Source organism: Arthrobacter sp. Y3224198 (assembly GCF_059090025.1).
Genome location: NZ_JBNHFG010000023.1, coordinates 1 through 41609 on the forward strand (window position 1 = coordinate 1; position 41609 = coordinate 41609).

Consider the following 41609-nt stretch of genomic DNA (forward strand, 5'->3'; position numbering starts at 1 on the left):
CTTGGCGCAAGGGTGCGGGTTCCCTGCACCGAGCGCAGCGAGGTGTAGGGGAAACCTTGGCGCAAGGGTGCGGGTTCCCTGCACCGAGCGCAGCGAGGTGTAGGGGAAACCTTGGCGCAAGGGTGCGGGTTCCCTGCACCGAGCGCAGCGAGCCCGTCGGCAGGCGCACCCGGACGGACCTGGAGGAAGGCGGCTTTAAACCCCGGAGGCCGCCCGCGGCCGAGGGGGTTTCGTTGCCGCCGTTCCAGGTCCCGCAGGGACCCGCCGCAGCGGCTTAGTTGGAAACCTTGGCGCAAGAGTGCGGGTGAATCAGCGAGTGTGCAGATAACGGGCCTATAGCTGACGGAGAGGCCCGTTATCTGCACACCCGGGAGGATTTCATTGCCGTTCCAGATCCCGCAGGGACCGCCGTCGTCCCCCGGCCGCTAGTTGGAAACTACCGTGCCGATCTTCTCGCCGCGGATGGCGCGGGTGACGTTGCCTTCACCCTCCATGCCGAAGACCACCATGTCGAGGTCGTTGTCCTTGCACATGGTCATGGCCGTCTGGTCCATGACGCGGATGTCCTGGCGCAGGGCGTCGTCGTAAGTCAGGGTCTCGAGGCGCGTTGCTGTGGCGTCCTTGTTGGGATCGGCGGTGTAGACGCCGTCCACGCCGCTCTTGGCCATCAGGACTTCGTCTGCGTGCACTTCCAGGGCCCGCTGGGCGGCAACCGTGTCCGTGGAGAAGTAGGGCAGGCCGGCACCGGCACCGAAAATGACCACGCGGCCCTTTTCCAGGTGGCGGATGGCGCGCCGCGGGATGTACGCCTCGGCTACCTGACCCATGGTGATGGCGCTCTGGACGCGGGTTTCGACGCCGGCCTGTTCCAGGAAGTCCTGCAGGGCCAGGCAGTTCATCACGGTGCCCAGCATGCCCATGTAATCCGCCCGGGATCGGTCCATGCCACTGGTGGACAGCTCGGCGCCGCGGAAGAAGTTCCCGCCGCCGACGACGATGGCCACCTCCACCTCACCGACGGTCGCTGCGATCTGCTTGGCTACTGCACGCACCGTGTCGGGGTCCACGCCGAGCTTGCCGCCGCCGAACACCTCACCTGAGAGCTTGAGCAGGACGCGGCGTCGCGGGGATTCGGTTTCTTTGAGTACGTGGGCCATTGTGCCTCCCGGGCATAGGTGCTGGTGCTGCTTAAAGATTAGTTAGCTGGTTTGGACAGGCAAAAGGGGTGGTCACCCATGGTGACCACCCCCTCTGTCATGATGACGTATTCGTCGAAACCGTTGCGGCCTGAGTTATTAGGCGCCTACGCGGAAGCGGGCGAAGCCGACCGGTGCAACACCGGCTTCTTCGAGAACCTTACCCACGGTCTTCTTGGCGTCCTTGGCGAACGGCTGGTCCAGCAGGACGATTTCCTTGAAGAAACCGGTCAGGCGGCCTTCGACGATCTTGGTCAGTGCAGCTTCGGGCTTGCCCTCGGCGCGTGCCGTCTCGTCGGCGATGCGGCGCTCGTTCTCGACCGTCTCGGCCGGAACTTCGTCCCGGGTCAGGTAGGTCGGAGCGTATGCAGCGGTGTGCACGGCGACGTCGTGGGCGGCCGTGGCAGCTTCTGCACCTTCGCCGTCAACAGCGAACAGCACGCCAACCTGTGCCGGCAGATCCTTGGAGGTCTTGTGCAGGTAGGCGTCAACGGTCTTGCCCTCGATGCGGGCAACGCGGCGGACAACAACCTTCTCGCCCAGGATGGCGCCTTCTTCGACAACAACCTCGGACAGCGGCTTGCCGTCAACGTTGTAGGCGAGCAGGGTTTCGGCGTCGGCTGCAGCGGACTCGACAGCAGCGGCCAGGACCTTGTCAGCCAGCTCGATGAACTTGGCGGACTTGGCAACAAAGTCGGTCTCGCAGTTGAGCTCGACCATGACACCAACGGTGCCGTCGATAACCTTGGCAGCAACCAGGCCCTCGGCGGTGGAACGGCCTTCGCGCTTGGTAGCGCCCTTCAGGCCCTTGATGCGGATGAGCTCCATGGCCTTGTCGGCATCGCCGTTGGCCTCGTCCAGAGCTTTCTTTACATCCATCATGCCGGCGCCGGTGCGCTCACGCAGTGCCTTGATGTCAGCAGCGGTGTAGTTCGCCATTTGAACTCCAGTCCTCCCGTAATAAGTATTGGTGCGGTTCCGCCAGTGCGGCTGGCCGGTTAACCGGCCAGCCGCACCAACAGGTACCTGGTCCGGGCGGTCGGCCCGCCCGGACTAAGGAAATTCGTTATTTACTTCTCGGTTACTTCGGCGGCCGGAGCGTCCACAACGGCGTCGACGCCGGTTGCTTCGGCGGCGGGAGCTTCGGCGGCGGCATCAGCGGCCGGCGTCTGTGCAGCACCTTCGAGGAGTTCGCGCTCCCACTCGGCCAGCGGCTCAGCCTGGGTTTCCGTGTTGCCGGCAGCCTTGTTGTTGCGGGCGATGAGGCCCTCGGCAACGGCGTCAGCGATAACGCGGGTCAGCAGGTTGACGGAGCGGATGGCGTCATCGTTGCCCGGGATCGGGAAGTCGACGTCGTCCGGATCGCAGTTGCTGTCCAGGATGGCGACAACCGGGATGTTCAGCTTCTTGGCCTCGTCAATGGCGAGGTGTTCCTTGGGGGTGTCGACAACCCAGAGCACGGACGGAGCCTTGGTCAGGTTGCGGATGCCGCCGAGGTTGTTCTGCAGCTTGGTCAGCTCACGCTTGAGGAGCAGGAGCTCCTTCTTGGTGTGGCCGGAGGAAGCGACGTCCTCGAAGTTGATCTCTTCGAGTTCCTTCATGCGCTGGATACGCTTGGCAACGGTCTGGAAGTTGGTGAGCATGCCACCGAGCCAGCGCTGGTTCACGTAGGGCTGGCCAACACGGGTGGCCTGCTCGGCGATGGCTTCCTGGGCCTGCTTCTTGGTACCAACGAAGAGGACGGTTCCGCCGTGGGCAACGGTGGCCTTGACGAACTCGTAGGCGCGGTCGATGTAGGACAGCGACTGCTGCAGGTCAATGATGTAGATGCCGTTGCGCTCGGTGAAGATGAAGCGCTTCATCTTCGGGTTCCAACGGCGGGTCTGGTGACCAAAGTGGACGCCGCTGTCGAGCAGCTGGCGCATGGTAACGACGGGCATGTCGTCACTCCTTCCGGCAGCAGCCGTACGCACGGCGCACTGGTCCTACTGCCAATTGACGGTTTTAGCTTTACGCCCGGTCGGGCGGAGCTCCTGGTATCCATCAGCCGTTATCCTTGCGGACTCCGGCGCGCTTCCCCTGCCGGCGTTGCCGGACCGTTGGAGAGGCACCCCCTAAGCGGGGATAATTGGGATACGCGTAGTCAGATTCCTATGCCGGCGGATGGGGAACGGGCTGGTGCAGTCCGAAGACTTATCCGGCCCGAGGCCTAGGCGCCGGACCCGCGACGGATGAAAAACGTCCGGGCAGGTCCCATGGCACAGCAAGCTGCTCCATAAAGTGTACTACAGCCCCGGAGCGCTGCCGTCCCTGCCGGCGGCCGCTGCAGCGCCCCTCCTCCACATCCTGATCCGGCGTCCCGGAACTCCCCGGCGCGGTGATGTCCCGGAACCGTTGACGAATGATGTGTCGACACTCGGAGGATGCGCACTCCGTTGATCTGTCTGCTGGCCACCCTGCTACTGGCCGCGGCGCTGCCGTCCTTGCAGGCAGCGGATCCGCTCTTCCCGGCGGACCGTTCAGCCGGAGCGTCATCGGGTGTGGTGTCCGGCGCAGTGCCGGGCGCGGTGTCCGACTCCTCCCCCGGTTCCTCCCGCAGCGCGTCACCCGGGGCCGTCCGGTACATACCGCCATGGGGCTGGCCGCTGGACCCCGAGCCGGAGCGCCTGAGGGGCTTTGATCCGCCCGCGCAGCGCTGGCTGGCCGGCCACCGGGGACTGGACCTCGCTGCCCGGGAAGGGATGCCGGTCCTGGCTCCGGCCGGCGGGCGGGTGGTGTTTGCCGGACGCGTGGTCAACCGCCCGGTACTCACCATTGATCACGGCGGCGGCCTGAAAAGCAGCTTCGAATCGGTGGAAGCGCTGGTACCGACCGGCAGCACGGTTACCCGCGGCTTCCCCGTGGGAAGAGTTGCGGGGCCAGGTGACGGAAGCGCATCCGCCGGCACGGCGCATTGCGCCGGCCAGTGCCTGCACTGGGGCGTCCGGCTGGACGGAGAATACGTCAATCCGCTCAACTACGCGACGGACCGGCGCCCTTCGGTGCTTTTGCCGGTTCCGGCCTTAAACGTCCCGGCCGGGCCCTTTCCAGGACCCGGCCGGGGTAATTTGCTGGTTCCGGAGACCGGAGCTGCGATTTTAGACGAACGCAGCCACGCCGGTGATTGCCCGACCGGTAACCAGAGTGTTGATCTCGTAGGTGCCTTCATACGAGTAGATCGCTTCGGCGTCCGCGAAGACCTTGGCCATGCCGTAGTCGGTGACAATGCCGTTGCCACCCAGGATGCTGCGGCCCAGGGCCACGGATTCACGCATGCGTGCGGTAGTGAACGCCTTCGCCAGTGCCGACTGCTCATCCTTGGCCTGCCCCAGGTCCTCCAGCTGTGCCAAGCGGACCATCATGCCCAGCGAGCTGACGGTGTTGCCCAGGATCTGCACCAGCTGTTCCTGCACCAGCTGGAAGGATGCCAGCGGCTTGCCGAACTGCTTGCGCTCCACGGCGTACTTGCGGGCAATGTCGAAGGCCGCCATCTGCTGGCCCACGGCCTGCCAGGCAACCGCCAGGCGGGTCACCTTCAGAACCTTGTTGGTGTCGCGGAAGCTGTTGGCCCCCTTGAGGTGGAAGTCGTCGCTGATCACCACGTTGTCCAGCACAATGTCGGCGTTCTGGACGGTGCGCAGGGCAATCTTGTTTTCAATCTTCGTGGCGCTGTACCCGGGGGTCTTGGTGTCCACCATGAAGCCCTTGACCTGGTTGTCCTCGACGTCGCGGGCGTAAATTACTACCCAGTCGGAGAACGTGGCGTTGCCGATCCAGCGCTTTTCACCGTTCAGGATCCAGTTGTCTCCGTCGCGGCGTGCGGTGGTGCGGGTGCCGCCGGCGACGTCGGAGCCGCCGAGGGGTTCGGTCAGTCCGAAGGCGCCGATCTTCTTCATGGCGTAGATGTCCGGCAGCCAGGCAGCCTTCTGCTCTTCCGAGGCCAGTGCCTCGATGGAACCGGTGAAGAGGCCGTCATGGACACCCAGGAAGGTGGCGAAGGACGTGTCGGCGCGGGTGACCTCGGCGTGGCAGAGTCCGGCGAAAAGGTTGGAGTAGCCCTGGCGGTAGACCGGGCTCATGACGTCCAGTTCTGCGATCTTCGGGATCATGTGGTGCGGGAACTCACCGGCGTTCCACCAGTCAGCGGCGTGCGGCTTGACCTCAGCGGCGAGCCAGGCACGGATCTCGTGCAGGCGGTCGCGCTCCTTGTCGGTAAGCAGGTCCTCGAATGAGTAGAAGTCGCCGTCCGCGTACGGAAGGTTGTCGACGTCGATAGTTGCCATGGAAATATCCTTCGCTGCTGATCATCGGTGATCACCGGCACCCTTCGGGCGCAGGCAGAGCCTATGTTACCCACCAGTAACAACGATCACAACGTCCGGGGAAAAGAAAACACCCCGGTCCGAGGACCGGGGTGCTGATCATGCGCATCAGGACGGCATGCGCAGTGCATCGGTAGGGCTGGTGGGGCTTGAACCCACGACCCACGGATTATGAGTCCGCTGCTCTGACCAGCTGAGCTACAGCCCCGTGCTGCCCGCGGGGCAACGATGCCATCCTAGTGTGTCCCTGCGCCGCAGAACCAATTGCACCTGCAGCCTCAGGCGGGGGCGCCTGAGGTTTCGACGCCGCGGTACAGCACTTCGAACGTTGCGAGTGTGGCGTCCAGGCTGTGCCGGTCCACCATTTCCCGGCTGGCCTCGCCCATCTTCCGCCGGTCCTCGTTGGACAGTTCCAGGATTTCGGTAATGCGGCCGGCCAGCTCGTCACTGTCACCGGGGGTGAACAGGTAGCCGTTGCGTCCCTTGTCCACCAGGTGCGGCAGGGCCATCGCGTCGGCGAGGAGGACCGGTTTGGACGCGGACATGGCCTCCAGCGTCACCAGGGACTGCAGCTCTGCCGTGCCGGGCATGCAGAACAGGTCCGCCTTGAGGTAGGCCTCGCGCAGTTCCTCGTCGGAGACGAGTCCGCGGAACACCACCCGGTCCCCCAGCCCAAGACGCTGGGCCTGTGCCTGCAGGGCCGGCTTCACTTCTCCGCCGCCCACAATTTCGGCACGCACGCCCAACTCCGGCGGGGTCTTGGCGACGGCGTCGATCAGGACGTCCACATGCTTCTCTTCGGCCAGCCGCCCGACAAAGAGCACGGTGGGGCCGGGATGCGGGGCGATTTCCTCGCCCGGATGCAATTCGTAGACGGAGGCATCAATACCGTTGGACAGCGGCATCACCTCATCCAGGAAGGCATGGCGCCGCATGGCCTCGGCAGCCAGCGGCGTGGGCGTGGTGACGACGGCGGCCTGCCCCATCACCTTGCCCATGTCCTTCCAGGAGTTCTTCGCGACAATGCGCTTGACCCATTTCGGGAACGGCAGGAACGGGTCCAGGTTTTCCGGCATGAAGTGGTTGGTCGCAATCACCCGGATGCCGCGCTTCCGGGCCTGGTACAGGGTGTACTCCCCCACCATGTAGTGGCACTGGATGTGGACGACGTCGGGCTGCACCCGGTCGAAGAGCAGGGAAATTTCCTTCTTGATCTCCCACGGCAGGCAGATCCGCCAGTACTCGTGGGTGGGCACACCGTGCGAGCGGAGACGGTGGACGGGCCACTCGCCGTCGAGGTCGGTGCGGCTGCCGCCGTCGACGTCGTTGGGTGCCAGGACGTGGACGTTGTGCCCGCGGCCGTGCATGCCCCGGGCCAGCCGGTAGCCGAACTGCGCGGCCCCGTTCAGGTGCGGAGGGTAGGTGTCACAGGCAATGAGGATCGTCAGCGGTTTGTCTACCGGTGAATCGGTCACGTGTGTGGTCCTGCTTTCGGGGTCTTGGAGGACGGCTTCTGCCGCCTGCGTTCTTCGTTCCGACGCTGGATGACATCAGGGTGGTACCTCGAGAGGGCGACCACCCCAACAATAGCAATCAGGGCGGCCACGGACATGGCCACGGCAGCCACCGCGGGCACATCCGGGCGCAATTCGTGCAGCACGCCGATGCCGATGGCAATCCCGACCATGGGATCAATGACCGTCAGTCCCGCAATGACCAGGTCGGGAGGACCGCTGGAATAGGCGTTCTGCACAAACCAGGATCCCAGCGCTCCGGCGGCCGCGATGGCCACGATGGTGTACCAGGGCACGTTCAGCAGGAAACGGCCGTTGGGGTTGAGCAGGTCTCCGGCAATGACCTTGGTCAGGACCGCCACGAAGCCGAACAGGATTCCGGCGCCGAGGATATGGGCAATGGCCTTCAGCCGTTTGCCGAAGAGAATGTTCAGCGTGCCGAAGAAGGCCACCACGACGGCGAGGATGAGGACAATCGTCACCTCCTGGGCGGGTTCCACGGACTGTTCGGAACGGGTGACGACAATGGCCAGGGAAACGAAAAGCATGCTGCCGGCAACGCAGGCGGAAATGGCTGCCACGGTGATGCGGTTCAGCCGCAGGCCCTGGTCGCGGGAGTTCACCACCGTAGTGATCACCAGGGCAATGGAGCCGATGGGTTGGACCACCGTCAGCGGAGCCATCGACAGGGCTGCAATGTTGAGCGCCATGCCCGTGCCGAGCAGCAGGAGGCCGAACAGCCACCGCGGATTGCGGAGCAGGCGGGTCAGCTGTGAGGAGTTCAGGCCCAGTCCGCCGGTGTCTGCGCTCACTGCGCTGCCCTGACGCTGGGCGCCGAAGGCCAGGAAAAAGGCACTGGCCAGGGCGCAGGCGACGGCGATTCCTACCATCGGCGCAGTCCCGCCGCCGGGCCTGCACCGTTGGGTGCAATTGGCTTAGGGAGCATGGCCGGTTCCGGTCCCGGCAGGAACTTCGCCGTTGCGCTGGAGGGCGTGTTTGTTCCACGCGGCCGCCAGGTACCCGGCTGCCGCGGCGACGTGGCCGATGCAGCCCAGGGCCAGTACCGCCGTTCCGGCGGCAGCCAGCCAGTCGAAGTCGTACCCCTGCACATGATCCAGCAGCAGCAGCGGGGCGCCCAGGAGCAGCAGGGCGGTCCGGACCTTGCCGAGCGTGCTGACGGGAAGGTCCGGGCTGCCGCGAAAGAGCAGCAGGGAGTTGAGAATCAGGACGGCATCGGGGATGGCAATGCTGAGGATGAGCCAGGCCGGGGCGATGCCGTCCACCACGAATGTGGTTGCCACGATGATCAGCGCCAGCCGGTCGGCCACCGGGTCCAGCCACTGGCCGGTGCGGGAGACCTGGTTCAGCCGCCGGGCGAGGTAGCCGTCAATCCAGTCCGTGCATCCCACCGCCACCAGCGTGATGAAGGCGCTTCCGTAGCGGTCCTGCGCCACCAGGCAGACGAACAGCGGGATGCCGAGAAAGCGAAGGACCGTGACCAGATTCGGTACGGTCCAGAACCTGTCCGTCACGGTTAATTCCGTATCGGGACGTGCTCCGGCACCGATGAGTCTGATCACGGTCCGTTCCCCTCGTCAAAGATGTAAACGAGTACAGCTTACTTTTGTGCGAGCCGGCGGGACATGATGAGCAGCGCCAGCAGCGAGGCACCCAGGACCGCCAGGGGCTGCCAGCGGTCCTTGATGATGGCCAGCACGTCCTCTGCAGGGGAACCGGCGGAGGAGCTGCCGGTACCGCGGGAGGCGGCTGCGCGGCGGGATTTCAGTTCCTGGATGCGGGCCTTGACATCGACCTTCTCGCCCAGGCCGTCCCGGACGGCGGCCATGTGTTCGCGGCGCTGGCGGGCGCGGGTGCGCAGTTCCTCGGGGCCGGGCTGCTTGGGGCCTTCGGGCTTGCTGTCCTTCTCCGCCTTCTTGTCCTTCTTTTCCTTCGGTTCCTTGGGCTTGTCCAGCGTTGCCGGATCGAAGCGGCGGCCTTCCTTCAGCACGCCGACGTCGTAGCGCAGTCCGCGGATGGCTTCCTCCGGGAGCAGCGGCAGCGTCTTCTTGAACCGGGAGAAGCCGACGAGACCTGCGATTGCCGCAATCACCAGGAAGAGGGCAGCCACCAGCAGGGCAGCCAGCCAGGCCGGCATTACCAGCGACAGCGCCATGATGGCCGCAACGATCAGCGCGATGGCCAGGGCGGCGACGAAGAGCAGGGCAACAACCATAAAGGCGGCAGCAATGCCGGCCTTGATGCCCTTCTGCTTCATTTCGGCCGTGGCGAGGGCGAACTCGTCATTCAACTGGCGCGGAGTCAGCCGGGCCATGACCTTCGCCAGCCCCACCAGCGAAGAGCTTCCCGCCGTTCGCCGTGTCCGAGTGCTAGCAGAGCGGTCCATGCGCCCAGCCTCCTGTTCAGTAGTCACCGTAGCCATAACCCCAAATTACCATTCCCCTCATAGTTATCACCTTGCACATCCGGATCAGGTGCCGGTCAGGTGGTTTCCAGTCCCTCGCGGTCTTCCAGCTCGCGGCCGGAGAGCTCGGGCAGCTTGGTCTTCACGAACCAGAACGAGAGCACCGCGAACGCGGTGAAGATGGCGTACATGATCCACACGCCGAAGTTGTCGCTGACCCACGGGAAAGCCAGGGTGACAATGAAGTTGAAGATCCAGTTGACCATCGCACCCAGGCCAAGGGCCAGGGAGCGGATGTTGTTCGGGAACACTTCGCCCAGGGTGACCCACATGACCGGACCCCAGGTGGCGGCGAAGAAGACCACAAACAGGTTGGCGCCCACCAGGGCAACCGGGCCCCAGATGCCGGGCAGGGAAATCTCGCCGGCAACGTCCTCGGCCTGGAAGAAGGAAACCGTTGCCATCAGCAGGCCAACGAACATGCCGGCGGAGCCGATCATCAGCAGCTTGCGTCGGCCGATGCGGTCCACGAAGGCGATGGCCACCAAGGTCATGACCACGTTGACCACCGAGGTGATCACCGACGTCGTAAACGAATCGCTTTCGCTGAAGCCCACCGACTTCCACAGAGTGGTGGAGTAGTAGAAGATCGCGTTGATGCCCACCAACTGCTGGAAAGCGGCAATGGCCATGCCCACCCACAGGATGGGCTGCAGGCCGAACCGGGGGCCGCGGAGGTCCCGGAAGGTCGGCTTCGGGCTCTTGAAGCTTTCCCGGATATCGGAAATCTTGCGGTCGGTATCGGTCACACCGGAAATCGAGCTGAGTACCTTTGCGGCTTCCGCGTCGCGGTTGCGGCGGACCAGGAACTGCGGGGACTCCGGAATGGTCAGGGCAAGCACGCCGTAAACAATGGCCGGGATGACGCCCACCAGGAGCATCCACCGCCAGGCGGCGAGGCCCCACCAGAGCTCGCCCAGGGCCGTGCCGGCCGTGTTCGCCAGGAACGCGTCCGAGAGCAGCGCGGCGAAGATACCGATGGTGATGGCAAGCTGCTGCACGGAGCCCAGCGCACCGCGCCACTTGGCCGGAGCCACCTCGGCAATGTAGCCGGGGGCAATCACGGACGCGGTGCCGATGGCCAGGCCGCCGATCAGGCGCCAGAGCATCAGGTCCCACTCGGAGAAGGCGTAGGCCGACCCAACGGAGTTGGCGGCAAACAACACGGCGGCACCCACCATGACGGATTTCCGGCCCAGCCGGTCGGCAAGCTGTCCGGCGAACCAGGCGCCCACGGCGCAGCCCAGCAGCGTGATGGCCACCGTGAAGCCCAGAATGCCCGGGCTCAGTGTGAATTCTTCGCCAATGGCGTCCACAGCGCCGTTGATGACGGCGGTGTCGAACCCGAAGAGCAGACCACCCACGGCAGCAGCGACGGTGACGCCGATCACCTTTCCGGGGTGGGCTATCCGTTCGGATCCGCCCGTATTAGGTCCTGGCTGAGTCGCGCCCATCGACCGTTCCTCGATTTCTCTTGTCTCACGGAATACGTAAGTCTGCTGTCAAAACACTTAAGCCTACGCATAACCCTAGGAGTGCTTGTCCGGGCAGGGTAGCCGCAACGGCCAACCGGGGACAGATGAGCGCGGAACGGGACCGTCTTTTTGCAGCTCCAAGCCCGCGGAGACGGTCTGTTTTTCCGCCAAGGCGCAGAACCGGGGCAAAAGCGCATGCACCGTTCCCGTCAAGGGAAGCGGCATCGGATGTCGGCCACATCACAGCGCCGACGGTGGGGCGCAGGTGCCGTGACGGTTCCTTTAACAGCTTCCGGCCCCGCAGGATGGGCAGCTGCGGGGCCGGAAGGGCGGGGATGGAAAAATGCGGGCTCCTAGGCCGGGGCCGCTGCGGCGACGGCGGCGGCTACCGCGGGAGCAACGCGCGGGTCCAGCGGGCTGGGCACAATGTGGTCCGCCCGGAGGTCCTCCCCTACCAGGTCAGCGATGGCGGTGGCCGCCGCCACCTTCATGCCTGCGGTGATGCGCCGTGCGCCGCTGTCCAGTGCCCCACGGAACACTCCGGGGAAGGCCAGGACGTTGTTGATCTGGTTGGGGAAGTCACTGCGGCCGGTGGCGACGACGGCGGCGTGCCGGCGCGCAACGTCCGGGTGCACCTCCGGGTCCGGGTTGGACAGGGCGAAGATGATGGCGTCAGGCGCCATGCCGGCCAAGATGTCTTCCCCGATAGTGCCGGAGGACACCCCGATAAAGACATCGGCCTCCTGCAACGCTTCGCGTGCTCCGCCGTCGATCCCCCGGGGGTTGGTACGGGCGGCGAGGTCGGCTTTGATGCTGGTCAGGTCCGTGCGGCCCGGGCCGACCACGCCCTTGGAATCCAGCACCACCACATCCGTAATGCCGGCGTCGAGCAGGATGTTGGCGCACGCGACGCCTGCGGCCCCGGCGCCGGAAACCACCACCCGCAGGCCGGGCAGTTCACGGCCGGTGACCTTCGCGGCATTGCGCAGGGCAGCAAGCACCACGATGGCGGTGCCGTGCTGGTCATCATGCATCACCGGGCAGTCCAGGGCCTCGATCAGGCGCTGCTCCAGTTCAAAACAGCGCGGTGCGGAAATATCCTCCAGGTTCACGGCGCCGTAGCTGGGACGCAGCCGGACCAGGGTTTCGATGATTTCGTCCACATTGGTGGTGTCCAGCACCAGCGGGATGGAGTTCAGCCCGCCGAAGGTGCGGAACAGTGCGGATTTCCCTTCCATCACGGGAAGGGAGGCCGCCGGGCCGATGTCCCCCAGACCCAGCACAGCGGTTCCGTCGCTGACGACCACCACCAGCCGGGACGCCCAGGTGTGGGTTGCCGCCAGGTCCGGTTCGGCGGCTATGGCCCTGCTGACCTGTGCCACACCGGGCGTATAGGCGATGGACAGTGCCCGCTTCGAGTCCAAGGGCATGATGGTTTCCACGGAGAGCTTGCCGCCCTGGTGGGCGGCGAAGATCTCTTCGGTGCTGATGGATGCGGTGATGTGTTCGGTTCCGGTAGGCATAGCAGTGCTCCAGCTGTTGGTTCCAGAAAGGACCGCCCGGCCGGCCCAGGATGAACGGGCATGCGGGAAGGCGGATACCGGACGCCGTGGGGCTTCCGGGCCAGAGGCAACAGGATGGGATGCCTTTACGCACCGGGGGCGGGATCCGGTGATGCCGGACCAGCCCTGCCGGGCGCGTGATTGGTGCCAGTGTAGACGCAGGGAGCGGGGTGCGGGCAACTCCGCGCCGGCGGCGTGGTGCGCTTCCGGCCGGCGGCGCCCGTGTCAGGGCTAGGACGGACCACGCAGGCAAGGAAAAAGGGCCCGTGACGGGGGATTCCCGGTCACAGACCCTTTGTCCGTTTGCTCCCCCGACTGGACTCGAACCAGTAACCCTTCGATTAACAGTCGAATGCTCTGCCAATTGAGCTACGGGGGAAAGCGGCGTCCTCAACTATACAGGAACTTTTGGGTGCTCACGAACCGGCGTCCGGACGGCGGGGCGGCAGCTGGACGGCCACCGCTGTGAGACCCTGATGCGCATGCGTAGAACAGTGCAGAAAGCGGTTTGCTACGTGGTCCGGGAGGACCATTTGCTGGTCTTTACACACAACGGTGTGCCGTTGGAGGTCACGGGGGTCCAGGTTCCGGCGGGAACGGTACGGCCCGGCGAGGACCCCGCGGACGCAGCCGTCCGGGAGTTGCACGAGGAGACCGGGCTGAGGGGAACCGTGGTGAGGTACCTGGGCGAGTCGGCCTACGACCTCTGGCCCATGCGCCCGGAAATTGCCGCCCGCCATTTCTTCCAGCTGGAAGTCCCGCCCGGGAGCATCGGCACCCGCTGGGAGGCGGGCGAACCGGACCCGGACTCCGGTGGCGCAGCGGCGTCCTGGACCTGCTGGTGGCTGCCGCTGCCGCAGGCGCACGTACTGGCCGGAGGCCTGGGTTCCCTGCTGGGCCGGCTCGGGCGGAACGGGACGTAAACGGGCAATAAAAAAAGATCCCCGGCCTGCACAACAGGCCGGGGATCTTCTCTCTTGCTCCCCCGACTGGACTCGAACCAGTAACCCTTCGATTAACAGTCGAATGCTCTGCCAATTGAGCTACGGGGGAAAGCGCAGGTTTTACTTTACAGAGATTCCGTCCGGAAACGAAATCGGCGCCGTGCCCGCGGATTTCGGCCGGCTACTGGTCTCCCCGCAGTGCCCGGCGCTGCATCTCCAGTTCCATCAGTTCGCGGTTGAGCTGGTGGAAAAGTTCCGGGTCAGCGTTCGGATCCAGGCGCTGCAGCTGTCCCAGCTTTTCGGCCTTCAGATGGGTCACCTGCAGCTCGAAGAGCCGGTTCAGGATGTCCCGGCAGTACATAAACAGCGCATCGGCATCCCGGGCAGGCAGGGGTGTCACCGCCAGCTCGCTGACGAAGCCGCGCAAGGCGTCGGGCAGTTCCTCGCGCACCCGCTCCACCCAGGCGGCCGGGACCGTTCCGGCGTCGCCCGCGGCACGGATGGCGTTGTGGACGGCTACGTACGCCGGAACAGTAAACCGCGCCGCCTTGAACCGCTCCCACTGCCCGGCATCAAGCAGCCCCGGCTGCTGCAGGGCAACTTCGAGCGCCTGGCGCTCCATCCGGGCCGCCGGATCGTTCGGATCGGGACGGCTGAAGGCCGGGGCGGCCTCGGGCACCGGTTCCTGCCAGGGCTGTGACGGGCCGGACTGCTGCTGGCCGCCGCGGCCGTACTGCTGGGATCCCTGGTGCCCCTGCTGTCCCTGCTGCTGTCCCTGCCGTCCGTACTGCTGGCGGCCCTGCTGGCTGTCCTGGGCGCCGCGGGGCTGGGAAGCGTTGTCCGTCCCGGGGCCTGCGGCCCGGCGCTTGGCGGCCGCGTTGACCGCGCGGGTGACGTCGTCGACGTCGGTTCCAAGCCAGCCGGCCAGCTCGCGAGCGTAGGCCGGCCGCATGGCGGGATCGCGGATGTCCGCCACCACCGGGGCGGCGGCACGCAGAGCGGAGACGCGCCCCTCCACGGTATTGAGGTCGAACTTCCGCAGGGTCGAGCGGATGGCAAATTCAAAGAGCGGACGCCTGGAATGGATCAGCTCGGCCACGGCTGCGTCGCCGTGCCGCTGACGGATATCGCAGGGGTCCATGCCGTTGGGATCCACAGCCACATAGGTCTGCGCGGTGAACCGCTGGTCCTCCTCGAAGGCGCGCAGTGCCGCCTTCTGGCCCGCGGCGTCGCCGTCGAACGTAAAGATCACCTCTCCCCCGGTGCCGTCATCGGAAAGCAGGCGGCGGGCAATCTTGATGTGATCGGTGCCGAAGGCGGTGCCGCAGGTGGCGACGGCGGTGGTGATGCCGGCCAGGTGGCACGCCATCACGTCGGTGTAGCCTTCCACCACCACAATCTGTCGGGTTTTGGCGATGTCCCGCTTGGCCAGGTCGATGCCGTAGAGCACCTGCGATTTCTTGTACAGCGGGGTTTCCGGGGTGTTCAGGTATTTGGGGCCCTGATCGTCTTCGTACAGCTTGCGGGCGCCAAAACCGATGACCGATCCCGTGAGGTCGCGGATAGGCCAGATCAGCCGGCCACGGAACCTGTCGTAGAAGCGTGATGCGTCTGAACCGGTGGAGAACATACCCGTTTCGGCCAGTTCGGGCCGGGTGAAGCCCTTGGCCGTGAGGTGCTTGAGCAGCGAATCCCAGCCCTGCGGGGCGTAACCGACGCCGAAGTGCTCGGCGGCGGCCGGATCGAAGCCGCGTTCCTGGAGGAAGTTCCGTGCGGCTGCGGCACCGGGCGTGCCCAGCTGGCTGCGGAAGAACTCCGCCGCGACCTTGTGCGCGTCCAGCAGGCGCTGGCGTTTACCCACGTCTTCCTTGCGCGGGCCGGTGCCGCCGTCTTCGTAGTGCAGCTCGTAGCCGAGCCTGGCAGCCAGCTTCTCCACGGTTTCCGAGAAGGTGCCGTGGTCCATCTTCTGCACAAAGGAGATGACGTCGCCGCTCTCCCCGCAGCCGAAGCAGTGGTACGTGCCGACCTGGGGGCGGACGTGGAAAGACGGCGAGCGCTCGTCGTGGAAGGGGCACAGCCCCTTGAAGGAGCCGATTCCGGCGGACTTGAGTGTCACGTATCCGTCAATCACGGCCTTGATGTCGGTGCGCAGGCGCACCTCATCGATGTCTTCACGCTTGATCAATCCGGCCATGACTTCAACTTTACTTCCAACTACCTACATAACTTCCCGATCAGGAAGGGATTAGGAAGTCCGGGGACCGCACCGACAGGCGCACTTCCACAAGGAAGGTCCGGACTTGCCCTGGCGTCCGGACCTCCCCTCGAACTTCGCGAACAGCCCTACTGTTCCCGGGGCTCCTCGCCCCGCCGCCGGCTGAGGTAGATTCCCAGTCCGCCGAGCAGGCACAGTCCGGTTCCGAGTGCCAGGTAGGCCCCGGCAGGGATCTCCAATCCGGTGCTGGGGAGGTCCTGCCGACCCGGATTGACCGGCTCCGGCCGCGGCTGGGGCCCGGGAGCTACGGAACTGTAGGTGTTGGTGACTACGGCCGTGACGGTCTCGCTGGGCGGTACCGTCACCGGACCCGGCAGGTCCGACTCCACCGTGACCGTGTCCGTGGCGCCGGTTCCAGTCTCGGTAACAGTGCACTCCGTGCCGGCCGTCAGGCCGGCAAATTCCGTGGACACCTCCCCCGTGGCGCCTGCGGGAATGGTCACGGTTTCGTCCAACGCGGACCCGTCCGTGCCGCACCGGACTTCCAGGACAATTTCGCCCTGTCCGCCGGCGGCCGCTCCGGTGATGACCTTGGTGACCACCAGCACGCCGGGATTAAAGCCGTAGGTGTTGGTCACCGTCAGCTCCGCACCGCCTGCAACCGGGATGGTGACCGGGTCAGTGATCACGGTGTCCACGGACACCGTGGCGGTGGCACCGGTTTCGGTTTCGGTGACCGTGCATTCCGTGCCGGCAGGCAGGTCCTCGAAGTTGGTAGTCACCGTTTCGGCCGTTCCGGCGGGGATGGTTACGGTTTCGTCCAGGACAGAACCGTCCGGACCGCACGTCACCTGCAACACCACCTCACCCTGCGCTCCTGCAGCGTCTCCGGCAATCACCTTGGTGACCGCCAGCGTGCCGGGGGTGAAGGTATAGGTATTGGTGACCGTGGCATCACCCCTGCCGCCGGGGGTGATGGTGACCGGAGCCGGAAGCTCGGTGCTGACCTGGACAAAATCGGTGGCCCCGGTAACCGGTTCAGTAATGGCACAGGTAGCTCCCGCTGGAATATTGAGGAACTGGGCACCAATTTCACCGGTCTCCCCGGCTGGGATCTCGGAGGTTTCCTCAAACACCGTTTCACCGCCCAAGGTGCACAGGACGTCAACTTCCACGGCGTCCTGGTTTCCGGCAGCTTCTCCGATGATCACCTTCGTGACAATCAAGGTGCCCGGGTTTTGGGAATACGTGTCCGTTACCGTGGCCGTGGACGTGACGCCCGCAGCGATGGTCACGGAATCCGGCAGGTCCACCACCACGCCTATTTCGGTGCTCTCACCGGTGACGGGTTCAGTGACGGCGCAGCTCGCGCCTTCCGGGATGCCGGTCAGGGTGCCCGCCGGAACGGTTCCTGCAGTGCCGGCCGTAACGGTGAAGGTCCCCTCTGCCACAACCGCGCTCTCCAGGGTGCAGGTCACCTCAAGGATGACCTCGCCCTGCTGGCCCGCTGACGGGCCGGCAATGGCCTTGTTCACCAGCACCGACCCCGGATTCACTGTGTACGTGTCCGTGACGGTGACTTCCACGGCGCCGCCGGCCGGGATGGTCACTGCTCCGCCGGCCGGATCAATCACGGTACTGACGCTGACCTCTGTGGTCGCACCGGTTGCTGTCTCCGTGACGGTGCAGGTGGTCCCGGCGGGAAGGCCCGTGATTTCCTCCGTGGTGGGTTCGGTGGTGCCGGCCGGAATGGTGATGGTTCGGCTTGCGCCGGAGCTGCAGGTGACCTGCAGGGTAACCATGCCCTGGCGGCCGGCTCCCGCACCGGCGATGTCCTTCCGCACTGCCAGCGTCCCGGGGTTGAACGTGTACGTGTTGGTCAGTGCTGCCGTGACGCTGCCCGCCGCCGGTACCGTGACGGTTCCTTCGCCGGTGACGGTGACGGCCACGGCCGTGGTCTCCCCGGTAGTGGTTTCCGTCACCGTGCAGCTGGTGCCCGCCTCAAGGTCGGGGAATTCTGCTGCCTCCGGAACCAGTGTCCCTTCGGGAATCGTCACTGTGGTGTCCAGCACCGTGGCGCCGTTTAAGGTGCAGACTACGGAGATCACGACCTCGCCCTGTGCGCCGGCAGCCTCGCCGGTATTGGTTTTGGCGACCACCAGCGTGCCGGGGGTGAAGGTGTAGGTGTCGGTAACGGTCGCCGTCGCCGTGGCACCCGAGGGGATGGTGACCGGTCCGGCCGGGATGGTGCTGACCTGGACGCTGTCAGTGGCGCCGTTGACGGTCTCGGTAATGGTGCAGACCGTGCCTGCCGGAATATTGTTGAAGGTCTCCGACGGCGTCCCGGTGGATTCGGCGGCGACGGTAAAGGTGAACTGGTACCCCGTTCCGCAGTCGATGCTGATCACCACCTCGCCCTGGCTGCCGGCAGCGGGACCTTCGATTGACTTGGTGACGGCCAGGGAGCCCACCTCGAAGAATGTTGCGCTGGCGCTGTCGGAGGAGCTCAGCTCACGGGTCGCCGCCAGGATCAGTTTTTGCGCCTGGGTCACGCCCTGCGTCGCGCCGTCATAGAGGTAGACGTTGCCGGTGGGGACAGTGACCGTTGCCCGGGCGGTCACCGTGGCCGGGCCGGTGCCGCCATCCTCGCTCCGCACCCATACCTGGGTGCCGCTGGCTACCGGATTGGTTAGTGGCACGGTCCCTGCCGCATCTGCGAAGAGGCCGAACCCAACATCCGTCGTGACGGTGATTTCCGCTGCCTCCGAAGTGACGGTGTAGGGTCCCGCGACCCCCGTGACCGCTGCTTCGGCGCTGGCCGGCGTGACGGAGATATCCGGGGCGTCCGGCTCGGTGAGCGGTCCCGCAGCAATGGTGGCGTTCACAATCGAGGCGACGTCGGAATACAGGTTGTTGGTGGGATTGACCACGTAACCGTCCGTGAAGAACCAGATGGCGGCCTGCACAGCGGCGGCTTTCCTGTTATTGGTAAGTCCGGCGGGCTCATTGGTATTCGGATAATAGGTGTTCAGAATCCGGTTGACGTAGCCGATGTTGGGGACGTTGGATTCGTCCCACGAGCCGCTTTCATACCCGTAGCCGATGCCGGTAGGTGTACGGATATCAATGCAGTACATCTGTGCCGTGGTGGTCCCGCCGACTTCCTGGGTGTTGATGATGCCGGCAAAACCCACGGTCTCCCGCTGGTAGCCCGACGGTATGGAGGTTGGGTAGGCGGTAATGGGCCAGGCAGCGCCAACAGGCGGAAGTGCCCCCGGCACATTGCTGACACCGGCCCCCGTGGACGTGATGGTTATGTCCGTCGCCGGAGTCGTGGCCGGACCCCTGGTGGGAGGCGTATCCGGACCGAGAACGGCCTGCGCCGGCACCGCGAGCGGAACGGCCATTAACAGCAAACCAGTCAGGAATACCAGTACGCTGCGGAACCGGGATTTTCGTGCCCATCCAAAAACATGGCGGCGGGGGCGGGATACAGGGGATTGCTGGGGGCTCATCGCGACCTCGGGTGCGCTCGTTCGGCCGACATCTCCCGTCAGTGAATCGGAAGACGCTGAACCACCCCGCGCCAAAGGCTAACGGCCTGCCGGCCTGTCCACCAGAGAGCAGCTGCGGAATCCTTGCAAAGGCCTTTGGAAGCGCCTTACCAGAGCGCCGGAACCGGTCCCACCAGCCGCTCGTGCAGGGCAAGCGCCGAGCCGTCCGTCAGCGAAGCGACCTGGTCGACGACGACGCGCAGCCGGGCGCCGTCGTCGACCGCGTCCCGCCAATCGGCGGCGAACATCGGATCCAGGTGTCGATCCCCGGTGGCGGAGAGCTGGGCGACCAGGGCAGTCAGGATTTCGCGCTGGCGTTCGTACAGCGGCTGGCGCTGGTCCGTGGTCATCACAAACGTGGTGGCCAGGCCCTTCATCACCGCGATTTCCAGCTGGGTCTCCTCCGGCACCACCATTTCGGCGTGATACCGGGTCAGCGGGTCCCTGCCGTAGATGACACGGGTGGCTTCCAGCGCACTGTTGCAGAACCGGCCGATCAGCTGACTGGTCATGTCCTTCAGCGCGGCCATCGCGCCGCGGCTGCCGTCCGATTCACGGACCCATACCGGCGTTGCTTCCAGCCGCGCCAGCGCTGCCTCAATGGCTGCAGGCTCAACGCCGGGCAGGTACCACTGCTGCGTGTAGCCCACCACGCGGGCACGCTGGTCGGGGTTGTCCAGCCATTTGAGCTGCACGTGCCCGGCCACAATGGCATCCTCCACATCGTGCACGGAGTAGGAGATGTCATCGGCCAGGTCCATCACCTGCGCCTCGAGGCAGGAGCGTCCGGCGGGAGCGCCGTCGCGCAGCCAGGTGAACACCGGGAGATCGTCCTCATAGACGCCGAACTTGGTGGTGCGGTGCCCGTTGACCAGCGGGGCGTCGGCGATCGACCACGGGTATTTGGTGGCCGCATCCAGGCTGGCGCGGGTCAGGTTCAGCCCGGCCGGGGTGCCGTCCGCAGCAATGATCTTCGGTTCCAGCCGGGTCAGCAGGCGCAGGGTCTGGGCGTTGCCTTCAAAACCGCCGATCGCGTGCGCAATATCGTTCAGCGCCGTCTCACCGTTGTGGCCGAAGGGCGGGTGCCCCAGGTCATGGGAGAGGCAGGCGGCGTCGACGACGTCGGGGTCGCAGCCCAGCGCGTTGCCCAGTTCCCGGCCCACCTGGGCCACTTCGAGGCTGTGCGTCAGCCGGGTCCGCACGAAGTCGTCCGTGTCCGGGGCCACCACCTGCGTTTTGGCACCTAGCCGGCGCAGGGCAGACGAGTGCAGCACCCGCGCCCGGTCGCGGCCGAACTGCGTGCGGTTGGTGTTTTTCGCCGGTTCGGTAACCCAGCGGGCCAGATCGAATTCGGTATAGCCTGCGGTGGAAACTGCCTGCGGGAAGGTCATGGGTTGTGTTAGCCGCCTGATACGTCGAGTTCGGCTGCCGAGATGATGGCCTTCTGGGCGGCGTTGAGTTCCCGCCCGTCCAGCCAGCCTTCCGGCAGCGCTGTCTTTTTGGGTGTGCCGGCCCGTCCGCGCGGCCCCTCGGCGTCGGCGCCGGGGTAGGGAGCGTCAGGATCCAGCTGGTCCAGCAGTTCACGGAGCACCGCCAGGGACGGTACCGTGGCCAGTTTAGCGCGGAGGTCTCCCCCTACTACGTAGCCCTTGAAGTACCAGGCCATGTGCTTGCGGATGTCCCGCAGGGCAATCACTTCGTCGCCGAAGGTTTCCACCAGCAGTTCGGCGTGCCGGTACACACTCTCCGAAACCTGCTTCAGCCCCGGCCGGTGCCGTTCGGCGCTGCCTTCGAATGCGGCCTCAAGGTCGCCGAAGAGCCACGGGCGGCCCTGGCAGCCGCGGCCAATCACGACGCCGTCCACTCCGGTTTCGCGCACCATGCGGATGGCGTCCTCCGCGGACCAGATGTCGCCGTTGCCCAGCACCGGCATATCCGGCAGGGCTTCGCGCAGTTCGGCGATGGCGGACCAGTCGGCCTTGCCGGAGTAGAACTGCGAGGCGGTGCGGCCGTGCAGGGTCACTGCAGCCACCCCGGAGTCCCGGGCAATCTTCCCGGCGTCCAGGAAGGTCAGATGGTCCTCGTCAATGCCCTTGCGCATCTTGATGGTCAGGGGCACGTTGCCGCGGGAGGCTTCCTTCACAGCCGTCTGCACAATGGCCGTAAACAGGTCCAGCTTCCAGGGCAGGGCCGAGCCGCCGCCCTTGCGGGTGACCTTGGGGACCGGGCAGCCGAAGTTCAGGTCAATGTGGTCGGCACGGTCTTCCTCCACCAGGAGGCGGACGGCTGCTCCGACGGTCTTGGGGTCCACACCGTAGAGCTGAACAGAGCGGACCTTTTCGTCGTCGTCGTGCTTGATGATGCGCATCGACTCAGGGGAACGCTCCACCAGGGCGCGGGAGGTGACCATTTCGGTCACGTAGAGGCCGCCGCCGTATTCACGGCAGAGGCGGCGGAAGGCCTTGTTGGTGATGCCGGCCATGGGGGCCAGGATCACCGGTGTGTCCACGGTGATCGGGCCCAATTGCAGCGGGGGAAGCTCGAGCTTGAGTTCCGGAGATAAAACAGTCACCTGTCTATTCTCGCAAGTGGATGCAAATCGAGCACGCGCCGCCCCCGGCGGTCCGGCCCGGGCGCCCGGTGAAGGCAACTAAGATCAGAGGGAAAGAACTTTCCATCGGGTGAAGGACGTATTGCCGCATGCCACGCGAATCCGGGACCAAGCGTGCCATTCTGGACGCCGCGTTGGAACTTGCCGCGGCCAACGGCATTTCCGGGACCACCATGGATGACGTGGCCGAACGGGCCGGAGTGGCCAAGGGCAGCCTCTATTACAACTTTTCGTCCAAGGACAAGCTCTTCGAGAAGCTGTTGCTGGAGGGCGTGGGTGCGCTGACCGATTCGCTCCGGACCGCCCGCAGCGGTCTGCAGGGTTGGGAGGCCATTGAGTCCATGGTGCAGGCGCTGCTGGAACTGCTTTGCGCCAACCGCGCCCTGGCGAAGCTGATGGCTGCCGAGATCCTGCGCACCGACCGTACGTGGCAGCATTCCCTGCACCTGCTGCGCCAGGAGGCACTGGCCGAGTTTGTTGAGCCCATCGAACAGACGGTGAAGCAGAACGGCACGGCCGGCCCGGACAACGTGATGCTGATTGCCGGCAGCGTCTTCGGCGCCACCCTGATGGCGGCGCTGGACTGGCTGGTGTTCGATCCGGAACGGCCCGTGGAGAAGGTCACTGCCTCGGTCCTCTACGCCCTTTCCGGCCGCCTGAAGTCCTAGGCCTGCCGATGGGCCCGTGCCGTCCACGGGGATCACCGCCCCTGCCCCTAGGATGGCCCTCGTGGCGTCCAAGAAAACCTGGTTTCCCAAGGCAGCTGCCCTCGTGGCGGTGCTTTTCCTGATGCTGGTCCCCTCTGCCCAGTTGCAGGAGCGGACCTCTGTGCAGGAGAGATATGTGCGGGAGGCCCTCAGCAGGATGGACGCAGGGATCCACGCCGACAGTTCAGCATGGAGGCAGGCACGGTCAGACGCGGTACGTGAAGCCGACGGTCTCGAGAGTATGGACGCGGCCTACGCGTTGCTGGACCGCCTTGCCCGCGTCGCAGGCGGTGGACACAGTTCCTTTTCCGCGCCGGATCAAACGCTCGCCTATCGGTCCGCCACCGGTAACCATGCCCTTCCCGTTGTCGAGGCCAATGATCGGATTGCCACGATCAAATTACCGGGCTTTGCAAGTGACAACCTTGAAGCATTGCAGCGGTACAGCGACGCCGGTATCAAGGCGATAGCGGCAGCCGCCCCAACAGCCCGCTGCGGCTGGATCCTCGACCTGCGAAACCACTCGGGCGGCAGCGTCTATTCAATCCTCGGCGCTGTCACTCCCCTGATTGACGACGGCGAGGTGCTGTCCTACGCGTACCCTGGCGGACGCACCACCGCACTCAGGTTCGAGGGCCCCCGGATACTTGCGCCGGACGGAAGCGTCTGGTCCGATTCCGCCGTTCCGTTTCCCCTGCTCGATTCCCCGCGCATCGCGATCCTGCAGGATAAAGGAACGGTCAGCGCCGGGGAGGCAATCATCGTGGCGCTGGCAGGGCAGGACAATGTCAGGAGCTTCGGACGCGAGACACGGGGGTACCCCACCCTCAACCATCTGATCCCGATGGATGACGGCGCCATCCTCGCCATAACGGTCGCCCATAACCAGGACCGGTTCGGGAAGATCTACGGCGGACCGATTCCGCCTGACGAACGAGTCCAGTCCTACAATGACGACTTCGCATCAGCGCAAGCCTGGCTCCTGGCGCAGTGTTAGCGGTTGCGGCCTCGCAGCAGGCCCCCGGCGCAGCAAAGGCGGCCCCGGCACTGCGCGTCTGCACGGTGCCGGGGCCGCCTTTTTTGCGTACCGCTGTCAGTCGCTGAGGATCAGCGTTTCACTGCCGACCTGGCGGGCCACGCCGTGCTTGGTCAGCGGCTCCAGTGCCCGGACGACGGCGGTCATGGACTCGTCCACCTCCAGCTGCACCGGATACTGGTAGGCCAGCATGGCAATGAGTGATTCCACCGCTGCCTGCGCCTCGTCGTCGCCGAGCGTGGTGTCGTAGCCCACCAGCACATCGGCCGGCTCGTCGGTGCGTTCCTGCGTGTAGCTCACCGCGAAGGCGGCAATCTTCCCGCCGTCCTTCTTCGGCTTGTCCCGCAGCACCACGGCACCGGAAGCGCCGGTGGCGTCGTTGAGCAGCATCTGCTGGGCCCGGCCCAGGTTCATGTCCGCCCGGTCCCAGTCATGGACCGAGTTGTAGAACTCCGTGACCGCCTGGGTGAGTTCCACCGAGCCGGTGGCCGCTTCATCCAGCTGGGGGCCGTCGTCGTGGAAGACGGGCAGTTTGAGCTTGCCCGGCTCCACCACCACAACGCAGGAACGCTGGATGGGCCTCAGCCCGCCGGCTTCGGCAAACGCGGCGGCCGGGGTGCCCGGTTCCACCTTCGCGCGCAGCTTCCGCACGCCCGACGGCGCCGACTCGGCTTCCTTCCGCAGCATCCCCAGCAGGGCGGTCCCAAGTCCGGTGCGCCGGTTTTCCCGGGCCACCTCAACATAGGCCCAGAGCCGGTCCGGGTGCAGGCTGGTTTCGTACACCACACCGGCGGCTACGGGAATCCCGTCGTCTTCGGCCACGATGCAGCGGCTCCACGGTTCGTCGGAGGACGGACGCAGCACGGCACGGAACTGCCCTGCCTGCACGCTCTCCGGATCGCCCCAGAGCTGGTTGAGCTTGAGGTCGTCGTCTTCACGCCATTCGCGGAATGAAAGAGCCATTACGCGCCGATCAGCCTTTCCGCGAGGTAGCCCTCGACCTTGTCCAGGCTCACCCGCTCCTGGGCCATCGTGTCGCGTTCGCGCACGGTGACGGCGTGGTCTTCGAGGGTGTCGAAGTCCACGGTGATGCAGAACGGGGTGCCGATCTCGTCCTGGCGGCGGTAGCGGCGGCCAATGGCGCCGGCGTCATCGAAGTCGATGTTCCAGTTGCGGCGCAGCTGCGCGGCGAGGTCCTTGGCCTTGGGCGAAAGGTCCTCGTTGCGGCTCAGCGGCAGTACCGCGGCCTTGACCGGCGCCAGGCGCGGGTCAAGCTTCAGCACGGTGCGCTTGTCCACCCCGCCCTTGGCGTTGGGTGCTTCATCCTCGGTGTAGGAATCCACGAGGAACGCCATGAAGGAACGCGTCAGGCCCGCGGCGGGCTCAATCACGTAGGGGGTGAAGCGCTCGTTGGTGGCCTGGTTGAAGTAGCTCAGGTCGGTGCCGGAGTGCTTGGAGTGCGTGCCCAGGTCAAAGTCGGTGCGGTTGGCAATGCCTTCCAGCTCGCCCCACTCACTGCCCTGGAAGCCGAAGCGGTATTCGACGTCGGTGGTGCCCTTGGAGTAGTGGCTCAGCTTTTCCAGCGGGTGTTCGAACAGGCGCAGGTTCTCCGGGTCGATACCCAGCTCCACGTACCAGTTGAACCGGTTTTCGATCCAGTACTTGTGCCATTCCTCGTCCGTGCCCGGCTCGACGAAGAATTCCATTTCCATCTGCTCGAACTCGCGGGTGCGGAAGATGAAGTTGCCCGGGGTGATTTCGTTGCGGAAGCTCTTGCCGATCTGGCCGATGCCGAACGGCGGCTTCTTGCGCGAGGTGGTCAGCACATTGTTGAAGTTCACAAAGATGCCCTGTGCCGTTTCGGGACGCAGGTAGTGCATGCCTTCCTCGTTGGCCACCGGGCCCAGGAAGGTCTTGAGCAGGCCGGAGAACTCCTGCGGCTCGGTCCACTGGCCCTTGGTGCCGCAGTTGGCGCAGGCAATGTCGGCCAGGCCGTTTTCGGGGGCGTGGCCCTTCTTTTCCTCGTAGGCTTCCTCGAGGTGGTCGGCACGGTAGCGCTTGTGGCAGCTCAGGCACTCCACCAGCGGATCGGAGAAGACCTCCACGTGTCCGGAGGCCTCCCAGACCTGGCGCGGCAGGATCACGGCGGAGTCCAGGCCCACGACGTCGTCGCGGCCGCGGACCATGTGCTGCCACCACTGCTTCTTGATGTTTTCCTTGAGCTCGACACCCAGGGGGCCGTAATCCCATGCGGAGCGTGACCCGCCGTAAATCTCACCCGACTGGAAGACAAAGCCCCTGCGCTTGGCCAGGGAGATGATCGGATCCAGCTTGGATTTGGTCGAAGCCATGGAATGGTACCGCCGTTCTTTTCGTGTCTACAGGGCCGCTGGGTGCGGTCCGCTCGTGGTCCCGGGCCCGTCCGCGCAGCAGCAGAAATGCATGCGGGAACAGTGCCGACGGGCAAAGCTATAACTACCAGCTTAAGGTGACTATGCCCCGCTGACCTACCGGGACGGTGCGGAGCGCGTTGCGGGCGTCAGCGCGGGGTGGGTTCGGTGTCCCGCTGCGGCAGGCGGCGACGGCGGCGCAGGCCGCTGCCGGGCATGTTCCACGGCAGGGTGGCCAGCACAATGGCCACCAGCGTCAGCAGGGTGCCGAGCACGGTCGCGGCCACCACCACGGAGCCCGGGGCAGGGAAAACAATGTCCAGCAGCAGGGAGCCGATCAGCTGCCCGCCGATCAGGCCCAGGCTGGTCAGCAGCACACCCAGGCTGCGCACCAGCAGGGCCCCCACGCCGATGAACACGCAGCCCAGCGGCCCGCCCAGGTACAGCCACCACTCCCCGGGCAGCGGATTGCCCATCCCGGACACCGCCACCTTGATCCCCCACATCACGGCCAGCAGGACGGTGCCGGAGATGAAGTTGACCAGGGTCGCGGTGATCGGGGTCCCGTAGTGCATGCCCGTGGTGCCGTTCATGGCCTGCTGGAAACTCATCAGCATGCCGGCGGTCAGTGGAAGCAGCACCGGCAGCAGCCACTCGGACGGCTCGCTCCCGGTGCCCAGCTTGGGGCTGACGGCCCAGGCCACCGCGGCGATGGTCAGCACGGCGCCCACCACGCGCATCACGGTCAGGGCCTTTTTGCCGGCCGGCCCGATGCCGAGCCGGTCCACCACCAGTCCGGTCAGGGTCTGGCCGGCGACGGCGGCAACGGTGAACACTGCCACGCCGAGCACGGCCACGGTCAGGGTCTGGGAGAGCACAAAGTAGCCGCCGATCATGCCGGCCAGCACGTAGTAGCGCGGGAAGCGGCGCTCGCGCAGGGAGGGAAGCAGCTGCCCGGCGCCGGCCCGGCCGCGCGGCAGGGCCAGGCTGATCGCCGTCATCACTACCAGGCCCACGACGAAACTGACCAGCGCGGCTGCCAACCCGTCGTCCAGCCGCTCCCCCAGGGCGCCGTTGACACGGGCCTGCGAGGGTATGGCGACGCCGGCAAGCATGGACAGGGGCAGACCGATCAGCGGGGATATCCGCACAGCATTTGGCACGCGTCCACCCTACCGCCACCGCTCCCGCCGTCGTGCCGCCCGCGACCCCGCCGTCATCGTCCCCACAGCAGGTGCCGTCATCGCCCGCTGCTTGGCGGCGTCGCCGCCGTCGCGTCAGTGCGGCGGGGTGGGCTGGGGAAAGTCGGGCAGAATGGAAGCATGAGTACCCCCGACGCCCAAGACCTGCCCATCCGCGATGAAATGATCCGCCTGGGCCAGCTGCTTAAGCTTGCCAACCTCGCCGAAGACGGCATCCACGCCAAACAGCTGATCGAGGACGGGCTGGTTAAGGTCAACGGCGACATTGAAGAACGGCGCGGCCGCCAGCTGCATGCCGGCGACGAGGTGTCCGTGAACGGCGAAACCGTCCGGATTGTCCGCGAAGGCTGATCCCGGCCGCTAGGCCTGCTTCACGCCCCGCAAAACGGTGTGCGCCAGGAACTCCTTCACGTGCCCCAGCTCCTGCATATTGATCCCGTGTCCCATGTTGGAATACAGGATCTTGGTCAGCGCCGTATGGGTGTTCAGCCAGGCGTGCGTGTATTCGATCCGCGGGGCCTCGATCACCGGGTCGGCCTGGTCCCGGCCCCAGAAGAACGGCACGCGGTGCTGTTCCAGTTCCCCGTCGTGGAAGAAGGCGTTGTCTTCCGAGGGGACCACAAACCCGGAAAGCCCGACGACGGCGGCGAAGTCCTGCGGGCGGTGCCGCAGCAGGGTCGTGGCCACCGCCATACCCATGGAGAACCCGAGCAGGCTGACGCTGGTGTGTCCGGCGCTGACGCTGTCCAGCCAGTCGGAGACAGCCGCAACGGAGTCGACGACGGCCTCAACGGAATAGCCGGCGTCGCCCGTCAGGGGGAACCAGGTGTACCCGGGGCCGAGCGCCTGCGGGGCCCGCACCGAAGCGATGGTGAAGTCCGCCGGAAGGTAGTCCGTGAGGCCCATCAGGTCTTCCTCATTGGCGAGGTACCCGTGGAAGAGCACCAGCAGCGGAGTGCCCGCGCGTTCGGCTTCGGGCTTGGACCACAGGACCACGGGATTCGCATCAGTCATGAATCCAATTCTGGCACGCCCGTAACGGGAACCTACGGTCGCGTAGCCAGAGGGTCGTTTGCAAGTATGGGTCGGTGAGTACAACGTCAACGCCTGAGACCGCCGGGTTGCCGGCCGCAACCGGACAAGCACCAAGCCACCCGTGGAGCCGCTACGTGGCCCTGGGAGACTCCTTTACCGAAGGCATCGGGGATCCCGATCCGCAAAGCCCCGGCGGCAACCGCGGCTGGGCCGACCGGGTAGCCGAGGAACTCGCCGTGGGCCATCCGGACTTTGCCTACGCCAACCTGGCCATCCGGGGCAGGCTGCTCAACCAGATCATCGAGGAGCAGCTTGCTCCCGCCGTGGCCCTGAAGCCCGATCTGGTCACCATCTGTGCCGGCGGCAATGACGTTATCCGCCCCGGCGGCGATCCGGACCGGCTGGCCGAGCGCATTGACGGAGCGATCGCCGAACTGCGCGCCACGGGAGCCACCGTCGTGCTGTTCACCGGCCCCGACCTCGGCAACACCCCGGTGCTGGGCAGCGTGCGCGGACGGGTGGGCATCTACAACGAGAACCTGCGGACGGTGGCGGCCCGCCATGACGCGGTCATCGCCGACATGTGGGCGCTGCGCGCGCTGAGTGACCCGCAGATGTGGGCGCCGGACCGGCTGCACTTCTCCCCGCTGGGACACCACACCATTGCCGCGATGGTGCTGGACACCCTCAACGTGCCGCATTCCCTCTCACCGCTGGAAACCAAACCGCTGCCGCCGAAGAAATGGCGGGCTGCCCGGTCCGAAGACCTGGTCTGGGCGAGGGAGTTCCTCTTCCCCTGGGTGGTGCGGCGGGTACGCCACCAATCCTCCGGCGACGGCATCTCCGCGAAGCGGCCCGAAGCAGGTCCGATGTTCGGTGCACCCATGCCGCAGGGCTCTGACGTCGGCGACTAGCCGGTTCAGGCAGCGTCCTGCAGCCTAGCTGCTGCCAGCTGGCGCGGCCCCGGCCCGCCGGCCGAGCCTGAAGCCGCCCCAAAAGGCTGCTGCCACCAGTCCCAGGGCCACCAGCAGGTATCCCAACTGCATTTTGCCGGTGAGGAACATGCCCGGCCTTATGCTTTCCTCCAGCGGAGCGTAGGCGAACCAGCCGAAGGACTCCGACTGTCCCGTTGCTGCCAGCACGGCACCCGATACCAGCAGGGCGAGAGCCACCAGTGGGATTGCTGCTGCCGCCAGCAGCCGGGCTGCCCGGCGTCCGGCCGGTCCGGTTGCACGGCGGGTCCGCGGCGGGCGGTTCCCTCTCGGGCGGTGGTCGGGCGTGTCCGATGCGTCGCTCATGTCGGCAAGGCTAACCCGGAAGCTCGCGGCGCGCCCTTACTTCTCGGCCTGTTCGATCAGGTTCGCCAGATGGAAGGCCCAGCCTTCCCGGTGCGCCTCGGACAGGACGGGGCCGGCTTTCAGTCCTGCGAACCCGCTTTCCGTGACGGCGACGTCGGTGGCTCCGCCGTCGCCGTCGTCGGCCGGGGTCAACTCAAAGCTCACCACGGTGTGTGCTTCCCAGTCCGGGGACGTCCACCGGAAGGACAGGAGCTTCTCCGGGGCTACGGCCAGGACGGTTCCCTTGGCGGTGTGCTCCACTCCGTCTTCCATCCACCGTTCCTGCAGCGGGGCGCCGGGGTGGGGCGCGAAGTCCATGTCCGGCCACCAGGCGGCCCGGTTGTCCACGAGTGTGTGCCAGAGGGTCTCCGGTGTGCAGCGGGCCCGTCCCTGCAGATGAATCCGGTCAGTCATGCCCAAAGTTTTCCCACGGATTCCCGCCACAGGCAAGGGAAGCGCCCTGTTAGCCGCCGGCCGGAGTTGGTATAGCTGGGTTCCGGCCTATTTAAAGGAGCACTCATGCCCGCAGTATCCAACCGGTTCCCGGCCGGCGCCCCGTGCTGGGCGGATCTTGCCAGCTCCGATCCACAGCGTGCCCGGGAGTTTTATTCGGGATTGCTTGGCTGGGAAGCTGCGGAGTCCGCCCAGGAGCCCGGCGGCTATGTGGATTTCCTGCACCGTGGAGCCGTCGTGGCCGGAATGATGCCCAACTCGCCCGAGACCGCCTTCCCGGACACGTGGACGGTCTATCTGGCTTCCGCGGATGCCGCCGGATCCGCCGATGCGGCCGCCGCAGCGGGCGGGCAGGTGATGCTGGATCCGCTGGTCATCCGGGACAAGGGCACCTCGGCGATGCTGGGCGATCCCAGCGGCGGCACTATCGGCATCTGGCAGCCACAGGCCCATCCCGGCTTCGGCCGGATCGATGAAGCCGGGGCGCCGGTCTGGTACGAGCTGCTGACGGGGAACTATCCCGCCGCCCTGGCGTTCTACCGCGAGGTGTTCGGCTGGGAGACGGAGGTGCTGGCGGACAGCAGCGAGTTCCGGTACACCACGGTGCAAAGCAACGGCCGGCCGGTGGCAGGGGTCATGGACGGTGTCACGGACCTGCCCGAGGGGGTGCCCTCGCATTGGGAGCTCTACTTCGGGCACACGGATGTGGACGCCGCCGCTGATCTCGCCGAACAGCTGGGCGGATCCGTGCTCACTCCACCCGAGGACTCCCCCTACGGCCGGATGGTCCAACTGGCCGATCCGACCGGGGCTTCCTTCTGGCTGATGGAAGCCGAGGCCGGTTAGCGGTCCCCGGTTTGGCGTCGCGCTCAAGACCCGGGGCCCGGGCCCCGGGTCCCGGGTCCCGGGTCCGGGGTTCGCTCAGGCGAAGAACGCCGCCCGCAGCGGCCCGGCGATCTCCTGTACGTGGGTCAGGAACCCGTCATGCCCGATCGGTGCCCGGATCAGGTGCACCTGGGTTCCCCGCGGCAGGGCGGCCGCGAGGTCCGCCGACTGCTGGGGGAAATACAACCGATCCGATTCAACTGCGGCAATAAAGCATTCTGCCGTCACGGCCGCCAGGGCCTGCCGCAGCGACCCGCGTCCCCGCGCGACGTCGTGCCCGGCCAGTGCCTCGGTGAGGACCAGATAGGTGTTCGCGTCGAAGCGGTCCACCAGCTTGTCCGCCTGGTGGTCCAGGTAGCTTTCCACAGCGTACCGGCCCCGCTCCGCCGGGAGCACGGCACCGAACGGGTCCTCTGACCCCTGCGGGCCGCGGCCGAACCGGTACTCCAGTTCCGGTTCGGAACGGTACGTGATGTGGGCAATCCGCCGGGCCAGGCCGAGCCCGGCCAGCGGCGGCACACCGTTGTAGTAGTCGCCGCCGCTGAAGTCCGGATCCAGCCGGATGGCGGCCAGCTGGGTCTGGGCAAAGGCGATCTGCTCCGCGGTGCTCGCCGCCGTCGCCGCAATCACTGCACAACGTCGAACCCGGGCCGGCTCGGTCACCGCCCATTCAAGCGCCCGTGCCCCCCCGAGCGAACCGCCGAGGACGGCATGCCAGGCGCCAATGCCGAGGAGGTCGGCCAGCCGGGCTTCGGCACGCACCGCATCACGGATGGTGACCAGGGGAAAGCGCGATCCCCAGGGCAGGCCCTGCGGATCAAGGGAGGACGGACCGGTGGAACCGTAGCAGCCGCCCAGCATGTTCGCCGCCACTACGAAAAAGCGGTTCGTGTCCACGGTTTTCCCCGGACCCACCAGGTCATCCCACCAGCCGGGTTCGTCCGTATCCCCCTGCGCCACGTGGGTGCTGCCGGTTAGGGCGTGCGCGATGAAGACGGCGTTACCGGCATCGGCATCAAGCCGGCCCCAGGTTTCGTAGCCGAGGACGACGTCGGGCAGGTAGCCGCCGGTTTCCAGGTCGAGTCCGCCGATGGAGGCGTACTGCAGCACCCCGTCCCGGTCGGTGACGGGGTGCTGCGGAGCAGAGTGACGGATTGTCACGCGGACCCCTAGGCTCCCTTGGCGGCCCGGAAGCCGGCGTCGAGGTCCGCAAGGATGTCATCGATATGCTCGATGCCCACGGACAGCCGCACCAGCCCCGGGCTGACACCGGCGGCCAGCTGTGCCTCGGCGCCGAGCTGGCTGTGCGTGGTCGACGCCGGGTGGATCACCAGCGAGCGCACGTCCCCCACGTTGGCCACATGGGAATGCAGCTCCAGGCCGTCCACAAAACGCTTCCCGGCCTCCACACCGCCCTCAATTTCGAAGGAAACAATCGCGCCGGTGCCGCGCGGACCGTATGTGCGTCCGCGTTCGAACCAGGGACTGGACTCCAGGCCGGCGTACGCAACCGAGAGCACGTCGTCGTGGTTTTCAAGCCAGTTGGCGACGGCGACGGCGTTGGCCACGTGCCGCTCCACGCGCAGGCTCAGGGTCTCCAACCCCTGGGCAATCAGGAACGCGTTGAACGGGGAAACCGCCGAGCCGAGATCGCGCAGCAGTTGCACGCGTGCCTTCAGGATGTAGGCCAGGTTGGCGCCCAGCGCACCGTTGACCCCCAGGTCGCGGGCGTAGACCAGCCCGTTGTAGCTCTCATCCGGGGTGTTGAAGCCGGGGAACTTCTCCGGGTCGGCGGCGAAGTCGAAGTTGCCCGAGTCCACGATTACGCCGGCAATGGAGGTTCCGTGCCCGCCCAGGTACTTGGTGGCTGAATGCACCACAATGTCCGCGCCCCATTCGATGGGACGGATCAGGTACGGCGTTGCCAGGGTGTTGTCCACGATCAGGGGGATGCCGGCGTCGTGGGCAATGGCGCTGATGCCCTCGAGGTCCAGCACGTCCTGGCGCGGGTTGGAGACTACCTCGCCGAAGAACGCCTTGGTATTGGGCCGGACCGCCGCCCGCCACTGCTCCAGGTCATCCGGGTCCTGCACAAAGGTGGTGTCGATGCCGAATTTCTTCAGCGTGTGCCGAAGCAGGTTGTAGGTGCCGCCGTAGAGGCTGGGGCTCGCCACAATGTGGTCGCCGGCGGCGGCCACGTTCAACAGCGCGAACGTTTCCGCGGCCTGTCCGGACGCCAGCAGCAGCGCCCCGACGCCGCCCTCCAGCGAGGCGATCCGGTTCTCCACCGCTTCCTGCGTGGGGTTGCCGATCCGGGTGTAGATCGGTTCCAGTTCCGCCAGGGCGAACCGATTGGCGGCTGCCTCGGCGCTGGGGAAGACGAAGGACGATGTCTGATAGATCGGCAGGGCACGGGCGCCGGTTACAGCGTCGGGCTCCTGTCCAACGTGGATCTGGCGGGTTTCAAATGACCAATCTGCACTCATGATGCTCCCTCAAACCAGGGGCCGCACAGCACCAGCCGGAACATCCGGGTACGCCGGATGGTTCGCCGGATAATCACCGGACTTCCAGTGGGGCTGTGGGACCCGCGCTTGCCGAACGCCCTTTTGGCGTCCAGCCAGGTCTTCACCCGGGGCACCCCACCGCGGTTGGAGGGTTGCCGGCCAGCAAGCCGGGGCTATCTGCTGGCACTCATGACCTGCACCAATAGAAACCGATCCCGGGACCAAGCGCAACCTTCATGACTTTCCGTGAAAAAGGCGGCCGTCCCGGGAACGGATTTGCGGTTCCGTGCTGCCTTCTTCGGTGGTTAGGCTTCCCTTAGTCGAGACCGCGGTCACAACGTGCCACAATGAGCCGCATGCGCTTGGATCATGTCTCTTACGCCTGTGAATCTGACGGTCTTTTGGCCACCACCGAGAGGATTGCTGCCGCTCTCGGCGCCGACTTCGTAAAGGGTGGTGTCCACCCCCGGTTCGGTACCCGCAATATGATCCTGCCCCTGGCCAACAACCAATATGTCGAGATTGTCGAGGTCCTGAACCACCCGGCGTCGGACAAGGCCCCCTTCGGCCAGGCCGTCCGCCAGCGCTCCGAATCCGGCGGCGGCTGGATGGGCTGGTGCGTGGCCGTGGATGACCTCTCCCCGTTCGAGCAACGGCTCGGCCGTTCCTCCGTCCCGGGCAACCGCAAGTTCCCGGACGGCCAGGAGCTGACCTGGCAGCAGATCGGCATCAACGGCCTGATCGCCGACCCGCAGGTGCCGTACCTGCTGCGCTGGGATGACGGCACCGAAGCGCTGCACCCGTCCAACGCCATCCCCGGGATGCCCGGTCTGGTGAAGCTGAGCTCGCTGACCATCGCCGGTTCCGCCGCACGGGTCAGCGACTGGCTGGGCCACCCCGTGGAGGAGCCGCTGGACGGTGTCGGGGTCACTTGGATCGCCCCCGCGGGGACACCGGGCCTCATGTCGGTCACCTTCGACACCGCCAAGGGCCCGGTCGAGATCTAGTTCCGGGGTTTTTGCTGCCGGTTAGGGTTTCTGCTGCCGGTTAGGGAAATCCCTCCGCCGCAAACCGGCAGGGATTTCCCAAACCGGCAGCGTTTTGCACAAACCGGAGCTTTCCCCATAACGACCGGGTTATCCACAAAGCAGGTTCCCGCCCTCGCTGTCTGGCTGCTGCATCTCCAGCCTTAGGGCATGGATCCCGAACTGATTTATGCCGCCGACGCCGATACTTACGGCGCCGGGCGCCGTGCCCTTTCCATGCGATGCCGAATAGGCGACCTGGTCCGCCTTCGCCCCGGGGTCTACGTCGCCGCCGGATCGTGGCAGCAGATGCCGGCCTGGGAACGTGAACGGACCCGGATCCGCGCGGCCTCACAGCAAGTGCCGGGACAGCGTGTCCTGATCCAGCAGTCTGCTGCCGTGATTTGGGGGCTGCCAGTTATCGGAACGTCGCCAGACATTCTGCTGCTGGGCTCCTCCACCTCACATGGCCGGTGCCGTGGCGGCCTCCGCTGGACCCATCGCCACCTGCTGGAGCCGGTGGAAACGTTCGACGGCATGCTGCTGACCTCCCGGGCGCAGACCGTGCTGGACATGGCTGCCTACCTCGACTTCGAGCATGCGGTTCCGGCCATGGACCATGTGCTGCGCCCGGATGTTGCCCACGGGCTGCCCCCACTGAGCAAAGAGCTCCTGCGGGACCTGGCACAAAGGGTGCCGTTCCGCAGCAAACAGGCAAAGGCCCGCCGGGTTATCGACTTTGCCGATGCCCTTTCCGAATCCGCCGGCGAATCCTATTCCCGCGCCGTACTGCGCCGTTTTGGATTTCCTGCCCCGGAACTCCAGCACGGGTTCAGTACTCCGGCGGGGCGCTTCCGGTCAGATTTTTATTGGAAGGACCAGATGCTGGTGGGGGAATTCGACGGCGCGGTGAAATACGGAGCAAACGGCTCTGCGCTGTCGCCCTCATGGGACACCCTCACCCAGGAAAAACGGAGGGAAGACGCCATCCGTGCCGCCGGGGTCGGGTTTGTCCGCTGGACTTGGACCGACATACGCCGACCGCCCGAGCATCCGGAAAGTCTCGTGAGCCGATTGGTGGCAGCCGGACTGCCGCGTGCCGGCCGCCTGCGGTGAATCTGCTGCCGGTTAGGGGTTCTGCTGCCGGTTTGGGAAATCCCTCCGCTGCAAACCGGCAGGGATTTCCCAAACCAGCAGCGAAGTGGACAAACCGGCAGCAGAACCGTCAGGACGCAGCGCGGATCAGACGGACATTGAGTTCCCGCACCGTCCCGGCGTCGATCTTCAGCACGGCCCGGTCATAGGTGAGCAGCCCGTTGTCCTCGTCCTCGACGTCGCTCAGCTGCGTGTAGACCGCCGCAGCCAATCCCCGGGCCACCGCCGGTTCGATCTGGCGCAGCATCAGCCGCCGGTAGGCCCGCTTCAACGCGGCACGGGTACGGAAACTCCGGTAGCCGTACTCCTTGTCGTTGAAGGTGTGGCCGGGGATGCGCAGGCTGTATCCGCCGTATTCGGACAGGACGACGGCGCGGCCGCCGCGCAGCCAGCCCTTGCGCAGCCGGAACGGCACAAAGTAGACGTGCACGCTCTTGAGGTCTCCCCCGCCCTGGTCATGCCAGCCGCTGGCATGGTCGACGGTGCGGGTCGGATCCAGCCGGCGGAGCTGCTCGGTGACGGAGTTGGCGTCGAACTGGCCCCAGCCCTCGTTGAAGGGAACCCAGACGGCAAGGGAGACCGTGTTCTGCAGCAGTTCCACAGTCCCGCGCAGTTCGGCCAGGAACTCTGCACGGCCGTCTGCATCGTCGCGGCCGAAGGCCAGATAAGCGTTGTCACGTCGGCGGGGTGCGCCCAGGGCGGGGGCCGTCACCACCGAGTGCCGGTAGCTGGTGCCGCCGTTGACCATGTCCTGCCAGACCAGAATGCCCAGCCTGTCGCAGTGGTAGTACCAACGCAGCGGCTCGATCTTGATGTGCTTGCGCAGCATATTGAAGCCCAGATCCTTCGCCCGCTGGATGTCCGAGGCCAAAGCGTCGTCCGACGGCGCGGTATACAGCCCGTCCGGCCAGTATCCCTGGTCGAGCAGCCCGGCCTGGAAATAGGGCTGCCCGTTGAGCAGCAACCGCAGCCGGCCCTGGGCGTCGGGGCCCATTCCCACGGTGCGCAGTCCCGTGTAGCTGCGTACCCGGTCGGTTTCCCGTCCGTCCACGAGCAGCCGCACCTGAACGTCGTAGAGGAACGGGTCCTCTGGCGTCCACAATTGCGGATCGGGTATGGGAAGGCGGAGAGGCACACCGGGTACGACGGCGGCCTCGGCCACGGTCTGTCCGTCAGCGGACACGACGACCTCGGCTGTCATGCCGGAAGCGTCCAAAGCGCCGGAAGCGTCCGCACCGCCCGGCCCGTCACCGCCATCGACCAGGACCGTCACCTCCACGGCGTCCAGGGAGGGTACCAGCACCAGGCGTCCGATGCTCAACTCCGGCACGGACTCCAGCCACACCGTCTGCCAGATGCCCGACTGCGCGGTGTACCAGATGCCGCCCCGGGTCAGCTTCTGCTTGCCCCGGCTGTGGTACCCCGTGTCGCTGATGTCCCGGACCCGGACCGTGATCTCCTGCTCCGGTCCGTCCACCAGTGCGTCGGTGATGTCCAGGGTGAACGGCAGGTAGCCGCCGTCATGCCCACCCACCGGCGTTCCATTGACCGCCACCGTGCAGCTTTGGTCCACGGCACCGAAGTGCAGCAGCACCCGCTCGCCGGCGAAGCCCGCCGGCAGATCCACGGTCCGCCGGTACCAGAGGGCCTGTTCCGGCATCAGCTGGCGGCCGACGCCGGACAGCGGCGCCTCGGGCGAGAACGGCACCAGGATCCTGCCGGCCCATTCACCGACAGCCGGCATCCGGTCCCGCGTGGCGGTCGTGACGGCGTACTGCCAGTACCCGTTGAGGTTCAGGTAGCTGTCCCGGACCAGTTGGGGACGGGGGTACTCCTGCAGCACGTCATCCGGATCCAGGTCCTTGCCCCAGCGGGTGATCAGTGTCATGCGTTGTGCCTTTCGTGGTGTTCCAAGAAAATCAGGTGCCGATGCCGATGGCGGGGCCGAACAGCGCGAACCCCACGAACCCGGCAATGTCCACCAGCGCATGGGCGATGACCAGCGGCATCACCCGCCGGGTTTTCACGTACACGGCACCGAAAAGCAGTCCCATCAGGAAGTTGCCGATGCCCGGGCCGATGCCCTGGTACAGGTGGTAGCTGCCGCGGATCAGCGCACTGGTGATTATCATCGCCGGGACACCCCAGCCCAGCTGCCGCAGCCGGGTGAACAGGTAGCCCACCACAATGATCTCTTCGAGCACCGCATGCCGCACGGCCGAAAGCACCAGAACCGGCAGCGTCCACCAATAGGTATCCAGCGCCGCAGGAACGATGGCGGTGGTGATGCCCAGCGCGCGTCCGGCCGCGTACACGCCCAAGGTGCCTCCGCCGATCACGGCGGCCAGGCCGATGCCGAGCAGGAAGTCGTGCACGGGCCGGGCAAAAGTGAAGCCGATCCGGCGGAACGCCGATTTCCCGGGTTCGGTCAGCAGGAACAGCACCAGCGCCACCGGCACCAGTGAGAAGAAGATGCCCAGCAACTGGTAGGCCAGATCGAACCAGGGCTGCTCGTCCAGCACCGGGTTCAGCGTGGTGGTCTGCCCGCCAAGCGGCGCTTCAGTGGCCTTTTCGAGGAGCTCGACGACGGCGTACACCCCCGAGCGGCCCAGCGACAGGCCCAGCACAATAAGGATCTCGAAGACCAGCATCCGGCGGGCACGGGGATCCAGGGTGCCTGTCGGGGCGGAAGGGGAAGCAGCGCGCATGGACTCCATTGTGCCGGACAGCACGCCCGCCGGGCCGCTGGCACTTCAGCGTATGGCCCGGCCCGCCCGCCAGACCTGCCCGGTCAGCGGCATCCCCGGCCGGTAGGCCAGATGCGCAGCCGAGGGCGCATTAAGCAACTGCAGGTCCGCCCGGTTCCCCACGGCCAGGGAGCCCACCGCCCGTTGCCCGTCCCGGTCCTCTCCGGTGTGCACGCGCAGCGCCAGGGCTCCGCCGAAGGTTGCAGCCCGGAGGGCTTCGGCCACGGTCAGGCCCATCTGCAGCACTGCCGTTGCCACGCAGAAGTTCATGGAGCTGGTGTAGGACGTGCCCGGATTGCAGTTGGACGCGAGCACCACCTGCACCCCGGCATCCAGCAGCCGGCGGGCCGGGGCCAGCGGAGCCCGGGTGGACAGGTCGCAGGCGGGCAGGCAGGTTGCCACGGTTCCCGGCGTTCCGGACGCCGCGTCCGCGTTCCAGCCGGCCCAGGTGCCGGCGAGCGCCTCCACATCGGCGTCGGAGAGGTGGTTAACGTGGTCCACGCTGGCCGCACCGAACTCCGCCGCCAGCCCCACTCCCTTCCCGGGGCCCAACTGGTTTCCGTGCACCCGCAGCCCGAGGCCGGCGGCCTGCCCGGCGGCCAGGACCCGGCGCGACTGGTCCGGCGTAAACGCCCCTTCCTCGCAGAACACGTCCATCCACTGCACATAGGGGCGGACGGCGGTCAGCATCGGCCCGCAGACCAGGTCCGTGTACTCCTCTGCATCGGCGCCCGGGGGAACCAGATGGGCGCCGAGGAAGCTGACCTGGTCCGCCACGGTGGAGGCGATCCGGGCGCTGCGGGCTTCCTCGTCCACGGTGAGGCCGTACCCGGTTTTGGTCTCCAGGTAGGTGGTGCCGGCGGCGGCCGCTTCCGCCACCCTGGCCAGCAGCAGCCGGGTCAGGTCATAGTCCGACGCCGCCCGGGTGGCCTTCGTGGTCACGGCAATGCCGCCGGCCGCATACGGCTCCCCCGCCATCCGCGCTTCGAACTCCGCTCCGCGGTCCCCGGCAAACACCAGATGGGTATGCGAGTCCACCCAGCCGGGCAGGCCCGCCCGGCCCGCTGCATCCACCATTTCGTCCGCGGCCGGAGCTGCGGACGCCGGACCGATCCAGCTGATGCGCTCCCCCTCGAACACCACGGCGGCGTTGTGCAGCACCGGTTCCCCGGCGCGGGACGTGGTCAGTTCACCGATGTTGGTGATGAGGGTGGAAGCCGGAGTCATGGATGTCCTTGGGCGGTGGAAGCGGAACGGGAAAGGGAATCGGCGGAGGCCAGCGCGTCGGCAAGCAGGGACGCCGGATCCCCCAGCACGGTGTGCCGGCCGTCCCGGGCCAGGATCCGCCCTGCCACCACCACGGTACGCACATCCGCGGCCGAGGCCGTCATCGCCAGCTGCTCCGGCGTCGACCCGGCGGTACGTACGGACGCGGGATCGATACTCATCAGGTCACAGGCGTCCCCAATACCGAACCCCGGCGCCGTCCTGCCCTGCGCCCGGGCACCGGCGTTGGAGACCGCATGGTGCAGCTGCGCGGGGCTGAACCGGCCGCGCTCCCCCGAGGCCAGCCGTTCCCCGTATTCCAGGGCGCGCATTTCCTGCCAGGGGTCGACGACGGCGTGCTGGTCCGTGCCCAGGGCCAGCCGGGCACCGGCGTCCCGCAGCCGGACGGCCGGGCCGATCCCGTCTGCCAGGTCCGCCTCGGTGGTGGGACACAGCACCACGGTGGCCCCGGCCCGCCCGAGCATGGACACGTCCTCCTCCGTCAGGTGCGTGGCATGCACCGCGGACAGCCGCGGGGTCACCAATTCGTAGCGGTCCAGCAAACCGGTGGGCGTGAGCCCGGTGGCAGCCAGGCAAGCCTCGTTCTCAGCGGGTTGCTCGGAGAGGTGGATGTGCAGCGGAAGGTCCGGGTCCAGCCGGTCTGCCAACACGGCCAGCGCTTCAGGCGGGACGCCGCGGACCGAGTGCAGGGCCGCACCCACACCGACCTGCGCGGCGTCGAACTCCGAGGCAAAAGCCGTGCGCAGGGACTGCAGCCGGTCCAGCCAGCCCTCGGGACCGCCGTCGGAGAACCGCCGCTGCCGGGCGGACAGCGGGGTGTCGAAGCCGCCGGCAAGGTAACAGGTGTCCAGCAGGGTGAGCCGGATTCCGGCCGCCACGGCGGCGCGGGCCAGCGCGCGTTCCATGGCGTGTTCCCCGGCGTACGGGGTGCCGTCCGGACGGTGGTGCAGGTAGTGGAACTCCGCCACCGAGCTCCAGCCGGCCACCACCATTTCCGTGAATACGGCGGTGGCCACCTGCTCGTACAGGTCGGGGGTCAGCACTGCGGCCGCGGCATACATCTGCTCGCGCCAGGTCCAGAAGCTTCCGGGACCGGCCGCGTGGGTGCGTCCGCGCAGGATCCGGTGGAACGCATGGGAATGCGCGTTGGAGGCTGCCGGGAAGCTCACCCCGGGCAGGACCTGGTCATCCTGCCGGGCGCGTGCGCCGGTTTCACAGGCGCTGACATACCCGGCTGCGTCCGCTTCCACCCGCACGCCGGAGCGGATGCTGCCGTCCACCAGCGCCTGCTCGCACCAGAAGGAGGCCGACGGCGTCCGGCCGCCGCTGTCTGCGCCGCCGGCACCGCCGACACCACTTCCTCCACCGGTCACAGCAGGTCCTGCAGCACGTCGGCCAGGGCCACGGCTCCGGCGTCCGCATCGTCGGATTCCACGTATTCCTCGGGTGAATGCGAAATTCCGGTGGGGTTGCGGACAAAAAGCATGCCGGCCGGAACATGCCCGGCCAGGATGCCGGCGTCGTGCCCTGCCCCGGTGGGCAGTACCGGCGCCCCGGGCAGCGAGAGTTCCAGGCTGCGGCGCAGCCCGGCGTCGAACTCCGTGGTTCCGGTCCAGGATTCCCGGGACAGGGTGACGGTGCAGCCTTCGAAGGCGGCAATCTTCTGGGCCTTGCCGTGAATGGTTTCCACCAGGTTCAGGGTTGCCGGGTCCTGCGGATGCCGGGCATCCAGCCAGAGGTCCACCCGGGACGCGATGACGTTGGTGCCGCCGGGCACCGGTTCGATCCGCCCCACCGTGGCACGGGCCCCCTCGAGCCCGGCGGCGGCCTGCTGCACGGCCAGGACGATGTGGGCGGCGGCCACCATGGGGTCGGCGCGGTCCGCCATGGCGGTGGTGCCGGCGTGGTTGCCCTGCCCGGAGATGCTCA

35 protein-coding genes, 3 tRNA genes, 1 pseudogene and 1 riboswitch are annotated in these 41609 nt (G+C 66.5%); of the genes and pseudogenes, 9 read left to right on the forward strand and 30 right to left on the reverse strand.

The genetic code is table 11. The features are described 5' to 3' along the window. Positions 1-425: 425 nt before the first annotated feature. From pyrH to rpsB, 3 genes are all read right to left on the reverse strand, one after another. On the reverse strand, positions 426-1157 hold the full coding sequence (pyrH, locus tag AC5RUF_RS12245; RefSeq protein WP_493996737.1) for a UMP kinase: 732 nt from the start codon (positions 1155-1157) through the stop codon (positions 426-428). A gap of 138 nt (positions 1158-1295) precedes the next feature. Continuing rightward, positions 1296-2135 (reverse strand): translation elongation factor Ts, encoded by an 840-nt coding sequence (tsf, locus tag AC5RUF_RS12250; RefSeq protein WP_493996736.1) that lies wholly within the window; start codon positions 2133-2135, stop codon positions 1296-1298. A 131-nt stretch (positions 2136-2266) separates the two neighbouring features. Then, positions 2267-3136 (reverse strand): 30S ribosomal protein S2, encoded by an 870-nt coding sequence (rpsB, locus tag AC5RUF_RS12255; protein WP_493996735.1) that lies wholly within the window; start codon positions 3134-3136, stop codon positions 2267-2269. 483 nt (positions 3137-3619) lie between these two features. Here rpsB and AC5RUF_RS12260 point away from each other — a divergent pair. After that, a pseudogene (locus tag AC5RUF_RS12260) lies at positions 3620-4195 on the forward strand (M23 family metallopeptidase); the annotation flags it as partial. Positions 4196-4333: 138 nt separating this feature from the next. On the opposite strand, the gene AC5RUF_RS12265 reads toward AC5RUF_RS12260, so the two are convergent. The 9 genes from AC5RUF_RS12265 to AC5RUF_RS12305 form a co-directional block, all read right to left on the reverse strand. Beyond that, positions 4334-5518, reverse strand: a complete 1185-nt coding sequence (locus tag AC5RUF_RS12265; RefSeq protein ID WP_493997777.1) for an acyl-CoA dehydrogenase family protein — start codon at positions 5516-5518, stop codon at positions 4334-4336. 173 nt (positions 5519-5691) lie between these two features. Beyond that, positions 5692-5765: transfer RNA gene (locus AC5RUF_RS12270), tRNA-Ile, on the reverse strand. A 70-nt stretch (positions 5766-5835) separates the two neighbouring features. Beyond that, positions 5836-7032: a glycosyltransferase gene (locus AC5RUF_RS12275; protein WP_494130756.1), complete on the reverse strand. Its 1197-nt coding sequence runs from the start codon at positions 7030-7032 to the stop codon at positions 5836-5838. Then, positions 7029-7961 (reverse strand): DMT family transporter, encoded by a 933-nt coding sequence (locus AC5RUF_RS12280; RefSeq protein ID WP_493997779.1) that lies wholly within the window; start codon positions 7959-7961, stop codon positions 7029-7031. The genes AC5RUF_RS12275 and AC5RUF_RS12280 overlap by 4 nt, the downstream gene beginning before the upstream one ends. A gap of 45 nt (positions 7962-8006) precedes the next feature. Then, positions 8007-8603, reverse strand: a complete 597-nt coding sequence (locus tag AC5RUF_RS12285; protein ID WP_494130757.1) for a CDP-alcohol phosphatidyltransferase family protein — start codon at positions 8601-8603, stop codon at positions 8007-8009. 86 nt (positions 8604-8689) lie between these two features. After that, a complete protein-coding gene (locus tag AC5RUF_RS12290; RefSeq protein ID WP_493998094.1) occupies positions 8690-9475 on the reverse strand; it encodes a phage holin family protein in 786 nt (261 codons plus the stop codon). A gap of 95 nt (positions 9476-9570) precedes the next feature. Beyond that, positions 9571-11007, reverse strand: coding sequence for a sugar porter family MFS transporter (locus tag AC5RUF_RS12295; protein WP_493998095.1), 1437 nt, complete (start codon positions 11005-11007; stop codon positions 9571-9573). 374 nt (positions 11008-11381) lie between these two features. Continuing rightward, complete coding sequence (locus tag AC5RUF_RS12300; RefSeq protein WP_494130758.1) at positions 11382-12551, reverse strand: NAD(P)-dependent malic enzyme; 1170 nt, start codon at positions 12549-12551, stop codon at positions 11382-11384. Positions 12552-12896: 345 nt separating this feature from the next. Continuing rightward, positions 12897-12969, reverse strand: a tRNA-Asn gene (locus AC5RUF_RS12305). 103 nt (positions 12970-13072) lie between these two features. Between AC5RUF_RS12305 and AC5RUF_RS12310 the strand changes: the two genes are divergently transcribed. After that, positions 13073-13513 (forward strand): NUDIX domain-containing protein, encoded by a 441-nt coding sequence (locus AC5RUF_RS12310; RefSeq protein WP_494130759.1) that lies wholly within the window; start codon positions 13073-13075, stop codon positions 13511-13513. 57 nt (positions 13514-13570) lie between these two features. Here the strand turns inward: AC5RUF_RS12310 and AC5RUF_RS12315 are convergent. The 5 genes from AC5RUF_RS12315 to dusB form a co-directional block, all read right to left on the reverse strand. Further along, positions 13571-13643, reverse strand: a tRNA-Asn gene (locus tag AC5RUF_RS12315). A gap of 72 nt (positions 13644-13715) precedes the next feature. Beyond that, positions 13716-15728, reverse strand: a complete 2013-nt coding sequence (gene dnaG, locus AC5RUF_RS12320) for a DNA primase (protein WP_494130760.1) — start codon at positions 15726-15728, stop codon at positions 13716-13718. Positions 15729-15877: 149 nt separating this feature from the next. Next, the gene (locus AC5RUF_RS12325; protein WP_494130761.1) at positions 15878-19156 is read right to left on the reverse strand and encodes a DUF5979 domain-containing protein; all 3279 of its coding nucleotides are present in this window, start codon (positions 19154-19156) and stop codon (positions 15878-15880) included. 254 nt (positions 19157-19410) lie between these two features. Continuing rightward, the gene (locus AC5RUF_RS12330; RefSeq protein ID WP_494130762.1) at positions 19411-20694 is read right to left on the reverse strand and encodes a deoxyguanosinetriphosphate triphosphohydrolase; all 1284 of its coding nucleotides are present in this window, start codon (positions 20692-20694) and stop codon (positions 19411-19413) included. 8 nt (positions 20695-20702) lie between these two features. Further along, on the reverse strand, positions 20703-21875 hold the full coding sequence (dusB, locus tag AC5RUF_RS12335; protein WP_494130763.1) for a tRNA dihydrouridine synthase DusB: 1173 nt from the start codon (positions 21873-21875) through the stop codon (positions 20703-20705). Positions 21876-22003: 128 nt separating this feature from the next. Here dusB and AC5RUF_RS12340 point away from each other — a divergent pair, with 128 nt between their 5' ends. Beyond that, positions 22004-22582, forward strand: a complete 579-nt coding sequence (locus AC5RUF_RS12340; RefSeq protein WP_494130764.1) for a TetR/AcrR family transcriptional regulator — start codon at positions 22004-22006, stop codon at positions 22580-22582. Between the two features lie 61 nt (positions 22583-22643). Beyond that, positions 22644-23618, forward strand: a complete 975-nt coding sequence (locus tag AC5RUF_RS12345) for a S41 family peptidase (RefSeq protein WP_494130765.1) — start codon at positions 22644-22646, stop codon at positions 23616-23618. A 96-nt stretch (positions 23619-23714) separates the two neighbouring features. Here the strand turns inward: AC5RUF_RS12345 and AC5RUF_RS12350 are convergent, their stop codons facing one another. The 3 genes from AC5RUF_RS12350 to AC5RUF_RS12360 form a co-directional block, all read right to left on the reverse strand. Then, a complete protein-coding gene (locus AC5RUF_RS12350; RefSeq protein WP_494130766.1) occupies positions 23715-24620 on the reverse strand; it encodes a GNAT family N-acetyltransferase in 906 nt (301 codons plus the stop codon). After that, positions 24620-26008 (reverse strand): glycine--tRNA ligase, encoded by a 1389-nt coding sequence (locus AC5RUF_RS12355; protein ID WP_493996409.1) that lies wholly within the window; start codon positions 26006-26008, stop codon positions 24620-24622. The genes AC5RUF_RS12350 and AC5RUF_RS12355 overlap by 1 nt, the downstream gene beginning before the upstream one ends. Before the next feature lie 188 nt (positions 26009-26196). Next, positions 26197-27210 carry a DMT family transporter gene (locus AC5RUF_RS12360; RefSeq protein ID WP_494130767.1) on the reverse strand — a complete coding sequence of 338 codons (1014 nt, stop codon included), beginning with the start codon at positions 27208-27210 and terminating at the stop codon, positions 26197-26199. A gap of 159 nt (positions 27211-27369) precedes the next feature. Between AC5RUF_RS12360 and AC5RUF_RS12365 the strand changes: the two genes are divergently transcribed. Continuing rightward, complete coding sequence (locus AC5RUF_RS12365) at positions 27370-27600, forward strand: RNA-binding S4 domain-containing protein (RefSeq protein WP_493998396.1); 231 nt, start codon at positions 27370-27372, stop codon at positions 27598-27600. Positions 27601-27609: 9 nt separating this feature from the next. Here AC5RUF_RS12365 and AC5RUF_RS12370 read toward each other — a convergent pair whose 3' ends face one another. Continuing rightward, the gene (locus AC5RUF_RS12370) at positions 27610-28263 is read right to left on the reverse strand and encodes an alpha/beta hydrolase (RefSeq protein WP_494130768.1); all 654 of its coding nucleotides are present in this window, start codon (positions 28261-28263) and stop codon (positions 27610-27612) included. Positions 28264-28337: 74 nt separating this feature from the next. Between AC5RUF_RS12370 and AC5RUF_RS12375 the strand changes: the two genes are divergently transcribed. Beyond that, complete coding sequence (locus tag AC5RUF_RS12375) at positions 28338-29198, forward strand: SGNH/GDSL hydrolase family protein (RefSeq protein WP_494130769.1); 861 nt, start codon at positions 28338-28340, stop codon at positions 29196-29198. Positions 29199-29222: 24 nt separating this feature from the next. Here the strand turns inward: AC5RUF_RS12375 and AC5RUF_RS12380 are convergent, their stop codons facing one another. Together AC5RUF_RS12380 and AC5RUF_RS12385 are read right to left on the reverse strand one after the other, a co-directional pair. Beyond that, positions 29223-29582, reverse strand: a complete 360-nt coding sequence (locus AC5RUF_RS12380; protein WP_494130770.1) for a hypothetical protein — start codon at positions 29580-29582, stop codon at positions 29223-29225. A 36-nt stretch (positions 29583-29618) separates the two neighbouring features. Beyond that, on the reverse strand, positions 29619-30035 hold the full coding sequence (locus AC5RUF_RS12385) for an SRPBCC family protein (RefSeq protein ID WP_493998843.1): 417 nt from the start codon (positions 30033-30035) through the stop codon (positions 29619-29621). A gap of 105 nt (positions 30036-30140) precedes the next feature. Between AC5RUF_RS12385 and AC5RUF_RS12390 the strand changes: the two genes are divergently transcribed. Next, a complete protein-coding gene (locus AC5RUF_RS12390) occupies positions 30141-30920 on the forward strand; it encodes a VOC family protein (protein ID WP_493998844.1) in 780 nt (259 codons plus the stop codon). Positions 30921-30995: 75 nt separating this feature from the next. On the opposite strand, the gene metX is transcribed toward AC5RUF_RS12390, so the two are convergent. Both metX and AC5RUF_RS12400 read right to left on the reverse strand, forming a co-directional pair. Beyond that, positions 30996-32120 carry a homoserine O-acetyltransferase MetX gene (gene metX / locus AC5RUF_RS12395; protein WP_494130771.1) on the reverse strand — a complete coding sequence of 375 codons (1125 nt, stop codon included), beginning with the start codon at positions 32118-32120 and terminating at the stop codon, positions 30996-30998. An 8-nt stretch (positions 32121-32128) separates the two neighbouring features. Beyond that, on the reverse strand, positions 32129-33445 hold the full coding sequence (locus AC5RUF_RS12400) for a bifunctional o-acetylhomoserine/o-acetylserine sulfhydrylase (protein WP_494130772.1): 1317 nt from the start codon (positions 33443-33445) through the stop codon (positions 32129-32131). A 99-nt stretch (positions 33446-33544) separates the two neighbouring features. Continuing rightward, a riboswitch (SAM riboswitch) is annotated at positions 33545-33661 on the reverse strand. A 161-nt stretch (positions 33662-33822) separates the two neighbouring features. Between AC5RUF_RS12400 and AC5RUF_RS12405 the strand changes: the two genes are divergently transcribed. Continuing rightward, entirely contained in the window at positions 33823-34473 is a 651-nt protein-coding gene (locus AC5RUF_RS12405; protein ID WP_493996978.1) for a VOC family protein, read from the forward strand. Between the two features lie 189 nt (positions 34474-34662). Continuing rightward, complete coding sequence (locus tag AC5RUF_RS12410) at positions 34663-35607, forward strand: putative endonuclease domain-containing protein (protein ID WP_494130773.1); 945 nt, start codon at positions 34663-34665, stop codon at positions 35605-35607. 109 nt (positions 35608-35716) lie between these two features. Here AC5RUF_RS12410 and AC5RUF_RS12415 read toward each other — a convergent pair whose 3' ends face one another. The 5 genes from AC5RUF_RS12415 to AC5RUF_RS12435 all read right to left on the reverse strand — a co-directional run. After that, positions 35717-37534, reverse strand: a complete 1818-nt coding sequence (locus AC5RUF_RS12415; protein ID WP_494130774.1) for a glycoside hydrolase family 2 protein — start codon at positions 37532-37534, stop codon at positions 35717-35719. A gap of 31 nt (positions 37535-37565) precedes the next feature. Continuing rightward, a complete protein-coding gene (locus AC5RUF_RS12420; RefSeq protein ID WP_494130775.1) occupies positions 37566-38354 on the reverse strand; it encodes a CPBP family intramembrane glutamic endopeptidase in 789 nt (262 codons plus the stop codon). 45 nt (positions 38355-38399) lie between these two features. Continuing rightward, complete coding sequence (hutI, locus tag AC5RUF_RS12425; RefSeq protein ID WP_494130776.1) at positions 38400-39620, reverse strand: imidazolonepropionase; 1221 nt, start codon at positions 39618-39620, stop codon at positions 38400-38402. Continuing rightward, the gene (locus tag AC5RUF_RS12430) at positions 39617-41053 is read right to left on the reverse strand and encodes a formimidoylglutamate deiminase (RefSeq protein ID WP_494130777.1); all 1437 of its coding nucleotides are present in this window, start codon (positions 41051-41053) and stop codon (positions 39617-39619) included. The genes hutI and AC5RUF_RS12430 overlap by 4 nt, the downstream gene beginning before the upstream one ends. Next, positions 41050-41609: M20/M25/M40 family metallo-hydrolase (locus tag AC5RUF_RS12435; RefSeq protein WP_494130778.1), on the reverse strand; the 560-nt coding region annotated here is incomplete at its 5' end. The genes AC5RUF_RS12430 and AC5RUF_RS12435, both read right to left, overlap by 4 nt.

Coding starts and splice junctions, on each gene's coding strand:
- AC5RUF_RS12295 (WP_493998095.1), bottom strand. CDS start 11,007: ATGGGCGCGACTCAGCCAGGACCTAATACGGGCGGATCCGAACGGATA.
- AC5RUF_RS12420 (WP_494130775.1), bottom strand. CDS start 38,354: ATGCGCGCTGCTTCCCCTTCCGCCCCGACAGGCACCCTGGATCCCCGT.
- tsf (WP_493996736.1), bottom strand. CDS start 2,135: ATGGCGAACTACACCGCTGCTGACATCAAGGCACTGCGTGAGCGCACC.
- hutI (WP_494130776.1), bottom strand. CDS start 39,620: ATGACTCCGGCTTCCACCCTCATCACCAACATCGGTGAACTGACCACG.
- rpsB (WP_493996735.1), bottom strand. CDS start 3,136: ATGCCCGTCGTTACCATGCGCCAGCTGCTCGACAGCGGCGTCCACTTT.
- AC5RUF_RS12365 (WP_493998396.1), top strand. CDS start 27,370: ATGAGTACCCCCGACGCCCAAGACCTGCCCATCCGCGATGAAATGATC.
- AC5RUF_RS12355 (WP_493996409.1), bottom strand. CDS start 26,008: ATGGCTTCGACCAAATCCAAGCTGGATCCGATCATCTCCCTGGCCAAG.
- AC5RUF_RS12300 (WP_494130758.1), bottom strand. CDS start 12,551: ATGCCTACCGGAACCGAACACATCACCGCATCCATCAGCACCGAAGAG.
- AC5RUF_RS12330 (WP_494130762.1), bottom strand. CDS start 20,694: ATGACCTTCCCGCAGGCAGTTTCCACCGCAGGCTATACCGAATTCGAT.
- AC5RUF_RS12415 (WP_494130774.1), bottom strand. CDS start 37,534: ATGACACTGATCACCCGCTGGGGCAAGGACCTGGATCCGGATGACGTG.
- AC5RUF_RS12265 (WP_493997777.1), bottom strand. CDS start 5,518: ATGGCAACTATCGACGTCGACAACCTTCCGTACGCGGACGGCGACTTC.
- AC5RUF_RS12390 (WP_493998844.1), top strand. CDS start 30,141: ATGCCCGCAGTATCCAACCGGTTCCCGGCCGGCGCCCCGTGCTGGGCG.
- AC5RUF_RS12280 (WP_493997779.1), bottom strand. CDS start 7,961: ATGGTAGGAATCGCCGTCGCCTGCGCCCTGGCCAGTGCCTTTTTCCTG.
- AC5RUF_RS12325 (WP_494130761.1), bottom strand. CDS start 19,156: ATGGCCGTTCCGCTCGCGGTGCCGGCGCAGGCCGTTCTCGGTCCGGAT.
- AC5RUF_RS12380 (WP_494130770.1), bottom strand. CDS start 29,582: ATGAGCGACGCATCGGACACGCCCGACCACCGCCCGAGAGGGAACCGC.
- AC5RUF_RS12350 (WP_494130766.1), bottom strand. CDS start 24,620: ATGGCTCTTTCATTCCGCGAATGGCGTGAAGACGACGACCTCAAGCTC.
- AC5RUF_RS12400 (WP_494130772.1), bottom strand. CDS start 33,445: ATGAGTGCAGATTGGTCATTTGAAACCCGCCAGATCCACGTTGGACAG.
- AC5RUF_RS12290 (WP_493998094.1), bottom strand. CDS start 9,475: ATGGACCGCTCTGCTAGCACTCGGACACGGCGAACGGCGGGAAGCTCT.
- AC5RUF_RS12370 (WP_494130768.1), bottom strand. CDS start 28,263: ATGACTGATGCGAATCCCGTGGTCCTGTGGTCCAAGCCCGAAGCCGAA.
- dnaG (WP_494130760.1), bottom strand. CDS start 15,728: ATGGCCGGATTGATCAAGCGTGAAGACATCGATGAGGTGCGCCTGCGC.
- AC5RUF_RS12410 (WP_494130773.1), top strand. CDS start 34,663: ATGGATCCCGAACTGATTTATGCCGCCGACGCCGATACTTACGGCGCC.
- pyrH (WP_493996737.1), bottom strand. CDS start 1,157: ATGGCCCACGTACTCAAAGAAACCGAATCCCCGCGACGCCGCGTCCTG.
- AC5RUF_RS12385 (WP_493998843.1), bottom strand. CDS start 30,035: ATGACTGACCGGATTCATCTGCAGGGACGGGCCCGCTGCACACCGGAG.
- AC5RUF_RS12340 (WP_494130764.1), top strand. CDS start 22,004: ATGCCACGCGAATCCGGGACCAAGCGTGCCATTCTGGACGCCGCGTTG.
- AC5RUF_RS12310 (WP_494130759.1), top strand. CDS start 13,073: ATGCGTAGAACAGTGCAGAAAGCGGTTTGCTACGTGGTCCGGGAGGAC.
- AC5RUF_RS12405 (WP_493996978.1), top strand. CDS start 33,823: ATGCGCTTGGATCATGTCTCTTACGCCTGTGAATCTGACGGTCTTTTG.